Consider the following 57,671-nt stretch of genomic DNA (forward strand, 5'->3'; position numbering starts at 1 on the left):
CACGGCCCACCGCACCGAACTGTGCGACGCCGTCACCCGGCTCGGTGGCAGCAACCCGCGGCTCTTCGGCAGCGTTGCGCGCGGGGAGGACGGCCCGGACAGCGACGTCGACCTGATGGTCGACCTCTGCCCGGGACTCGGGATCTTCACGCTGATGCGCATCCAGGACGCGGCCGAGCAGGTGCTCGGCGTCCGAGTCGACGTCGTCGACGCCGACGGCATGCGCCCGGAGATCGTCCGACAGGCGGTGCCCCTGTGAACCGGGACGTCGACCAACGACTCGAGGACGTCATCCGTGCGTGCCGCGTCATCGGCCGGTACGTGTCGGCGGACACCCTGCCCGAGGACGTGGTCTACGACGCCATCCGGATGCGCCTGGTCGAGATCGGCGAAGCGGTGCGGATGCTCCCCGTCGCGGTGACCGCCGGCGAACCCGGCATCCCGTGGTCGCGCGTCTCGCTGCTGGGGGAGCGGCTCACGCGCCGGTACTTCGACACCACCCCGGCGCTCGTCTTCGGTACCGCGCAGGTCGACGTCCCGCACCTGCAGCAGGCAGCGCAGCGGCTCCGGGCCAGCCAGCGCTGACGGCGGGTGCGGTCGGTCGCGGCCCGGGTCCCACCGGACGGGAGGCTCGGCTCGGGCTGGCACCGAGCCTCCCGTCCGGCCGTGGTCGCGACCACGGCGTCAGCCCGGCCGTCCACGCACGTCCCGGGAACGGGACAGGGCCCCGTCCGCGATGCGGACGGGGCCCTGTGGGTGGAACGAGTGACTACTCGCCGGCCTTGGCCAGCTTCTCGAGTGCGTCGTTGCCCTTGTAGGCCTCGACGGCGTTGTCCTTCGTGACGAGCACCGGGGTGAGCTCGACGGCGGGGACGACCTTCACACCGTTGTCGTTGTTCTTGTCCTTGGTCGTCTTCGGCGTCTTGCCGTCGGCGATGTCGGACACCAGGTCGATGGCCGCCTGGGCCTCGTCCGTCGTGTTCTTGTAGATGGTCGAGTACTGCGTGCCGTCCATGATGAGCGGGATCGACGCGGTCTCGGAGTCCTGACCGGTGACGACGGGGTTGTCCTTGCCGGCGGCCTTGGTCGCGGTGAGGATCGCACGGGCGAGGGTGTCGTTCGGCGACAGGACGCCGTCGAGCTTGGTGTCGCCCGAGTAGTACTGCGAGATCAGGTCGGTCATGCGCGACTGGGCGTTCTGCGCGAGCCAGCCCTTGGTCTGCACCTTCTGGAAGGTGGTCTGACCCGAGACGACCTTGAGGGTGCCGTCGTCGATCTTCGGCTGCAGGACGTTCATCGCACCGTTGAAGAAGACCGTGGCGTTGGCGTCGTCGGCCGAGCCGGCGAAGAGCTCGACGTTGTACGGGCCGTTGCCGCCCTTCTCCTTGAGGCCCTTGAGGAGGGCATTGGCCTGGAGCTGGCCGACCTTGTAGTTGTTGAACGCGACGTAGTAGTCGACGTTCTTGGTGTTCAGGATGTTGCGGTCCCAGGCGATGACGACGGCGCCCGAGGACTTCGCCGACTTGACCTGCGAGGTGAGCTGCGAACCGTCGGCGGCACCGATGATGACGGCCTTGGCGCCCTTGGTGATCATGCCCGAGATCTGCGACTGCTGGTCCGGCACGGGGCTGCTGGCGTTGGCGTACTGGATGTCGGCCTTGAAGCCGGCGTCCTCGATCGACTTCTTGAACGCGGCGCCCGCGAGGACCCAGTTCTGCGAGGTCTTGGCGGGGAGGGCGACGCCGATGAGGTCGCCCTTCTTGATGGCCGCGTCGGAACCGTTGCCGGAGTCCGAGCCGCGGGCCGAGCAGCCGCTGAGGGCGAGGCCGGTGATGAGCGCCAGGCTGAGGCCGGCGACGATCTTCTTGCGCATGTGATTGCTTTCTCTTCGTTGAGGAGGGTGGGGCCGAGGCCCCGCTGTGAGGGGTGGAGGGCTAGGGGAGGGTGACCTTCTCGGGCTGGTCCTCGATGGACCGCGGCTGCTGAGCCGCCACCGTGTTCTGGTCGGTGTCCTTGCGCTGGAACTGCCGCATCATGCCGCCGATCAGGGACGGACGCCCCTGCGACTTCGAGTAGACGTCGAAGGCGACGGCCACGAGCAGGACCAGACCGCGGATGATCTGCACCTTGTTGGACTCGAGGCCCATCAGCTGCAGGCCGTTGGACAGCAGCGCCATCACGAGACCACCGATGATCGAGCCGGAGATCGTGCCGACACCACCGGCGACGGCAGCACCACCAACGAAGACGGCGGCGATCGCGTCGAGCTCCCAGCCGGTGCCGTCCGCGGGGCCGGAGGCACCCGAGTAGGCGACGAACACCATGCCGGCGACGGCGGCGAGGACGGACATGTTCATCATGACGAAGAAGTTGACCTTCTTCGCGCTGACACCGGAGAGCACTGCGGCGCTGGAGTTGCCACCGACCGCGTAGACCTGGCGACCGAAGATCGTGTTCTTCGTGACGAAGCCGTAGACGATGGTCAGGACGCCGAGGATGATCGCGACGATCGGGACCGAGGTGCCCACGGGGCCGGCGCCGAACAGGTACGTGGCGACGAGCGTGACCGCGACGAGGATGCCGGTGCGGACGATCGAGACCCACAGCGGCGGGACCTCTGCCTGCATCTTGCGACGACGGGCACGGCCACGGGCCTCGATGATGATCAGCGCGGCGACGGTGACCAGGCCGATGAGCAGGGTGCCGTTGCTGTAGCCGAAGTCCGGACCGAAGTCACCGAGGAAGCCGGCGCCGATCGGGGTGTAGCCGTTCGGGACGGGGACCGAGGTCGAGTTGCCGATGATCTGGTTTACGCCACGGAAGATGAGCTGACCGGCGAGGGTCACGATGAACGCCGGGACGCGGACGAAGGCGACCCAGAAGCCCTGCCAGGCACCGATGAGCGCACCGACGGCCAGGCCGAGGATGATCGCTGCCCACACCGGGAAGTGCCAGACCGACATGGACTGCGCCACGATGATGCCGACGACCGCCGCGACCGAACCGACCGACAGGTCGATGTGGCCGGCGATGATCACCATGACCATGCCGAGCGCCAGGATCAGGATGTAGGAGTACTGCAGGAACAGGTTGATCACGTTGGTGGGCTCGAGGATGAGGCCCTGGGTCGTGATCGAGAAGAAGATCAGCAGCGCGATGAGCGCGATGATCATGCCGTACTGGCCGATGCTGTTGCCCTTGCCGAAGAGCTGTTTCAGGTTGTTCATGAGGCGTTGGCGCCCTTCCGCGCGGAGGTCATGCTGCGCATGAGCGATTCAGGATCGGCCTGGTCGGCCGGGAGGTCAGCGGTGATCTGACCCTCGAAGATGGTGTAGATGCGGTCGGACAGACCGAGCAGTTCGGGGAGCTCGGAGGAGATGAGGATGATGCCCTTCCCCTCGGCTGCGAGCTGCTGGATGATGCCGTAGATCTCGAACTTGGCACCCACGTCGATGCCGCGGGTGGGCTCGTCGAGGATGAGCAGGTCGGGGTCGGTGAACATCCACTTCGACAGGACGACCTTCTGCTGGTTCCCACCGGAGAGCTTGCCGACGTTGTCCTCGACGCTCGGCACCTTCGTGCGGAGCAGCTTCCGGTACTTCTCGGCGACCGAGTACTCCTCGAGCGAGTCGACGACACCGGCCTTCGAGATCTTCGGGAGGTCGGCGGCGACGGTGGAGCGCTTGACGGTGTCGAGCAGGTTCAGGCCGAGTGCCTTGCGGTCCTCGGAGACGTAGCCGATGCCGTTGTCGATGGCCTGCTGCACGTTGTTGACCTTGATCTCGCGGCCGTCCTTGAGGATCGTGCCGCCGAGGAAGGTGCCGTACGAGTGGCCGAAGATGCTCATCGCGAGCTCGGTGCGTCCGGCGCCCATGAGCCCCGCGAAGCCGACGATCTCGCCACGGCGCACGTGGAAGTTCGAGCCCTTGCAGACCAGGCGCGACGAGTCGAGCGGGTGCTGCACGGTCCAGTCGCGGACCTCGAAGAAGGTCTCGCCGATCTTCGGGGTGCGGTCGGGGAAGCGCGACTCGAGCGAGCGGCCGACCATGCCGCGGATGATGCGGTCCTCGTTGACGCCGTCCGCCTTGACGTTGAGCGTCTCGATGGTCTTGCCGTCACGGATGATCGTGATGCTGTCCGCGATCTGCTCGATCTCGTTGAGCTTGTGGCTGATGATGATGCTCGAGATGCCCTTGGCCTTGAGGCCGACGATCAGGTCGAGCAGGTGCTGCGAGTCGTTCTCGTTCAGGGCCGCGGTGGGCTCGTCGAGGATGAGCAGCTTGACGTCCTTGTGCAGCGCCTTCGCGATCTCCACGAGCTGCTGCTTGCCGACGCCGATGTTCTTGATCTGCGTGTCCGGGTCGTCGCGGAGGCCGACGCGGGCGAGCAGGTCCTGGGCGCGCAGCTGGGCGGCGGTCCAGTCGATGGCACCGAAGCGGCTGGGCTCGTTGCCGAGGAACAGGTTCTCGGTGATCGAGAGCTCCGGGATCAGCGCGAGCTCCTGGTGGATGATCACGATGCCGGCCTGCTCGGACTGCTTGATGCCCGAGAAGCGGACTTCCTGGCCCTCGAAGACGATCTCGCCGGTGTAGGTCCCGTACGGGTAGACGCCGGAGAGGACCTTCATGAGGGTCGACTTGCCGGCACCGTTCTCGCCGCAGATCGCGTGGACCTCGCCGGCGCGGACGTTGAGCGAGACCTCCGAGAGGGCCTTCACACCAGGGAACTCCTTGGTGATCGAGCGCATCTCGAGGATGGTCTCGGGTGCTGTGATCGACCGGGTCTCGAGTCCGGTGTCGATCGGGGTTGACGCCACGGTGCATCTCCTTCTGCCGCTGCGATGCGGCAGTCCTTCGGGTGGTCCTGCTGCGGCAGCGAAGGCGCAGGATGCCTGCGTGGACTTCGTTGTCGCGTCCAGTGCCCCAGCCCGTGTGACGGTGATGTGAACGGTCACATCGGCTGGAACGGAGGTAATACTACGCACGGCTGCGGCCCGGGTGTCAATTCGGATCGGTCGCGTTTCGGTAACGGTGGCCGTGTCGGTGGGATCACCGACATCTGGTGTCCCCCGATTTGGGGTTCGGAGTTGCGTTCTCCGGCCACTACCCGCGGTGACGCGGGGCGCTGGTCGACGCCCGCACGACTAGCTGCGGCACGATCTCGACGGCGCGGAGCACCTCGTCCTCGTCGGGCAGGAGCAGGTCGACGCAGCGGCGCCCGAGCTCGGCGAAGTCCACCTGCACGGTGGTGAGCGGCGGCCAGAAGTGCTTCGCCTCGGGGATGTCGTCGTAGCCCACCACGGACAGGTCACCCGGCACGTCGAGCCCGTACGACCGGGCGGCGTGCACGACCCCGAGGGCCATCGCGTCGTTCGAGCAGAACACCGCGGTGCAGTCGCGGTACCGCAGGAGCTCCCGTCCTGCGTGGTAGCCGAAGTCCGCGGTCCAGTCCCCGAGGATCGGCGGCTGCACGGGCTTGTCGCGGTCGGACATCTCGCGGAGGAAGCCCTGCATCCGGGCGTCGGCCTCGACCCAGTCCTGCGGGCCGGCGATGTGGCGGACGTACTCGTGGCCGAGGTCGAGCAGGTGCGCGGTCGCGAGCCGTGCGCCCTCCATCTGGTCGACCCAGAGGGCCGTCGGGTCCTCGCCGATGCTCGAGCGGAGGGTGACGTACGGCGTGCGGACGCCGAGCTCCTCGATGAGGTCGAACACCCGCTGCTGGGGCGCGATCACGATCATGCCCTCGACGTCCTGGTCGAGCAGGTGCCCGAGCCCGTCGCGCACCGCGGTGTCGGTCGGCTCGGCGATGTTCGCCGTCGTGACCGAGTACCCGCGGGCGACGGCGGCGTCCTCGATGGCCTGCATCGTGACGGCGGGGCCGTAGTGCGAGCGCTGGGCCGTCAGCACGCCGATCGTCCTGGTGCGGGACGTGACCAGTGCGCGGGCGGCCCGGTTCGGCCGGTACTGCAGCTGCTCCATCGCGGCGAGCACGCGGTCGCGGGTCTCGGCGCGGATGGCGTCGGAGTTGTTCAGGACCCGTGAGACGGTCTGGTGCGACACACCAGCGACCCGCGCGACGTCGCGGATGCTGGGCGATCGCGGTGGCTGTGTCCGCGTCGACGCCATGGCTTGCTCTCTCCCGCTCGGTGTCGTGGCACGCCCATGTGCACGTTCACATTCCGAGCCAGATCATTATGCACGCCCGTCGCCCGGGCGCCAGCCGGGAGGCGTCGGCGGCGGCGGCGCGGGCGCGGTGCGGCGTCGGTGCGGCGCGGGCGCGACACCGCCCCGTGCGAGCTTGCGCTCCCCGTGCCCGCAATCAGTCCCGCACGGGGTGGTCAACCTCGCACCGGCTGAGAGAACGCGCACGGTGCACCGCCGGGACACCGAGCGCACCGACACGCCACGGCGCGCCCGGAGGGGTCAGTCGAGCGCGTCGACCGGCAGCTGCTCGAGCTGCCACCCGAGCCACGGGCTGAACGCGAACGGCGCCGCGGAGACGGCACTGCGCAGTGCGCTCGGGGAGAGCCACTCGTACTCGGAGACCTCGTCGTCCGCCGGGGCTGGGACGTCGTCCGTCACGGCGCGGAACACCGGGCAGACCTCGTTCTCCACGATCCCCGAGGCGTCGACCGCCCGGTACCGGAAGTCGGGCAGCACGCTCTGCACGTCCCGCACGGTGATGCCCAGTTCGCGGGCAGCACGGCGGGCGATGGCGTCCTCGAACGACTCGTCCGGGCCGGGGTGGCCGCAGAAGGAGTTCGTCCAGACGCCGGGCCAGGCCTTCTTCGTCAGCGCACGGCGGGTGACGAGCAGGTCGCCGTCCGCGTTCGTGACGTGACAGCTGAAGGCGAGGTGCAGCGGCGTGTGATCGGTGTGCACCGCGAACTTGTCAGCGGTACCGATCGGGGTACGGTCTTCGGCCAGCAGCACGACGGTTTCAGGGAAGTGGTTCATCTAGTTCGATAGATTAGGCCAATGACGGACGAAGCGGCCACCGTGGCGCACATCGACCTCGCCCTGGTCGACGAGTGCCTCGAGCGCTTCTTCGTCGTGTCCTCGGCCCGGGCGCAGGCCTTCGGTCGCCCCTCCGAGGAACTCTGGCGTGTGCTCCGCAAGGCGAGCATGGGTGGCAAGCGCTTCCGTCCCCGCATGGTCCTCACCGCCTACGCCGGCCTCGGCGGCACCGACACCCACGCCGCTGCGCACGTCGCTGCGGCCTACGAACTCCTGCACACCGCACTGGTGGTGCACGACGACGTCATCGACCGCGACTGGTCCCGCCGCGGGCAGCCGAACGTCGCCGGGTCCTTCCGCGACACCGGCACGACGGGCGGCCTGCCGCTGCCGACCGCCGAGCACCGGGGGATGAGCGCCGCGGTCATCGCCGGCGACCTCGCGCTGTCCGGTGCCCCGCGCTTCATCGAGTCGAGCGGGGTGGACGGCGACCGTCGCACCCGCCTGCTCGACCTGTTCGACGACGCCGTCTTCGCCAGTGCCGCCGGCGAGATGGCCGACGTCGACCTGACGCACGGCGTGATGCCCACGGTGGACGAGGTCCTGGCGATGGAGCGCGCGAAGACGAGCGTCTACTCGTTCGAGGCCCCGCTGCAGTCCGGCGCCGTGCTCGCCGGCGCCGACGAGTCGGTCGTCACCGCGCTCGGCGCCTTCGGCCGTGAGATCGGCATCGCCTACCAGGTGGTCGACGACCTGCTCGGGGTCTTCGGCGACGAGGCCGCGACCGGCAAGACCGCGATCGGCGACCTGCGCGAGGGCAAGCGCACGATGCTCATCGCCTACGCCGCCACCACCGAGTGCTGGGCCGAACTCGCCCCCTACCTCGGTGACCCCGACCTGACCGAGGAGCGCGCCGCCGAGATGCGCCGTCTGCTCGTGCACTGCGGGGCGCACGACGCCGCGCTCGCCCGGGTCCGCGAGCACACCGCACTCGCCCGGGCCGAGCTCGCCGCGCTGCCGTACGACCTCGCTGACCGTCTGGAGACCCTGGTGTCGGAACTGGTGGAGCGCGTCCGGTGACCACGAGCACCACGAAGGCCGCCAGCGGGCACGCCGCCCGGCTCCCGCTGTACGACGCCACGGCCGAGGCCGCGTCCTCCGTCGTCATCGACCGCTACTCCACGTCCTTCGGGCTCGCGTCGCGCCTGCTCACGAAGGACACCCGCGAGCACATCAAGAACGTCTACGCCCTGGTCCGCGTCGCCGACGAGGTCGTGGACGGCCCGGCAACCGAGGCAGGCCTCGACCCGGCGCTCGCCCGCACGGTGCTCGACGAGCTCGAGGTCGACACCGAGCGCGCGATGGAGCACGGCTTCTCGGTGAACCCGGTGGTGCACGCGTTCGCCAGGACCGCCCGGACGACCGGCTTCGGCCCGGAGCTGACGAAGCCGTTCTTCGCGTCGATGCGGATGGACCTCGAGCAGACCGAGCACGACCAGGCCTCCTTCGACACGTACGTGTACGGCTCGGCCGAGGTCGTCGGCCTGATGTGCCTGCGCGCCTTCGTGTACCGCGCCGGCAGGCCGACGTTCGACGCCACCGTGCTCGTCGACGGGGCCAGGGCCCTCGGCGCCGCCTTCCAGAAGGTCAACTTCCTCCGCGACCTGCACGCCGACTTCGAGGTGCTGGGCCGCTCGTACTTCCCGGGCGTCGACCTGCGCTCCTTCGACGAGGCCACCAAGACCCGCCTGGTCGACGACGTCCAGGCCGACCTCGACACGGCGGCACGCACGGTCCCGCTGCTCCCGAAGGACGCCCGCCAGGCCGTCGGCCTGGCCCACGCCCTGTTCCAGGAACTCAACGACCGGATCGCGGCCACCCCGGCCGACCGGCTCATCACCACCCGAGTGCGCGTCCCGAACCCCGTCAAGGCGCGGCTCGCCGCGCAGGTGCTCGCCGGACGCGCGCCCATCACGTCGCGCAGGGTGACCAGCCGACACACAGGAGGCCCAGCATGAGCCCGTCACGAGCCTCCCGTCCGGAGTCCACCCGCAAGGTCCCCGTGCGCCGCGCCGTCGTCATCGGCGGCGGCATCAGCGGACTCGCGTCCGCCGCGCTGCTCGCGCGGGACGGCTACGCCGTCACCGTGCTCGAGCAGCGCACCCAGCTCGGCGGCCGTGCCGGGACGTGGGAGCAGGACGGCTTCCGGTTCGACACCGGGCCGAGCTGGTACCTCATGCCCGAGGTCTTCGACCACTTCTTCCAGCTGCTGGGCACGAGCGCCGACGAGCAGCTCGACCTGGTGAAGCTCGACCCCGGTTACCGCGTCTACAGCGAGGGCTACGACGAGCCCATCGACCTGCGGGCCACGCGTGAGGACAACCTCGAGCTGTTCGAGTCGATCGAGCCCGGCGCCGGCAAGCGGATGGCGAAGTACCTCGACTCGGCCGCGGACACGTACCAGATGGCCGTGCGCCGGTTCCTCTACGGCACGTTCCAGGACTTCCGGAAGCTCGCTGCCCCGGACGTGCTGCTCCGCATGGGCAAGCTCGCGCGACTGCTCCTCGAGCCGCTGTCGACCTTCGCCGAGACCGCCGTGCGGGACCGCCGCCTGTGGCAGGTGCTCGGCTACCCGGCCGTGTTCCTCGGCACGAGCCCGTACTCCGCGCCGAGCATGTACCACCTGATGAGCCACCTCGACCTGGCCGACGGGGTGCTCTACCCGAAGGGCGGCATCACCGAGCTCATCTCCGCCGTCGAGCGGGTCGCCCGCGCCGAGGGCGCGCGGATCATCGCCGGGGCCAAGGTCGAGCGGATCCAGGTCGAGGACGGGCACGTCACCGGCGTCGTGCACCGCGACCGCGACGGCGTTCAGCACGTCGCGCCCGCGGACGTCGTCGTCAGTGCCGCCGACCTCCGCCACACCGAGATGCAGCTGCTCGACCGCGAGCACCGCACGCACGACGAGTCGCACTGGAAGAAGCGCGACCCCGGCCCTTCGGCGGTGCTCGTCTACCTCGGTGTCGACGGCCCCGTCCCCGGGCTGCTGCACCACACGCTCATGTTCACCGCGGACTGGAAGGCGAACTTCGGCGCGGTGTTCGGCGACGACCGGCACGTGCCGGACCCCGCCTCGATCTACGTGTGCGCACCGTCGGAGACCGACCCGACCGTCGCCCCGCGCGGGTCGAGCAACCTGTTCATCCTGGTGCCGCTGCCGGCCGACGTCGGCATCGGCAAGGGCGGCATCGACGGCGCGGGCGACTACGAGGTCGAGCAGATCGCCGACCGTGCCATCGACGTCGTCGCCGAACGCTCGGGCGTCCCGGACCTCCGCGACCGCATCCGCGTGCGCCGGACGATCGGCCCGCGCGACTTCGCGGACGACTACAACGCCTGGAGCGGTTCGATGCTCGGGCCGGCGCACACGCTGAAGCAGAGCGCCTTCTTCCGCGAGGGCAACACGTCGAAGAAGGTCGAGGGCCTGTACTACGCCGGTTCGTCGACCATCCCGGGCATCGGGCTGCCGATGTGCCTGATCTCCGCCGAGGTCCTGCTGAAGCGCATCCACGGCGACACGTCGACCGAGCCCCTGCCGACGCCGCTCGAGCGGTCCGCTGGTGCCCCGCCGCGGGTGACCACGGCGGCGTCGACGCGGACCCCCACGCCGACGGCTGCTGGGTGATGCACGGGCTCTACCTCCTCGGACTGCTGGTCTCCCTGACCGGCATGACCGTGCTCGATGCCCGGTACCGCTTGTTCTTCTGGCGGGCACCGTGGCGTGCGGCGGCGGTCATGGCGATCGGCGTCGTGTTCTTCCTCGTCTGGGACGTGCTCGGCGTCGCGCTCGGGATCTTCTTCATCGGGCCCACCCGGCTGCTGACCGGGGTGCTGCTCGCGCCGGACGTCCCGCTCGAGGAGCTCTTCTTCCTGCTGCTGCTCTGCTACACGACGATGAACCTGTTCGCTGCCGTCCGGCCGATCGTGGCGCGGGCGGCCGACCGTCGGAGCCGGTCGTGACCGGGTCGGGCGTGTACGCGCTGCTCGCGGTGCCGTTCCTGGTCGTGGCCCTCGTGCTCGCGGTCGTCGCCGGCGTGGTGGCCGACCGCCGTGCCCCCACGCGCGAGCAGGCCGCCCGTCGTCGTCGGGCCACCCTCGTCACCGGCGTCGTCGCCGGGGTGGCGCTGCTCGTCATGACGATCGTCTTCAACAACGTCATCGTCACGCTGCGCATCGTCGCGTACGACCCGGCACGCATCACCGGGCTCCGGATCGGGGCGTTCCCCGTCGAGGACCTGGCCTACGCCCTCGGTGCCGTCCTGCTGCTCCCGTCCCTGTGGGTCCTGCTCGACCGCGACCGCCGCGACCAGCTCACGACCCGACCACGTCCAGAACCGGAGGACCCGCGATGACGGCGACCCCAGCCTCCCGGCAGTCGACCCTGGGTGCACTGTTCGTGTCGTCCCGGCCGATCAGCTGGGTGAACACCGCGTACCCGTTCGCCGCCGCCTACCTGCTCGGCAGTGGCGTCGGCGTCGACGGCGGTGGCGGCTTCTCGCTCGTGGCGCTGCTCGTCGGCGTCGTGTACTTCCTGGTGCCCTACAACCTGGCGATGTACGGCATCAACGACGTCTTCGACTACGAGTCCGACCTCGTCAACCCGCGGAAGGGCGGGGTCGAGGGCGCACTGCTCGACAAGAGCGTGCACCGCACCACGCTGTGGGCCGTCGTCGTCACGAACGTGCCGTTCCTCGTCGCGCTCGTGCTGCTCGGCGGTGTCGGCGGCAACGGCCCGTGGTCGTGGCTCGTGCTGGCGATCAGCGTCTTCGCCGTGATCGCGTACTCGGCACCGGGGCTGCGGTTCAAGGAGAAGCCGTTCCTGGACTCGCTGACCTCGTCGACGCACTTCGTGTCCCCGGCGGTCTACGGCCTGGCGCTCGCCGGGCCGCACTGGACCGGGCAGCTCGTCGCCGTGTGCGTGGCGTTCTTCCTGTGGGGCGTCGCCTCGCACGCGTTCGGTGCCGTGCAGGACGTGCTCGCCGACCGGGCCGGGGGCATCGGCTCCGTGGCGACCGTCATCGGGGCGCGGGCCACCGTGCGGCTGGCGTTCGTGGCGTACCTCGTCGCGGGTGTCGCGCTGCTGTTCTCGGCGTTCCCGGGGCCCATCGCCGCCGTCGTGGTGATCCCGTACGCGCTCAACGTGCTGCCGTGGTGGAACGTCACCGACGCGGGCGCCGAGTCCGCGAACGCGGGGTGGAAGCGGTTCCTGTGGATCAACTACCTGGCGGGGTTCATCGTCACGATGGCGCTCATCGCGTACGCGTTCACGCACTGAGAGCGCGGCGGGTTCCTGTCCCCGCCCGTCTGTCCCGCGGCGGAGGGCTGTTCCGCGCGTGGCCGGCCCGTTCCCGCGTAGCGAGTCGAATCGCGCGTAGGGGGTCGTTCGTTCCGACCTGCAACGCGCGATCCCGCTTCCCACCGCGGGCGTCATGGAAAGGAACGCGCGCGCAATCGACCACCACGACGCGCTCCCGAGTCACCCCGTCGGCGGTCCCTGCCAGGATGGACGTGACGTCGAGGTCGGCGTCGCGTGAACACGAGGGAGTGCACACATGACGGTCCGCATCATCCACGTCGGTCTCGGAGGGTGGGGCGGCAGCTGGGCCCGCGTCGCGCTCCCCGCGGTGTCGGAGGTCGAGGTCGTCGGGATCGCCGACCCGAGTGCCCCCACGCTCGAGGCCGTGCGGAAGGACCTCGGCCTGCCGGAGTCCGCCGCGTTCCCGTCCCTGACCGCGGCGCTCGCCGGGGTCGATGCCGATGCCGTCGTGATCACGGCCCCGGCCGTCACGCACGTGCCACTCGCGCTCGAGGCCCTGGACGCCGGCAAGCACGTCCTGGTCGAGAAGCCCTTCGCCAACTCCGCGGACGAGGCCGCCGAGGCCGTGCACCGCGCCGAGGAACGCGGCCTCGTGCTGCAGGTCAGCCAGAACTACCGGTTCTACCCGGCGCCCCGCGTCACGAAGGACCTGCTCGCCGCGGGCACCGTCGGGGAGCTCTCCGCCATCAGCATCGACTTCCGCCAGTGGGACAACGACGCGGCGTTCGAGGACAACCCGCACTACCGGTTCCCGCACGCGATGATCAACGACATGGCGATCCACCACCTGGACCTGCTGCGGATGATCACGGGGAAGGACGCCGTCCGGGTCTTCGCCAAGGCCACGTGGCCGTCGTTCAGCAAGTACCAGGACGAAGCCGTCGCCTCGATGCTCATCGAGATGGAGGACGGTCTGGTCGTGAGCTACCGCGGCAGCTGGTTGAGCCGCGCCGCGCACACGCCGTGGGCGGGGGAGTGGAGCATCCAGGGCGAGGACGGCGAGATCCGGTTCACCAGCCGTGCCGGCGAACCCGGGGACGTCAGCGGCGACATCGTCAAGGTGAGGAAGGCCGGCGGCAGCACGGCCAGCGGTCCGACCGAGGAGTCCGTCGAGCTCCCCAAGGCCGAGCACCACGACCGACAGGGTGGGCTGCAGGCCTTCGCGCGGGCGGTCGAGGGTGGCCCGGCGCCGGAGACGAGCGGGCGGGACAACCTCCGGAGCCTCGCGCTGATGGAGGCCGCGACGCGATCCGCCGCGTCCGGGCTGCCCGAGGACGTCGTCGTCCCCGACTGACTGACTGACTGACGGGCGGGCCAGCGGCCAGTCGGCTTCGACTCGGAACGACAACCTCGCTGTCGCACGACGTCGACCTCGTCGCCCGGCCCGAACACCAGCACCGGGCAGACCACCTGCACCCCGAGCGTCAGGCCGCCCCGGCCGCCCGCCGCGCCTGCGCCACCGCGCCCCGCACGCCCCACGACCACGCCGGCCCGTGCCCGGGCAGCACGTGCCGCGCCTCGGTGTCCTCGAGCCGCCCGAGCGACGCGATAGCCGTCTCCATGTCGGACGTCGCGGCCGGTGCCACCACCCGCGGCCCGATCCCGCCGGTGTACGGGTCGAAGGTCACCAGCGCGTCCCCGACGACCACGGCGTCCCGGTCGGCGAAGTGCAGCGCCACGTGTCCGTCGGTGTGCCCGGGCGTCTCGATGATCCACGGGGACCCGGGCACCTCGGCGCGGGACTCGAGCGGCACGGTGTCCTCGATGCCGTCGACGGTGGCGGCTCCGGCGAGCAACATCCGGCCGAGCGGTGCGAGCCCGCCCGGGTGCGCGAGCACGAACCCGAACCGGTTCGTCTGCGGCTGGTACGAGTACGGGTGTGCCGCCAGGTCGCGGTCGCCCGGGTGCACGAACACGGGCGTGCCCCACTCCCGGTGCGCCCGGGCGGCGGTGCCGACGTGGTCGAAGTGCCCGTGGGTGAGCAGGATGCCCTCGACCTGGTCGGGTGTGTACCCGAGGTCGTGCACGGCGAGCAGCAGGTGCGGCCACGACGCCGGGAGCCCCGCGTCGATGACGATCAGCTGGTCGCCGGTCTCGACGAGGTACTGGTTCGTGTGGGCGATCTCGAGCCGGTGGATGCCCTCGGCGACGTCTCGGTACAGCATGCGCGGGACGGTAGACGCGTGACACTGGATGCACTGCCGGGGTGGTCGCACAACGCGGTCCTGGGGTGTCGAGGCCCGGAACCGTGTACGAACGACGTATGGCGAACGACAGTCTCCCCGAGCTCGAGCTCGCGAACGTCCGCACTCGCGAGCGGATCACCGACACGGTCGAGCGCATCAAGCACAAGGTCGACGTGCCCGCGCGCACCCGACTGGCCGTGGCGAAGACCCGGCAGCGCTGGCACCGTGACCCGACCCCGCTCGTCGCTCTGGCGACGATCGCGGCAACCGGCGTGGTGGCCATCGTGGTCGGCACGCGCATCGGTCGCACCCCGGCCGGTCACCTCGCAGCACCGCCCGCATCGACGGCGTTCACCGCGCTGCTGCCGTTCGGCGCGCGCGGCGGCGATGAGTCGGCACCCGGCCGCAAGGGGCGCAAGGCCCGGAGGGCCGGGCGGAAGGCACGCCAGGCGCAGCTCGAGCAGGACCCGGGCTACCAGCTCCGCACGAAGCAGCGCCGTCGTCTCGCCCCCGTGCAGGCGCAGGCCGCCAGGTACCGCAAGCAGGCCGCCAAGCGCGCGAAGAAGGGCTGACCATGGCACGCGAACAGCAGAAGCCGGACCCGGACGACTCCCGGAAGGCCGACAGCCCCACCGACCTCAAGAAGCCCACGCTCGTCTACACGCTGAAGAAGACCCTGCGGGAGTTCTCCAGCGACCAGTGCACCGACCTCGCCGCGAGCCTGACGTACTACACGGTCCTCGCGCTGTTCCCCGGACTGCTCGCCGTCGTCTCGATCCTCGGCCTGGTGTCGAACCCGAAGGACACCGTCGACACGCTGCTGGAGATCATCCGCAACGTCGGGTCGGCGCAGGTCGCCGACCTGATCAAGGACCCCGTCGAGGGCCTGGTCCGTTCGCCCGCGGCACCGGTCACGTTCATCGTCGGTCTGCTCGGCGCCCTGTGGTCGGCCTCCGGGTACGTCGGTGCCTTCGGCCGGTCGATGAACCGCATCTACAACGTCCGCGAAGGGCGCCCGATCTGGAAGCTCCGCCCGACCATGCTCGGCGTCACGGTGACCACGGTCGTCCTGCTCGTCGTCGGCCTGCTGGCGCTCGTCTCCGGTCCGCTCGCCCGCAGCTTCGGCGACCTCATCGGCCTCGGCGACGCCGCAGCACTCGTGCTGTCCATCGTGCAGTGGCCGATCCTCCTGGTGATCGCCGTCCTGGTGATCGCGGTGCTCTACTACTGGTCGCCGAACGTGAAGCAGCCGAAGTTCCGCTGGGTCAGCGGCGGGTCGATCGTCGCCCTGCTCATCTGGATCATCGCGAGCGTGGGCTTCGGGTTCTACGTCGGCAACTTCTCGAACTACAACGCCACGTACGGCTCCCTCGGTGGGGTCATCGTGTTCCTGCTGTGGATCTGGATCACGAACAACGCGCTGCTCTTCGGCGCCGAGTTCGACGCCGAGATCGAGCGGGGCCGCGAACTGCAGGCCGGCATCCGTGCCGAGGAGGACATCCAGCTCCCCGAGCGCGACACCCGCCAGATCGAGAAGCAGGACGAGAAGCGCGCCCAGGACGTCCTCGAGGGCATCCGGATCCGCCAGGGCGTCGACAACGACTGACCTCTGAACGAAGACGAGGACGTGGGCGCCGTGGCGCCCACGTCCTCGTCGTCTCAGTGGAGGAACGCGCCGATCAGGGCGGCGGCGACCGTGCCCACGACTCCGAGCGCGCCGGCACCGATGGCGCCTGCGGCTCCGATGATGCCGGCACCGACTGCGCCGATGAGTCCGATGATGGCGACGAACATGCTGGATTCCCTTCGATCTCCCGGCTCCTCGCGCTGCGGGGTGCCGGTCCGGTGCGCCGCTGACTGCCGCGCGGAGCCAGCGTGACATCCGACGTACCAGATGTCGAAGCCCGGATCGTCGCTACGCACGATCCTGCATCGGCCGGGAGGCTCGCCACGGCGTCCGTAGGCTGGCCTGCGTGACGCAGACACAGCCTCCAGTCCGTCCGGTCGCCCTGGTGACCGGAGCCACCCGCGGCATCGGCCGCGCGATCGCGGCCGAACTCGGCCGCACCCACCACGTGCTCGTCGGGGGCCGCAGCGCCGACGCGGTCGCCGCCGTCGTCGCGGACCTGCCGAGCGCCGAGCCCTTCATCGGTGACCTGGGCGCCGGCGACCTGCCGGACCTGCCGGAACGGCTCGACGTCCTGGTGCACTCCGCCGGCGTCGAGCAGGGCACCCGGGTCGCGGACACCCCGCGCGCCACGTGGGAGGCCGTCTTCGCGACCAACGTCTTCGCGGTCGCCGAGTTGACGCGGCTGGCGCTGCCGGCGCTGCGCGCGTCGCGGGGCATCGTCGTGTCGATCAACTCCGGTTCGGGCTTCGTCTCGGGGCCGGGTGGCGGCGTCTACGGGGCGTCGAAGTTCGCGCTCCGGGCGTTCACCGACGCCCTGCGGGAAGAGGAGCGGGACGCCGGCGTGCGGGTGTCGAGCGTGCACCCGGGCCGGACGGACTCGGACATGCAGCGGCAGCTCGTGGCGAAGCTCGGCGAGGACTACGACACCGAGTACTACCTCGCCCCGTCCGACGTCGCCGATGCCGTGCGCACGGTCGTCGACCTGCCCGAGCGCGGCACCGTCGAGTCGCTGTCGATCCGTCCCAGCCGACGTCGCTGACATATCTGAAGTACAACATGTCGTACGCTGTCGGGGTTCCCCCCTGTAACGGAGTCCTGCATGTCCTTCCCCCGTCCGATCAGCGTCCTGTCGCTGATGTCCGTCCTCGCCGTCACCGGCACCACGCTCCTGGTGCTCCCACCAGACCCCGCGCGCGCCGCGAGCACCGACGAGATGCTCAGCGGTCCGCTGCAGAACTCGACGAAGTCGAGCTACGTCGGCATCCGCGACTCCGGTGACTGGGTGGACTCCAACCCGCAGCCCGTCACCGTGCGCTACCCAGCTGTGGGGGAGACGGGCGTGCTCGAGGTCGACGGCACCTGCGTCCCGCTCATGCAGTCCCCGACGGACTCCGGGCTGGTCGGGATCAGGACCGGCGACGGCAGCGGTTGTCTGACGTTCCGGTCGGAGCTGACCGCGGAGGGGTTCTTCACCTTCCGCGTCGAGACCCCTGGCGCGGCGACGAACGGTCGCTACCTCGGAGACGGCAACGCCGGCAGTGCTCTCGACCTGCTCTCCACGAAGCCGATCGTCCTGTTCGCGATCCCCGAGGAACCGAGCGGCACGGTGGCGCTCACCGGACGGACCGAGGACACGAACGACGACGGGCGGATCGGTGCCGGTGACGACCTGGTCTGGTCGATCTCGACGGAGAACACCGGCAAGGTCCGGCTGCGCGACCTGTCCCTCGTCCTGGCCGACGGTTCCTCCGTCGGGTGCGACCGTCCCGACGTGGACGCGGGCGACACGCTCGACTGCGAGGCCCGACGCCCCCTGACCCAGGCAGAGGTCGACGCGGGGACGGCGTCGACGGAGCTGACGGGGACGGGGCGTACTCCCCGCGGCGCCACGGTCGCCCTGGGCAGTGCTGAGGCCGCGGTCGCCGTCGTCGGTGCGGTGGAGCTCACCGGCGCGGTGACCTCGGACCTCGCCGCGTCGGCAGTGGCCGGCGACGTGGTGCACTACACGGTGCGGGCGGAGAACACCGGCACCGTCGGTCTGACGGGGCTTTCCGTCCGGTCCGACCGCGACGACGCCGCGGAGTGCGACGCGTCGGACCTCGCCGCCGGTGCCAGCACGACGTGCCGGATCGACCGTCGCCTGACCCAGGACGACCTCGACGCCGGGTCCGCCGCGTTCGCCGCTGAACTGACGGCCAGTGCGGCCGACGGGCGTGACGTCAGCACGCGGGCGGAACTCGAGCAGGCGCTCGACCAGGAGTCAGCCGCGACGGTCAGCACCGTCTCGGACGCCGGTGCATCCGTCACCGTCGGACAGACCATCCGGTACACGACGACGGTGACGAACACCGGCACCGTGACGCTCGGCTCCGTCGCCTCGACGGTCTCGATCGGTCGCGCGACGGCCTGCGCGTCCGGATCGATCGCGCCGGGGGCGTCGACGACCTGTTCAGCCGAGTACACCGTGACCCAGGCGGACGTCGACGCCGGGTTCGTCGCGCAGCACGTCGCGGTCACCGCCGCGGCCCCCGGTGGATCATCGGCACGCATGGGTGCGGACGACGTGCGTGACGTTGCGGTCGCCGCACCGCTCCTCGACGCAACGGTCGACACCGACGCAGCCGCCGTCCCGTCGGTCGGCGACGTGGTGACCGCGACGGTGCACGTCACGAACACGGGCAACGTCACCCTCGCCGACGTCGCGGTGGACCCGTCGACGGGTGACGTGGTCTCCTGCACCGACACCACCCTCGCCCCGGGGGCCGCCACGGACTGCGTCGTCGTCCGGGCGCCGCTGACCCAGGCGGACATCGACGCCGGTGTCCTCGAGTTCACCGCCGACGTCGTCGCGACGGCTCCCTCGGGTGACCGCGCTGTCCGCGGCTCGGTCCAGGCGTCCGACCCCGTCCCGGCCTCGCCTGGCGCGTCCGCGACCCTGACGAGCGACGCCGGTGCCGATCCGGAGGTCGGACAGACGGTGACGTGGACCACGACCGTCCGGAACACCGGGAACGTCAGCCTGTCCGGTCTCGTCGTGGGGACCCCGGACGGTGCGGCGACGTGCACCGTCACCGATCTCGCTCCCGGTGCCTCGACGACGTGCGTCTCGTCTGCCAGCATCACGCAGGCCGACGTGGACCACGGCTCCCTCGACCGCGAGGTCGTCGTCAGTGCCGCTGCGCCGGGTGCCGCCGTCACCGAACTGGCCCGTCCGACGTCCTCCGACGTCATCGGAGCCGCGCCAGGCCTGACGGCCTCCGTGGTCTCGGACGTCACGGAGCACACCGGCCTCGGTGACCAGGTGACCTGGACCACCACGATCACGAACTCCGGGAACATGACGATGTCGGCGGTCGGACTCGCCGGTGGGGCCTGCGACGCGGTGCTCCTCGCGCCGGGTGCCGGGACCACGTGCACCTCGACCCAGGTGCTCACGCAGGCCGACGTCGACGCCGGGACCGTCCGGTTCGCGAGCGTCGTCTCCGCGACCTCGCCCGACGGCGTGCACGCGGAGCGTGCGGAGCCGACGGCCGAGGCTGCGATCGCCCAGCACCCCGCACTCGTGGCGACCAGCACCTCCGATGCGGACTCGCAGCCGTCCGTCGGTGACACGGTGACCGTCACCGTCGCCGCCGAGAACACCGGCGACGTGACGATCCGCGACCTCGCCCTGCTCCCCGACCGGGGTGACGCCGCGACCTGCGACGCGGCACCCGTCGCGCCGGGGGCCCGCGTCGAGTGCGTGGTGACCACCGTCGTCAGCCAGGCGGACGTGGACGCCGGGGGGTTCTCCGTCCGCACCGGGGTGCTCGGCACGACGCCGACCGAGTCCGGTGTGCAGCTCGCCGACACCGAGGTGCGTGTCGCCATCGCCGCGGCTCCGTCGACCACGCTCGCCCTGGCTGTCGGTGCCCACGACCCGCTCGTGCCGGGGACCGACCTGACGGTGGACGCGACCGTGACGAACACGGGCACCGTGACGCTCACCGGCATCGCACTCGACGTCGCGGACGACCAGGAGGCCGTGTGCGCCGACGGGCCCGTGGCGCCCGGTGCGACCGTGACCTGCACGATCACGACCACCGTCACGCAGGGAGACGTCGACGCCGGCACGATCGATGTCCGCGCCACCGGGACCGCCGCCGCACCGGACGGCGCGCAGGTGGCGATCCCCGCCGCCGCGATCAGCGTGCCGATCGACGCCGACCCGCGGGCATCGCTCACGCTGACCGCCGAGCCGCAGGGTGACCTCGCCGTCGGGACGGTCGTCCGCTTCACCGCCACGGTGACGAACCACGGCAACGTCACGCTCGACGCCCTCGCCACCAGCCGCCTCGCGGCCTTCGGCGGGGCGACCTCCGAGCGTGCGGACGACGGTTCCCCGGCCTGTGACACCGACGTGCTCGCACCGGCGGCGACGGTGACCTGCTCCTACGAGCGGACCGTCACGCAGGCGGACGTGGACCACGGAGCCATCCGGGAGGCCGTGGCCGGCACCGCCCGGACGCCGTCCGGTGACGACGTGGAACTCGCACCGGCCTCGGTGACGGTCGACGTCCCGCGGACGGTCCTGGGCGCCACCACGCTGTCGGCGGACACGGAGGGCCCGGTGTCCGCGGGTGACCGTGTGACGCTGACCACGACGATCCGGAACGCCGGGTCGGTGACGCTCTCCGACATCCACGCGACCGAAGCCGACACGGACGCGCAGCAGTGCGTCGCGGATGACCTCGCACCCGGTGCCGAGACGACGTGCGTCAGCGTGCGGACGGCCACGGCGGAGGACGTCGAGCGTGGCAGCTTCCGTGCACACGTCCTGGTCGGGGCGACCGATCCGCAGGGCGCGGACGTCGAGCTGCCCGAGGCGGAGCTGTCCCTGCCGACCGAGACGCCCGAGGAGCTCGCGTTCACCGGCGTCATCGGCCTGTCGGTCGCGGCGCTCGCCGCGCTCGCCCTGCTCGTGCTCGGTGTCACCACGAACCTCGTCGCCCGTCGGCGCAGCGCCACCGACGCCGACGCCGACTGACCCGCTGCGACATCGGCTCGACCTGTCGTCGCTCACCCCGACGACAGGTCGAGCCGCACGTCGAGGTCCAGCCGGTCCAGGAAGGACTCGTCGTGACTCACGACGACGACGGCTCCGCGGTACGCCCGCAGCGCGTCGACGAGCTGGTCGACGCTCGCCAGGTCGAGGTCGTTCGTCGGTTCGTCGAGCACCAGGAGCTGCGGCGGCGGGTCCGCCAACACCAGTCCGGCCAGGGCGACACGGAAGCGCTCGCCGCCGGACAGGGCGCCGGCCGGGCGGTCGACGGCGTCCCCGCGGACCAGGAACCGTGCCAGGCGGTTCCGGAGTTCGGCGGGCGGCACGTGCGGGGCGCTCCGGCGGACGTTCTCGAGCACGGTGGCGGCGTCGTCGAGTGAGTCCTTCCGCTGCGGCAGGTACGCGATCTGCTCGACGTGCGCGACGGCTCCCGTGCCGGGGAGCGGGTGCGCCCGCGCGGTCGGTACGCCGACGAGCTGCTCGAGCAGGGTCGTCTTGCCGATGCCGTTGTCCCCACCGACGGCGACGCGCTCGGGCCCCTGCACGACGGTGACCCGACCCCGGACGGTGAACGTGGCGATGCGGCGCGACGCGGGCACGTGCGGGTCGGGCAGCTCGACGTGCACGGACTCGTCGTCGCGGAGCCGGAGTTCGGCTTCGCGTTTCGTCGCCAGTGCCGCGGCCTCGTCGTCGGCGAACCCGACGCGGAGCCGGCCAGCGGTCTCCTGTGCGTGCTTCCGCATCTCGTTCGCGTACGACTTCGGCATCGACCGGCCGGCCTTCTCGCCCGCCTTGGCGCGTCGGGCGATGGTCGTCTCGGCGGCGATGCGCTGCCGCTTCTCGGCGCGGTGTCGCTGTTCGGCGACGCGGACCTCGCGCTCGACGGCGGCCTGCTGCACGGCGAGGTGCTCCTCGTACGCCGAGAACGTGCCGCCGAAGACCGTGACCGACCCGGTACGGAGCTCGCAGGTCTCGTCGACGTGCTCCAGGAGTTCCCGGTCGTGGCTGACGAGGACCAGGGTCCCGCGCCAGGAGTCCACGACGTCGAGGAGCATCGCGCGCGCCCGGCGGTCGAGGTTGTTCGTCGGCTCGTCGAGGAACGCGATGGGCCGACCACGCAGGCGGATCCCCGCGATGGCGACGAGCACGGCCTGCCCGCCGGAGAGCGTCGACACCGGGCGGTCGAGGTCCAGGCCGAGGGCATCGACGGCGGCGGTCGCCCGCTCCTCGACGTCCCAGTCGTCACCGAGGACGTCGAAGTGCGCCGGGTCCGGGTCCCCGCCGAGGATCGCGCGGAGTGCCGCGAGCGACGGTCCGACGCCGAGCAGGTCCGCCACGGTGTCGGTCACCCGGGCTCCGTCGGCCGCGGAGAGCAGCCGCTGGGGCAGGACGTCGACGGGACCCGACGTCTGGACGGAACCCGACGTGGGCTGGAGCCGACCGGTGACCAGCCGGACGAGCGTGGACTTGCCGGCCCCGTTCCTCCCGACCAGACCGGTGCGGCCCGACCCGAAGGCGGCGGTGAGGTGGTCGAGCGCGACGGTGCCGTCGGGCCAGGTGTAGCTGAGGTCGTGCAGGACGACGGATGGGCTGGTGGGCATGGAGGTGTCTCCCCGGTGTCGGTGCTGGGCGCACGACACCGAGCCACCGCGGTGCGGTGGAGCGCCCGACGGGGCGCGCGATCACGGTGTCAGCGCGTGGGCTGAGCAGGACCGGTGATCGAGAGCAATCCGTCGTCTTCCGTCGGGGACCCCCGTGTCCGTCATCCGAGCCGCCGGTCGGTCTCCCGCCCCGGGGGCCTCGTGATGACGACGAGGTGGCACCACGGTAGGCCCGGTCCCCACGCGGGCGCAAGGGATGACAGGGTGGAGGCATGCCCGAGAACCTGCTGCCGACCCCGTCGGCCAACCCCGAGACCCTGCTGCCCGCCGACCCGTCGGTGGACGCCGCGCTCACCGCGAACGCCCCCGTGGCCTCCGTGGTCGTCGCGCACCCCTCGTCGAGCCTGGCGTGGGCGCTCCTGGCGGACGAGGCCTGGGAGCGTGGCGCGACGCTGGAGTCCTACGCCTACGCCCGCGTCGGGTACCACCGCGGACTCGACTCGCTGCGCAAGGCCGGCTGGCGCGGTGCCGGTGCGGTGCCGTGGTCGCACGAGCCGAACCGCGGGGTGCTGCGCTCCCTGTTCGCCCTGCGGCGTGCGGCGATCGCGATCGAGGAGCCCGGCGAGCCCGAGCGCCTGACGGAGTTCCTGAACGGCGCCGACCCCGCCGTGCTCCCCGCGCTGGGCGCGTAGCGGGCCGCCGCGAGGCGCTCTCTGCGCGCTGCCGGTCGCGCCCGCCCACGGACATCGCGCCCCGTCACGACGGGGCGCGATGATCATGACGGGGCGCAGCGCGGGTGCGTGTGGCCAGCCCGGCCAGCGGGTGCGAGCGCGGCACCCCGCCGCCGCCTCGCGCCGCCGCCAGCCGCACGCCGCCGCCGGCAGCCCGGCCCCGCCCCTACCCCAGCAGCACGCTCCACGCCGTCGTCGCCGGCCACAGCTGGTGCTCCGGCAGCACGTCGAGCCCGCAGGCGCGTGACCCCAGCCCGTGCTGCGCCGCGTCGAGGTACAGGTACAGCGCGTCGGACACCGGCAGCTCGTACGGGTGCCCCGCGCGACCGATCTGCTGCGCGGTCCACGGCGTCAGCGTGAAGCCGGTCCGCCGAGCGCCGACCGACGAGACCGTGAACGGCCCCACCGTCAGCGAGCGCAGGTCCGGACGGTGCCCGGTCTCCTGCGGCATCGAGTAGTTCACGTTCAGCAGCGACACCGGCGCGGCGAACCGACCGACGTGCGCCGCGTGCGAGGAGTCCGCGTACGACTCCAGCGGCCCGGTCCCGAACCACTCCGCCGACTCGTCGACGAGCGACGCCGGCAGGTCGATGCGGACGCCGATGCGTGGCCACGTGATGCCCCAGGCGCCGAACGGGACCGCGGTCGTGTCGAGCTGCAGCCCGGCCTCGGTCAGGGTCCAGCGGTGCGTGACCTCGACGCCCGCGCCGCTGTTCGCCGCCGACACGCGGACACGCTGCACGAGGCCGTGCTCCGTCCGCGACACCGACACGAGCCGGTGCGTCAGCCGGTCGAGCCCGTGCGCCTCCCACTTCGACGCCGACGACGGCGCGTCCGGGTCGCCCACCCCGTGCGTCAACACCGGGTCAGCGGTCTCGTACCCGCCCTGCGACGCCAGCCGGTCGTTGTCGGTCGGCGCCCGCCAGAGCTCCAGGCGTGGCCCGGCGACGGGCAGGTCCTTCCAGGTCGACAGGTCACCGCGCGCCGTGAAGGTCGCCTCCCCGAGCCGGTCACCGTCCCACCCCGCACTGGAGGCTCGTGGCGCCTCCGCCACCCGGCTCGCGACGAGCGTCTGGGTGCGTGCCACGACGTGGCCGGTGTCCGCCCAGGCCGTCGGCCCGGCGAACTCCGCGACGACGTCGAACCAGAGTTCCTCGCCGGGGGCGAGCGGACCGGCCGCGGCGGCCAGCACCTCGGAGGGCACGGGCACGGTGGCCGACTCATGCGGCGCGACGACGCCGGGCGCCAGGCGTCCGGTGGCCTCGACGACGCCGTTCCGCGCCAGGGTCCACGTGAAGCGGAGCCCGGAGGTGGAGGCCGAGTGGAACCGGTTCTCGACCAGGACGGTGCCGCCACCCGCGGTGGTCGTGCCGTGCAGCGGGGACACCGACAGGCGCACCGGAGCGACGACGGCCGCGAACTCCGCCAGCCCCGGGGTCGGGGTGCCGTCGGGCAGCACCAGGCCGTCCATCACGAAGTTGCCGTCGTGGACGACCTCGTGGAAGTCGCCGCCGTAGGCGTAGTACGGGGTGCCGTCGGGGGTGTGCGCGAGGAGCCCGTGGTCGCGCCACTCCCACACGAAGCCGCCGTGCAGCCGCGGGTAGCGGTCGACCAGGTCCTCGTACTCCTGGATCTGCCCGGGTCCGTTGCCCATCGCGTGCACGTACTCGCAGTGGATGAACGGCTTCGAGCGCTGCCGTGCCGCCTCGGCCGGGCCGCACTCGAGCAGCGGGGTCGCCGGACCGCCGCCGATCGACTCGGTCTCCTGCAGCGTCGGGTACATCCGCGAGTACACGTCGGTGTACTCGCCCGTGTAGTCGCCCTCGTAGTGGACGGGCCGTTCGGCGTCGCGGGCGCGGACCCACGACGACATCGCCGCGAGGTTCCGCCCGGTGCCGGACTCGTTGCCGAGCGACCACATCACGATCGACGCGTGGTTCTTGTCCCGCTCGACGGTCCGCGCGATGCGGTCGAGGTAGGCCTCCTCCCACGCCGGGTCGTCGGAGGGGTTGCCGACCCAGTCGACGAAGAGGAACCCGTGCGTCTCGAGGTCGCACTCCAGCACCACCCAGAAGCCGAGCTCGTCGGCCAGGTCCAGCACGCGGGGGTGCGGCGGGTAGTGCGAGGTGCGGATCGCGTTGACGTTGTGCCGCTTCATGAGCGCCATGTCCGCTCGGGCGTGGGCCTCGTCGAACACGCGGCCACGCTCGGGGTGGGTCTCGTGGCGGTTCACGCCGTGGAACACGACGCGCTCGCCGTTGACCAGGAACCGGTCGCCCTCGATCGTCACCGTGCGGAAGCCCAGGCGGAGCGAGACCGTCTCACCGTCCGAGGAGACCGTCGCGTCGTACAGCCGGGGGAGTTCGGCGCTCCACGGCTCGACACCCTCGACCGTGATCGGGGCGACGTCCTCCGCGGAGTCCCAGAGCACGGACACGCCGAGCTCGGGGACGGCGAAGCGCACGGGGAACACCGCGTCGAGCGTCGGCACCGTGATCGTGCCGGTCCCCGTCGCGGGTCGGCCGGACGCGGCGGTCCCGGCCGAGGCCGTGTTCCCCGTCGTGGCGGTCCAGCCCGCGCGCACGAACACGTCGTCGATGGGGGCGGCGGGACGAGCGAGCAGCGTGACGTCACGGAAGATGCCGGGCAGCCACCACTGGTCCTGGTCCTCGAGGTACGACGCCGCCGACCACTGGTGCACGCGCACGCGGACCTCGTTCGACCCCGGCCGGAGCAGCGACGTGACGTCGAACTCCGTCGCGAGCCGGGAGCCCGTCGACCACCCGACGAGCTCGCCGTTCACCCAGACGCGGAAGTGCGACTCCACGCCGTCGAACCGGAGCAGCACCCGGGCGGCCGCGTCGAACGACGTCGGCAGCGAGAAGGTGCGCCGGTGGTCGCCCGTGGGGTTCTCCTCGGGCGGGTGCGGCGGGTCGATCGGGAACGGGTACTGCAGGTTCGTGTAGCTCGGCGCCCCGTGCCCGTGCAGGACCCAGTGCGCCGGGACGGGCAGCGTGCCCCACCCGTCCGGGTCGTCGAAGTCCGGGGCGTCCGCCACCGGCGACCAGCGGAAGTCCCACTCCCCGTTCAGCGACAGGGCGGGTGCATCGGTGTGCAACCACGCCCTCGGTGCCAGTCGGGACGCCGATCCTGGCGTCGTGGCGTGCAGGTCGTCGGTGGCGGTGGAGGTCAACCCTTGACCGATCCTTCCGTGAGGCCCCCGCGCCAGAAGCGCTGCAGGACGATGATGGCGATGACGAGCGGGATGACCGAGACGAGCACTCCGCCGGTGGTGAGCTGGTAGAACTCTGGCAGACGGTCCACCTGGGACCGCCAGTTGTTCAGTCCCAGTGTGATCGGGTACAGCTTCTGGTCTGCCAGCATGATGAGCGGCAGGAAGAAGTTGTTCCAGATCCCCACCACCTGGAACAGGAACACCGTCACGAGCGCCGGCGTCATCTGCCGGAGCGCGATCGTGTGGAAGATCCGCAGTTCGCTGGCCCCGTCGAGCCGTGCGGACTCCATCAGCGCGGTGTCGATCGACGCCGAGGCGTAGACCCGGCACAGGAACAGGCCGAACGGCGAGACCAGGCTCGGGATGAGCACGCTCCAGTACGTGTCGGTCAGTCCCATCGTCGAGAACAGCAGGAACAGCGGCAGCGCCGTCGCGGTCCCCGGCACGAGCACGCCGCCGAGGATCGTCCCGAACACGAGCTGCCGACCGCGGAACTCGTACTTCGCGAGCGCGTACCCGCCGGCCGCCGCGAAGTAGGTCGCCAGCACCGCACCGACGCCGGAGTACAGGATGCTGTTCGCGATCCACCGGACGAAGATCCCGCCGTCGTACGTGAACACCTGCTGCAGGTTGCTGAACAGCGCGAAGTCGCCGCCGAACCAGAACCCGTTCGTCGAGAACAGCGCCCCCGTGGTCTTCGTCGCGGCGATCACGACCCAGTACAGCGGCACCAGGAAGTACAGCGCGACGACGACGAGGATGCCCGTCACGACGATCTGCGACCGCGGCGAGCGGTCGAGCTTGCGGCGCTGGTGCGCCGAGATGGAGGTGGTGTCGACGGGGACCGCGGTCTTCGCCGTGGCCGGCGCTTCGATGGCTTCGCTGGTCATCGTTCAGTCCCTTCGGTCGTCGCGACGCGACCGGCCGGGAGGCTCTGGTCGGCTCGGTTGGTGACCACCTGTCCGGCAGATGCGCGCGTCTGGAGCGCGCGCCGAGCCTCCAGGCCGTCCTTCCTGGCCCGTTTGCGCTGGTCGCGCTCGTCCTTGGGTGGACGGTTGGTCAGCGCCAGGAACGTGAAGGACAGGATGAAGGCGGCCAACGCGATGATGACCGCCTGCGCACTCGCGACGCCGTACTCGTTGAACGCGAACGCGTTCGTGTAGGCGGCGTAGTTCGGCGTGTACTCGGTGTCGATGGCGGGGGCGACCGTGGACAGGATCTGCGGCTCCGCGAAGAGCTGCAGCGTGCCGATGATCGAGAACACCGTCGTCAGCACCAGGGCCGGCGCGATGAGCGGGATCTGGATGCGCCACGCGACCTGGAAGGGTCCGGCGCCGTCCATCTTGGCGGCCTCGTAGACCTCGCCGGGGATCGACTTCAGCTGCGCCACGATGATGAGCATGTTGTAGCCGGTGTAGGTCCAGGTGACGATGTTCGCGATCGACCACAGCACGCTGTTCGCGCCGAGGAAGTCCGGCTGCAGCCCCATCGACTGCAGCAGCGACACGATCGGCGACAGCCCGGGCACGTACAGGAACGACCAGAGGATCGTCGCGATGACCCCGGGGACGCCGTACGGCATGAAGTAGATCGCCCGGAAGAAGCCCGGCCAGCGGGCGCTCGCCGACTCCAGCAGCAGTGCCAGGACCGTGCAGGCGATGATCATCACCGGGACCTGGACGATGCCGAACAGGAGCATGCGGCCGATCGAGGCGACGAAGCCGCTGTCGTTCAACGCCGTGACGTAGTTGTCGAAGCCGGCGAAGCGGCCCGTGACGCCGTCCTCGCCGAACAGGCCCTTGCGGTCGACGGTGGTGAAGCTCTGGAACAGGGCGCTGATGATCGGGATGATGAACGTCAGGACGAAGAGCGCCAGGAAGGGTGCGAGCAGGACCCACGGTGCGCGCTTCTGTGCCCGGGTGGCCTTGGTGCTCGTGCGGAAGGTCGGTTGCGTGCGCTCCGGGGTGCGCGTCTGGGTCGGGGTCTGGGTGCTCACGATGCCGTCCTGACGCTGAGGCCCTTGTCCTTGAACGACTGGACGATCTCGCGCTGGGCGAGTTCGACGGCGTCGCTGAGCTTGAGCCCGCCGGTGATCTTGCGGCGGAACTGGTTCTGCAGCGACGTGAACGCCGACTGCGTGACGGGGGACCAGGACCAGTCGATGTTCTGCTCCTTGGCCGCCGGCGCGAAGACGTCCTCGTTGTAGTTCTGCCCGGAGAACCAGGCGCTCGGCTGCTCGCGCTGGGCGCCGATGTAGTCCTTCGCGGGGGACCAGCCGATGCCGCAGTACTTGATCATGGCGTCCACACCCTCTTTCGAGGTGGTCATCCACGTGATGAAGTCGAGCGCTTCCTTGGGGTGCTTCGCGTTGGCGAGCACCGCGGCCGTCGAGCCGCCGATCGCACTCGACCCGAACCCGTCGTCGCTCCACTTCTGCATCGGGGCGACCTTCCACTTGCCCTTGCCGCCCTGGATCGACTCGATGAGCGCGTCGCCCCAGCTCGCACTCGTGACGGCGGCGATCCGACCGTTGGCACACGCGGCGTACCAGCCGGGTGTGTAGGCGCTGGCGCTGGTGTCGACCAGCTTCTCGTCGATGCATCCGTCGAAGAAGTCGGCGACCTGCATCGTGGCGTCGTCGGTCATGTCCACGACCCACTCGTCCCCGTCGACCTTGAACCACCGCGCGCCGGCCTGCTGCGCGTACGCGGCGAACGGCGAGGCGTCGGCGACCGGGAAGACCTCGAGGTAGTTCTGCTTGCCGGTGCCCCGGACCTTGTCGGCCAGGACCTTCCACGCGTCCCACGTCGTCGGGGGTTCACCGCCGGCCTGCTCGAGGATCGCGGTCTGGTAGTAGAACCCCATCGGGCCGGTGTCCTGCGGGATGCCGTAGACGCCGTCGACGAAGGAGACCTGGGCCCAGGCAGCCTCGTCGTACTGGTCCTGCACGTCCTTCGCACCGTAGCGGGCCAGGTCGACCAAGCCGTTGGCGAGCATGAACTCGGGGATCTGCCGGAGCTCGACCTGGCCGATGTCCGGTCCGCCGCCGGCTGCGAGCGCCGAGTACATCTTCTGGTACCCGCCGCTGTTGCCGCCGGGGATCCAGTTCGCCGTGACCTGCACGTCGGGGTGCTTCGCGTTCCAGATGTCGCAGACCTTCTGCAGGTCCTTGAGCCAGGCCCAGTAGGTGAGCTGGATCGTCTCGCCCTTCGCCGCTGCGGGGACGAGCGCGGCCTTGTTGACGTTCGTCGAGCCCGGCACGGCGCAGCCGGCGAGGAGACCCGTCGCAGCTGCTCCGATGCCGAACCCGAAGAGCTGGCGTCTGGTGATCGGTGGTCGTGGTGATGGCGTCATTGCCTGCACTCCGGTTCGTCATTGATCGGGGTTGCAGCTCAGCAAACCACGGAACCCGAGTGGCCATGGGTGTTCGGGCCTGGGTGTTCGCTCCGACCTTGGAACGGCGTCAGCTCGGAGCGCGGACGGTGGGGACTCAGAGCAAGCACGAAGGCCGCCGACGGCGATCGCCACCGGCGACACGAACGGGAGGAGCACTGATGGCTGAACGCGGGAACACCACCCACCGGCCAGAGCTCGACGAGCAGCTCGCGCACGAGGCGCAGAGCATCGTCCAGGGCCACGGCAGCAACAGCCACGTCGAGGAGTTCCGGCAGTCCGAGCCGGTCCCCGACGACACCGACGACGCCGAGACGCTCCGGGCATCGGGCTACGACGGCGAGCTCGAGGGCGAGCTGCAGGACGACAGCACGGACGTCGTGCCCGAGGACGACGCCGACGTCGTCACGGACACGGACGGCCGCGGGGCGATCGGCGGGGGCGCGGTCGCCGGGGACACCGTGGGCGGCGACGACACCGTCTTCACGACCGAGACCGGCGAGGAGACCGAGAGCGAGGTGGTCGACGGTGGCGCAGACGACGCGTGAGACCACGGCGCTGCAGCCGGACCTCGTCGAGGCGCTGCAGGCACCAGGCTCCTGGACGTGGGCGTACGTCGACGCCTCCGGCAACCGGGAGGACCCCCGACGGATGGCCGCCCTCCAGCGGCGCACCGTGTCGGACGCGCTGCAGCAGCAGGGCGCTTCGGCCCGGGCGATCGAGGTCATCGAGGAGGAGCTCGTCGAGCAGCCGGGCGTCCCCGCGCCCGTTGCCCGCTACGTGCTCGTCCGAGACGACGAGCTCGTGCTGAGCGAGGTGCTGCCGGGTCACCTGCACGGGCAGGAGTCCGTCGGCACGGGTGCGGTCCCCGACCTGCTCCCGCTCCTGGCGCACCGCCCGTTCGACCTGCCGTTCCTGGTGGTCCAGGTCGGCCGCGAGGGCGGTGGGTTCCGCGGCTACCGACTCGGGCACGCGCCCTCGGGGGATCCCGAGGACGAACAGCGCATCCAGGGCCGCACCGACACGCTGCACTACGCCAAGGCCGGCACCGGGTGGAAGCAGCCGCACTGGCAGGCCCACACCGAGGAGATCTGGAAGCAGACCGCCGGCGAGGTCGCAGCCGCGGTCGACGAGGCCGTACGCGAGACCTCACCCCGACTCATCATCGTGGCGGGGGACATCCGCGCACGCGAACTGCTCCGCGGTGAGCTCTCCACGGCCGCGAAGGCCCTCGTGACCGAGGTCGCCGTCGACCCGCGAGCCGACGACGCGTCCGAGAAGGCGCTCGTGCAGCATGTTGACCTGGCACTCGCGCGGGTCCTGGCGTCACGACGGCACGACGTGCAGGACCTCCTGCGCACGCACGAGGGTCGCGGCGACAACGAGAGCGTCAGCGGGATCGGACCCGTGGTCGATGCCCTGCAGCAGGCGCAGGCGGCCGTGGTCGCCCTCGACGCCGGGGCACTCGGCGACCGGACGCTGTACGCGCTCGCCGCTGCCCCCTGGGTGGCGACGGCGCCCGAGCAGGCGGGCGGGGTCGAGGTCCTCGGGCAGGTGCCAGCGGTGTGCGCCCTCGTCCGGGCGATCGTGCTGACCGACGCCGAGCTCGTGCTCGTCAACGCGGCGTCGTTGCCGAGCGGGGCGCCCGCGTCCGCGCTGCTCCGCTGGCGGGTGGGCCCGGCCGTCCCGGCCTGAGTCGGGCGCCGGGCCCGCGCGTGGCGGGTGCGGCGTGGCGGTCGTCTCGCGCGTAGTCAGTCGTACCGTGCGCAGCAGGTCGGATCGCGCGTGGGAGGTCGGTTCTTCCAGCCCCCCCACGCGCGATCCGACCTTCCATCGCGGGTGTCATGGGTCGGAACGCCCGCCGCTCACCCGGTCGACCGGTCCGACCGCGGGACCAGCGGCAGCGCCAGCAGTGGCAGCACCGCCACGATCCCGAACGACGCCGCGAAGCCGAGTGCACCGACCAGGACCCCGATGCCCGGACCGACGGCGCTCGCCGCGATGAACTGCCCGGTGTTCTGCGCGCCGAGGGCCCGGCCGGACCAGAAGGGTCCCGCTGCCTCGGCGACCGACGTGTACGCGAGCCCGTTGTCCGCAACGGTGACACTCGTCGCGACGACGAGGAACACGGCCGCACCCGCCAGGTGTGTCGCGTCGACGAGCGCCATGACCCCCATCACCGCGGCAGCACTCACGGCGACGACCCGCAGCGGACCGACCCGGGAGCGTGCCCGGTCACTCCACACGCCCACGAGGATGCGCCCGATCGCCCCGACGAACTGCGACGCCCCGACGAGCAAGCCTGCCGCAGCCGTCGGCCACCCCAGCCCGACGAGCCACACGAGCCCGTACGTCGACAGGGTGAACTGCGGCACCACGAGCAGGACGGACACCGCGTGGATGCGCCACAGGAAGCCCGACGTCCGGTAGGGGTTCGCGACGTGTGCCGCCGGAGCGTCACCCCGTGCCGGTCGCGGCGGGTTCGCGATGCCGATGGCGCACAGCACGGCGAGCACCGCGCACAGCACGATCGGCAGCACGAGCGCCGCCCGGATGCCGGACGTCTCGGCGAGCTGCGGCACCGTGACCGCCGCGAGCGTCACCCCGAGCGGCTGCGACATCTGCCGGATCCCCATCGCCAGGCCCCGCCGCTCCTTCGGGAACCACCCCACGACGACCCGTCCGCTCGCGGCGTTGGTCGAGGCGCTCGTCATCCCACCCGCCAGGAACGCCAGCCGGAGCAGCACCGGGTCACCCGCGGCGAGCCATGCGCCGACCGCCGCGAGGGTCGTCAGGACGAGCCCGCCCGCGATGACGACCCGCTCGCCGATGCGGTCGGTGAGCGCTCCCCAGGCGATGAGCGTCAGCACCATGCCGAAGGTCGGCGCAGCGGCGAGCACCCCGGCGACCGGCAGGGGCGTGCCGTGCGCGTGCAGGTACGGGATGAGCAGAGCCGGTGCCGAGACGACGAGCGTGCCGGCGGCCTGTGCGGCGACGCCGAGCGCGAGCATCGACCACGCACGGGCGGTGGTCGTGGGCGCTGGGGCGGCCGTCGTCATCGGAGTCGTTTCGTCGCGGAACGGTTTGGTATACCAAAACGGTATACCATCCGGTCCACTCCGGCGCTACGCTGGTCCGTCGTGACCGAACCGACCGACGCAGCGCCCGTGTCGCAGACGGCCCAGCTCTACGACAACCTGCGCGCCGCGATCCTCACGCTCGAGATCGCCCCGGGGGAGCGCATCTCCGAACGCGGGCTCGAAGCCCGGTTCCACGCGTCGCGAACCCCCGTCCGCGCGGCACTGTCGCGGCTCGAACGCGAGGGGCTCATCCTGCACGAGGGCCGCTCCTGGACGGTCACGCCGATCGACCTCGACGAGATCGCCTCCCTCGCCGAACTCCGCGGCGTGCTCGAGCCCGCGGCCGTCCGGTTCGCCGTCGAACGCGCGGACGCCGCAGCGCTCGCCGAGGTCCGGTCGCACCTCGACGCCCTGCGTCCGACGCCTGACCAGCAGGCCGGGATCCGGATGGGGTCGACGTTCCACCTCGACCTGGCGGCGCTCGGCGGCAACCGGTTCGTCACGGACGCAATCGGCGACGCCCTCACCCGGCTCGAACGCACGCGCTGGATCGAGGTCCGCACGCCCGAGGCCCGCGACGCCGCGTGGGACGAGCACAGTGCCGTCCTCGACGCCGTGCAGGCAGGAGACGCCGACCGTGCGGCCGAGCTGCTCGCCGCGCACGTCGCCGGGACGAACGACCGCCTCATCGCCTGGATCGCCCAGGAGCGCCGCCGACTGCGCGGAGCCGGCATGGCGATCATCGGCGCCACGGACCGGACGTCGACCACGCACTGACCCCGGCCAGCGCGGGCCCGTGCTCCGGCCATCGCCGCACGCCCGTGCTCCGGGTGCCACGTCGTCCCTGCGGTCTGGACGCGACCGCGCGCGGGACCCGACCCGCCCTGCGGGGGCGAGCCGGGCCTCCCGGCTGTGCCGCGTCCTGATCCGGCCGCGGCGCGACTCACTCGATGCGCGTGAGCCCGTCCGCGCCGTCGAGCTGTGCGAAGGCGGCTGCGCCCTCCCGCGGTTCGTGCGACCGCTCGAGGAGTGCTTCGCGCACCTCGGCTTCGTCCAGGCTGACCCTGACCGCGTCGCGGCGTCCTGACTGCGTCGACTGTGACATCTCGTGTCGTCCTTCCCGTAGGCGGGCTCGGCCCGCGTCGATGCGGGCACCGCCCGCTGGTTGCGCTTCCTCACGGGACGTACTGAGGTCGCCCCAGTGTGATCCGCTGCGGGCGTCCGACGCAAGGGCCGGCCGGCGGTTGTGGAGAAGTGTGTCGAGGCGGGTTGCCTAGGATGGTCCGCGGTCGGGGCGGCTCGCCTCCGGCGCGCATCAGCGGACGGACTGGAGGAGCGGCTTGGCCGAGCAGCGCCCCGCACCTCCTACGGTCTACGACGTCGCCGCCGCCTCCGGGGTGTCCATCGCCACCGTCTCCCGGGTCCTCCGCACGCCCGACGCCGTCCGCGAGGGCACGCGCGACCGCGTGCAGGCCGCCATCCGGCTCCTCGGGTACGTGCCGTCGGGGAACGCCCGGGCGCTCGCGGGCAAGCGGACGGGCGTGATCGGGCTGCTGCTGCCCGGGTTCGACGTGGTGCCCGATGAGCGACCGGGGCTCGTGACGGACGGTGGGGTGCGCGTGGTCGACGACCGTCGACACGTGACGCAGCCGTTCGCGTCCAACCTGTACTTCGACGAGGTGCTCCGCGGCGCCGAGACCGAGGCCTGGCAGCGCGGCCTCGCGCTCATGGTCGCCGCCGGGCGGGGTCCCTCTCGCGACGTCATCGTGAACGACGTCGCCGGGCGTGTGGACGGCCTCGCGGTGCTGGCGCAGACCGTGCCGGACGAGCTGCTCGAGCACGTCGCCCGCCGGGTGCCCGTGGTGGTGCTCGCGGACGACCGGCGGTCGCACGGGTTCGACTCCGTCAGCGTCGACAACGCCGCGGGGATGCGCACGCTGGCCGCCCACGTGATCGGGCGGCTCGGCATCCGGTCGATCGCGTACGTCGCCGGCCCGATCGACTCCCCGGACGACATGGAGCGCTCGGCGGGCTTCCGCCAGGCGCTCGACGACCACGGCGTCGAGCCCCGCTCCGTCCGCACCGTGCACGGCGACTTCGGGCGGGTGCGGGCGCGGGAGCTGGCGGTCGCGCTGCTGTCGGACACCCCGCCACGGGCAATCGTCTGCTCGAACGACCAGTCCGCGCTGGGGGTGCTCGACGCGGTGCTCGCGGCGGGGCTCCGGGTGCCGGAGGACATCGTCGTGACGGGCTTCGACGGCATCGACGCCGGGCGGTTCTCCGCGCCGAGGCTCACCACCGTGCACCAGCCGATGGGGGAGCTCGGGCGTGCAGCGGTCGTGGCGATCGTCGACCGGCTGGAGCGCCGCGAGGGGCCGCCGCGTGCCGTCCGGCTCCCCGTCGAGGTGCTCCTGCGTGAGAGCTGCCCCCCGGCGCTGTAGTGCGGGGTGCTCGCACCGTGCGAGGTCTTCCGCCCCGTGCGAGCTTGCACACTCCGTGCGCGCCCACGGCCCCGCACGGAGTGTGCAACCTCGCACCAGACGCCCCCACCGGACTTGCGCGCCGTGATGTAAGCGCATACATTGACCCTCGTACCCACTCGACACGGAGGTCGACCGAGCAATGACGCTTCCCCCACAGCGCACCCCGCGGCGCACGCGGCACATGCCGCGCACACCGCGCACCCGGCGCGGACGCCTCGTCGCGACCCTCGCCGGCATCGCGGTCGTGGCCCTCGCGGCGACCGGCTGCAGCATCCAGGTCCGATCCGAGCCGGACCCGAGCATCGGCAAGGACACGATGCTCATCAACGCCGACCACGGCAACCCGCTGTTCGACCGCAACTTCAACCCGTACATCACGAACGCCCGCACCGCGTCGAAGTGGATGTACGAGCCGCTCATCGAGGTCAACCCCCTCGACGGCAAGCGGAACCCCTGGCTCGCGAGCTCGTGGGAGCAGCCGAACGCTCGGACGATCGACATGACGATCCGCAACGGCGTCGAGTGGTCCGACGGCACGCCGTTCACCGCGCGCGACGTCGTCTTCACGTTCGACCTGCTCAAGCAGTTCCCCGCGATGGACGTCAAGGGCGCCTGGCAGCACATCGACACCATCGAGCAGCAGGGCGACCACGTCGTCTTCCACCTGAAGTCCGACGACGTCCCGAGCCTGACGATCATCGGCCAGACGTACATCCTGGGCGAACACCACTGGGGGAAGGTCAAGGACCCGACGACGTGGCGTGACCCGAACCCGGTCGGCACCGGGCCGTTCGTCCTCGGCAACTACTCCGACCAGCAGTACTCGATGGACAAGAACCCGCGGTACTGGCAGGCGGGGAAGATCGCCATCGAGCATCTCGTGCTGCCGGCCACGAACACGCAGCTCGACACCGTCACCCGCGGCTACGACTGGGCGTACTCGTTCATCTCCGACGTCAAGGGCACGTGGGGTGCCGCATCGGACACGAACACGTACTGGTTCCCGCCGGGCGGCGTGATCGGCCTCATCCCGAACCTGACGAAGGCGCCGTACGACGACGTCAACGTCCGCCGAGGCATCTCGCTCGCCCTCGACCGCGACGACATCGCCGAGACCGCGACCGAAGGCAACCTGACCGCGGCGGCCCAGACCGGCCTGATCCTGCCGAACCAGGAGCGGTACGCGAACCCCGACATCCCGGACAACGGGATGGTCACGCAGGACGTCGCCGCGGCGAAGGCGTCGTTCGCGAAGTCCGGGTGGGTGGAGCAGGGCGGGAAGATCGTCAAGGACGGCAAGCAGCTCGAGATCACCATCACGACCGCCAACGGGTACGCCGACTGGCTCCGCGCCGCGCAGGAGGTCCGCCGCGACCTCACGGCCATCGGCGTCAAGGTGTCGATCAGTGCCCCGCAGCCCGCGGGCTACCAGCAGGCGATCAACAACGGCACCTTCGAGATGGCGATGGGCGGCATGGGCAACGGCGACGTCTACCAGGCGTTCAACTCGCTCATGTCGACCGACTTCTACCAGCCCGTCGGCAAGTCGACCGTGAACAACTACGAGCGCTACCGCGACCCGGCGACGCAGCGCCTGCTCGACGCGTACCGGGGCACGACCGACCCGGCCGAGCAGCAGGAGATCCTCGACCAGCTGCAGACCATCGTGTACGACCAGCTGCCCGTCATCGGCATGTACCACGGCGGCCTCTGGGGGCTGTTCAACACCAGCAAGTTCGTCGGCTGGCCGAGCGCGAAGGACCCCTACATGGCACCGCAGAACTACGACTCCGCGCCGCTGCTCATCTTCACGAAGCTCCGGCTGCGCGACAGCGCCGCCGGCCGGGAGATCCTGGACCAGCAGGGGGACCAGAAGTGAAGTACATCCTCCAGAAACTCGTCCTCTTCGTCCTGACCCTCTGGGCCGCGGTCACGCTGAACTTCGTGCTCCCGCGGCTCATGCCGGGCAGCCCGAGCGACGCGGCCCTCGCGAAGCTCAGCCAGAACGGCCCGGTCACCGACGCCACCAAGAAGGCCATCGAGGCGCAGCTCGGCGTCCCGACCGGCAGCCTCTGGGCCCAGTACGGCAGCTACCTGCACCAGGTCGTCACCCTCGACTTCGGCACGAGCTACACGTTCTACCCGCAGCCCGTCGGCGACCTCGTCGGCAAGGCCCTGCCGTACACGCTCATCCTGGTCGGGGTCGTGACGATCCTGGCGTTCGTCCTCGGCACCCTGATCGGCATCGCGGCGGCCTGGAAGCGGGGGACCTGGCTCGACTCGCTCCCCACCCTGTCGGGGTCGTTCATGTCGACGTTCCCGTACTTCTGGACGGCGCTGCTCCTGCTGTTCTTCCTCGGCTACGTCCTGCACTGGTTCCCGACCACGGGCGCGTACTCGGCGACGACCACCCCCGGCCTGAACCTGGCGTTCACGGGTGACGCCCTGCAGCACGCGGTCCTGCCGGCGGTGACGATCCTGGTGACCAGCCTGGGCGGCTGGATCATCGGCATGCGCAACGCGATGATCAACACGCTCGGTGACGACTACGTCACCTTCGCCGAGGCGAACGGCCTGCGCGGTCGCACCGTCGCCATCCGCTACGCCGCCCGCAACGCGATCCTGCCGAACCTGACCGGCTTCGGCCTGGCCCTCGGCGGCGTGGTCGGCGGCTCGGTGCTCGTCGAGCAGGTGTTCGGCTACCCGGGCATCGGCTACCTGCTGTTCAACGCCGTCATCGGGCAGGACTACCCGCTCATGCAGGCGCTCTTCCTGATGATCACCGTGTCGGTGCTCATCGCCAACTTCATCGTGGACGTGCTGTACGGCGTCCTGGACCCGAGGACGCGCCGATGACCAACAACGCAACCGTCGCAGTCCGCACGCAGGACGCACCGGAACAGCAAGCCCCGTCCAAGCTCAGGTCCGCCGCCCGCCAGTTCGGCGTCGTCTGGTCCAACACGAAGGCCCGGATCGGCATCGTCATCCTCGCCGTCTTCGTCGTCGTGGCCATCGCTGCCCCGCTCCTCGCCCCGTACGGCGCGTCCCAGAACGGCTTCGCCCGCAGCGAGGACGCAAGCTGGGCGCACTGGATGGGCACCACCGCCGCCGGCGAGGACGTCCTGTCGCAACTGGTCTACGGCGCCCGCATCTCGGTCATGGTCGGCGCGGTCGCGGGCATCCTGTCCACGCTCGTCGCCGTCGCGATCGGCCTCAGCTGGGGCTACGTCCGCGGGTGGATCGCCGAGGTCATCGGCTTCATCGTCAACCTGTTCCTGGTGATCCCGGGCCTGCCGCTCATGATCGTCATCGCGGCGTACCTGCAGAACGGCGGCATCGCGGTCATCATCGCGGTGATCGTCGTCACCGGCTGGGCCTGGGGCGCTCGCGTCCTGCGCAGCCAGACGCAGTCCCTCCGCGGCCGTGACTTCGTGACCGCCGCGCAGTTCTCCGGCGAGAGCGCTCCCCGCATCGTCTTCCGCGAGATCCTGCCGAACATGACGAGCCTCATCGTCGGCAGCTTCTTCGGCGCCGCCACGAGCGCGATCCTGGCCGAGGCAGGCCTGGAGTTCCTCGGCCTCGGCGACTCCTCGATCGTCAGCTGGGGCACGATCCTCTACTGGGCGCAGAACTCCAACGCGCTGCTCACCGGCCAGTGGATCCTGCTGTTCGCCCCGGGCCTCTGCATCGCGCTCCTCGCGATGAGCCTGACCCTCATCAACTTCGGCGTCGACGCCGTGTCCAACCCGCGGCTGCGCGAGGGCGCGCGCCGGAAGCGCAAGGAGGCGACCGCATGAGCGGCTCACGTTCCGCACCCCAGGACGGACTGGAGGCGCGCACCGGCGCCGCCACGGTCCTCCCGTCCGACGGTCCCACCGGATCCGCGACCGACGTCCTGCTCGACGTCCGCGACCTGTCCGTCGTCTACGAGTCGTCGGGCCAGACCGCCGTCCAGGCGGTCGACCACGTGTCGTTCTCCCTGCGGAAGGGCGAGTTCGTCGGCCTGGTCGGCGAGTCCGGCTCCGGCAAGTCGACGCTCGGCTACGCGCTGACCCGGCTGCAGAAGCCCCCGGCGCGGACGAACGGCGGCAGCATCGTGTTCGCGGGGAAGGACATCCGCGACCTCGGCGACGAGGAGCTCCGGCAGCAGCGCCAGGGCGGCTTCGCGATGGTGCTGCAGTCGGGCATGAACGCGCTGAACCCGGTGCGGACGATCCGCAACCACTTCATCGACGTCTTCAAGGCCCACGGCCACGTGCCGCGCGAGCGATGGGACAGCCGGATGCGGGAGCTCGTCGGCAAGGTGAAGCTGCCCGACTCGATGCTGGCGCGGTTCCCAGGCGAGCTGTCCGGCGGCATGCGGCAGCGCGTGTCGATCGCCCTGGCGCTGTCCCTCGAACCGCAGCTCATGGTGTTCGACGAGCCGACCACGGCGCTCGACGTCCTCGTGCAGCACGCGGTGATGGACACGATCATCGAGCTGCAGCGTGCCGAGGGCTTCACGGCGGTGCTCATCAGCCACGACCTCGGCATCGTGCTCGAGGCCACCGAGCGCGTCCTCGTCATGCACGAGGGCCGGATCGTCGAGGACGGCGGTTCGCGCGAGGTGCTCCACGCCCCGCAGGACCCGTACACGCAGATGCTCCTGTCGCACTACGCCGACCCCCGCGCCGAGGTTGTGTCGCTGCCCGGCTTCCCGGACCGCTCGCTCCGTGCGGAACACGGCGAGAAGCGGCAGGAGGCCACCACCTCCCACGCCACGGTCGGCACCCGCGAGCGCAGTGCGGCGCGGAACCCGATCGTCGTCGACCACCTCGTGAAGACCTACGCCCCGCCCCGTCGTGGTGAGGACCCGGTCCGGGCCGTCCGCGACGTGTCCTTCACCCTCGAGCCGGGGCAGTCCCTCGCGCTCGTCGGCCAGTCGGGCTCGGGCAAGTCGACCATCGCGAAGCTGCTCACCGGCGTGGAGAAGCCGAGCTCGGGCACCGTCCGGTTCGGCGACCTCGACGTGGCGAAGCTCGGGCGCCGGGGCATGCGCGACCTGCGCTCCGAGGTGCAGATGGTGTTCCAGGACCCGTACTCGGCGCTCAACCCGCTGCACACGGTCGAGTACACGCTCACCCGTCCGGTCGTGAACTACACCGGGCTCCGGGGCAGGGACGCGCGACACCGCGTGCTCGAACTCCTCGAGACCGTGGGCCTGACGCCCGTGGAGCAGTTCGCGCAGAAGCTCCCGCACCAGCTCTCGGGCGGGCAGCGGCAGCGCGTCGTCATCGCCCGGGCGCTGGCGAGCGACCCGCAGGTGATCATCGCCGACGAGCCGGTCTCGATGCTCGACGTGACCCTGCGTGCCGGGGTGCTCGCGCTCCTCGAGGACCTGCGGGAGCAGTGGGGCGTCTCGCTCCTCTACATCACGCACGACCTGCTGAGCGCCCGGCTCATCACCGACGACATCATGGTGCTCCACGACGGGGCCGTGGTCGAGCGAGGCCGGACCGCCGACGTGCTGCAGCACCCGCAGGACGACTACACGGTCGCGCTGCTGGACGCCGTACCGAACCCCCGTCGCAGACTGGCCTCATGACGAACCTGCACGCGTTCCCCACCGTCCCGCCGTTCGGCCACCTGCCCACCCCCGACGGCGTCGACGTCGTCGGCATCGACCTGCCCGTCGGCCGGCTCACCGCCTACCGCGTCGTCCCGTCGGGGCCGAGCAAGGGCGTCGTGCTCGTCGTCCCCGGGTACACCGGCTCGAAGGAGGACTGGCGCACGTTCATGTCCCTGCTCCGGGACGCCGGCTGGACCGCGGTCGCGATCAGCCGCCGTGGTCAGGCCGACTCGGCAGCGCCGACCGAACCCCGGGACTACGCCTTGGAAGAAGAGGCCGCCGACGTGGTCCGGGTCGCGAACCTGCTCGACGACGGCGCTCCCGTGCACCTGGTCGGGCACTCGCTCGGCGGGGTGATCGTCCGCGCCGCCGCGATCCAGGACCCGAGTGCCTTCCGTGACGTCGTGCAGTTCTGCTCCGGGCCGTACGGCTGGCCCTACCGCAAGGTCACCGAGCTGACGATCATGCACGACACCGCGGGGAACAACCGCACGCTGTTCGACGCCACGAACCCGCTCTGGGCGTACCGCCCCGACGAGGAGCTCCCCGACGACGTGCGCATGGTCCGCGAGCGCTTCGACGCCACGAGCCCCCTGAGCATCGTCGCCGGCGGCCACATCCTCGAGGACCACACCGACAGCTCCGCCGAACTCCGCGCCACCGGGCTCCCGGTCCTCGTCACGCACGGGGAGTGGGACGGCGCCTGGCCGATCCCGTGGCAGCGGACCATGGCCGAGGACACCGGCGCCGAGTACGTCGTGATCCCGGAGAGCTGGCACGGCCCCCAGATCGAGAACCCGCAGGGCACCGTCGAGGTCTTCGACCGGTTCCTGTCCGCCCACTGAAAGGCACCATCATCACCACGCTGCACTTCCCCGACGGCTTCCTCTGGGGCGCCGCCACGGCCGCCCACCAGATCGAGGGCAACAACGTCAACAGCAACTGGTGGGTGCACGAGCACGAACCGGACACCACGATCGTCGAGCCCTCCGGCGACGCGGCCGACAGCTACCACCGCTACCGCGAGGACATCCGGATCGCCGCCGACCTGGGCCTGAACTCCTACCGGTTCAGCATCGAGTGGTCCCGCATCGAACCAGAGCGCGGGTTCGTCAGCCGCGCTGAGGTCGACCACTACCGCCGCATGGTCGAGGCCTGCCACGAATTCGGCATCGAACCGATCGTCACCCTCATGCACTTCACCGTGCCGCGCTGGTTCGAGCGCGACGGCTTCTGGCGTGCCCCCGACGCCGCCGACCTGTTCGCCCGGTACACCGAGGCCGCGCTCCCCGTCGTGCAGGACGGCGTCCGCTACGTCTGCACGATCAACGAGCCGAACATCGCCGCGATGCTCGCCGGCGGCGAGGACGCGGCCAACCTGGTGGCCTTCGGCCTGCCGAACCCGGACCTGCAGGTGGCCGATGCCCTGCTGGCCAGCCACAAGCGGTCGCGCGAGGTCCTGGGACAGGTGTCGGGCCTCCAGTCCGGGTGGACCATCGCGACCCAGGCGTTCCAGGAGACCGACCAGCCGGGCTCGGCCGAGATGCTGCGGGAGTACGGGTACCCGCGCGACGACTGGTACCTGGAGCAGTCCGCGGGCGACGACTTCGTCGGCGTCCAGGCCTACACGCGCACGTTCATCGGCACCGACGGGCCGCTGCCCGTCGCCGACGACGTCGAGACGACGCTCACCGGCTGGGAGTTCTGGCCGGATGCAGCCGCCGCCGGCATCCGCAGCGCGTGGGAGCTGTCCGGCCACGTGCCGGTCATGGTCACCGAGAACGGCATCGCCACCGCGGACGACACCCGCCGCATCGCCTACACGCAGGGCGCGCTCGAGGGCATCCACGGCTGCATCGAGGACGGCATCGACGTCCGCGGCTATCAGCACTGGTCGCTGCTCGACAACTACGAGTGGGCCTCCGGCTTCCGGCCGACGTTCGGTCTCGTGGCGTGGGACCGGGAGACGTTCGAGCGCACCCCGAAGCCCTCGGCCCATTGGTACGGCGGCGTCGCGTCCGCCAACGCCCTGTCCGTCTGACGGGAGGCTCGTCCCGCGTCGCGCGCGCTGGTCCGGTCGCTAGTCGGTCGTGTCCGCGGTGAGCAGGTCCGCGATCGCGCCGTCGCGGAGGAGTCCCGCGCGGTCCGCGGCGGTGGAGCCCTCGTCGTCCTCGGCTGCGTGATCGACGTCCAGGTCGAGCACTACGCGGACCGTGTCCACGTCCGCGGAGTCGACCGCCGCGATGAGCAGCGTCGCGCCCCGCGAGCCCCGTGCCCGGACGTCGGCACCCGCGGCGGCGAGCATGCGCACCACCTCGGCGTGGCCACCCCATGCAGCCCTGACGATCGGGGTGTTGCCGTCGCTGTCCCGAGCCTCCAGGTCAGCGCCCGCTGCCACCAGGACGCGGACGGCCCGTCGCGCGTCGCGGTCGACCGCCAGCGTCAGCGGCGTGCGCCCCTCGGAGTCGATCAGGGCGAGCGTGGCCCCGCGGCGCAGGAGTTCCTCGAGCATCTCGGGCCGGTCGAACCACGCGGCGGCGTGCAGCGGGGCGAAGCCCCAGCGCGGGTCGACGTCGTCGACGTCGCTCGCGTCGTCGGCGAGGTGCAGCCCGCCGAGGTCGCCGTAGGCCGCGGCGCGGACGCCCTCGGTCGCCCACTCCACCCAGCCGTCCGGCACCGGGCCGTGCCAGCCGCGCGTCGGGCGGTCGCCGAGCACGTCGTAGTCGGACTCGTCGACGCTGCGGACCGAGACCTGGGCGTCGCGGAAGCGGATCGCGACCTCGCCGACGGGGGAGACGAGGAGCCGGAGTTCCCAGGCGTCCTCGCCGGCCACGTGGTCGAGCTCGCCGCGCGCGATGTGGGCGTCCCCGGCCAGGACCGCACCGGCGTCGACGTCGGGCGGGTCGATCACGGCGTCGTCGAAGCGCAGGGTCACGCGAGCGTGGTTCCACCGTCGCCAGAGCCCGTCGGGGGTGTCCAGTACCTCGTCGTTCCGGACGAGGACCTCGGCGTGCACCACCACCGGGTCGGGCAGGCCGTGCCCCGGGATCGCCGTCGTGTCCGAGGTGCTATCCTCGGCGACGTCCGACGCGTGCCGGTGCGACGGCTCGCTGCGCAGCGTCGCGACCCGGGCGTCGGTCCAGCGCACTGTGGCCAGTGCGGCGACCGGAGGAGGAGCGTCCTCGAGCACCCGTGCGACGTGCTCCGACTGTCCGTCGAAGTCCTCGAGGGACACGTAGCCCACCGAGGGCCAGTTCACTCGACTCCATCGCACGGCACCGACCCTAGTTCAGATCTGAGCGACTGATGTGTCGGTATCGGTCGGAAGACCGAGCGCGGGGCCTGAGCTGCAAGCGGAGGGACCGGTTGGTGCGTTGCTCGACATCGAGGAGGCAGTGAAACAGGCACACCGCAGCGGCGCAGGACTCCGCCAAAAAGGCTCGAGATGCTCTTCACGCCGGGCTCCCGTGCCTTCTCCTTGAACCCGCGATCGACATCGCAGATCGCCACGAGCCGACGGGCGAGGTCCTGGCCGGTCGATCGAACGCGAACACGAACGCGCACCCGCACGCAAGCCCGCATGCAAACGCGCACGTGAGCGACCGTCTACCTCTTGTGCTGCACCACGTCTAGACCCGCGGCCGGATCTGTAGCAAAAGGGTCGAAGGGGGCCCAAGAGCTACTCCGCTTAGTTGCTCGACCGCCTGTTGCGTTGAGGTATACCCAATGCAACGCCAACCCTGCACCCTGCGAGCGGCGAGCGGCGAGCGGCGAGCGGCGAGGATGCGCTAGCCGCAACTGACGGAACGTCACTACAATCACTACATGACAAATCCGCGGCTTGAACTCGCACTGAAGCAGCTGCACGCAGGTGTCTGGCGGGACTTCGAGATGTTTGCGGCCGAATTCCTCGCCGTCGAATATCCCTCGCTACGCAGTACTGCCGGGGCAAACGGAGACCGAGGGCGAGACGGAGAAGTGTATTCCATCGACGGTGCGCCCTCCATCGGCGCGCAGTACTCCGTTGCTCAAGACTTCAACGCCAAAATTATTGGCACTCTGAGTAGACTGAAGGATGAAGGTCTCAACTATACTCACCTGATTTACGCCACGAACCAATACATCGGCGCAGATGGGGATAAAGTGCGCGAAAGGGCGCGCGTCGACTTTCAAGTTATCTTGGATGTCCGCGACCGATCCTGGTTTCTCGAGCGCGAAAACACTTACCCCCAGAGGGCTGCCGCTAGTGAGCGACTTATCGCACGATACGCTGATCCCCTCCTGGCTGCGAGCGGCCTTCGCGAGAGGACAGGCACTGCTCTTTCGCAGGACGATGGCCGGGTGGCGCTCTTGCATCTTGCACTTGAGAACCGCGACGTTGAAACTGATCGGAGTTTGACGCGAAGCTGCTTCGATGCCCTCGTACTTGCTGCGCTGCATGATACCGATAGTGCCAATACCAAGACGCTCAAGCAGCTGCAAGAGGATGTAGGCCGACGGGTCCCAACAGGAGTTGAGGGGCAGGTGGAAGCGCTAGTTGCCGGGACCCTCAAGCGACTCGCAAAGAAGGGCCCGATCAAGCATCTGCGGGACAGCGATAGCTTCCACCTGGCCTATGGTGCCGCTGAGGAGATGAAAGCTAAGGCGGCTCAATTTCTGCTGGAAGAGAATGAAGTCGGCGATGAGCTCAGATCTGTAGTCGAGGACACTCTTGGTTCGGATCGCGCAGCTAAACTTGACTTGGCCGAGTTGCGCAATTCTGTTGAAGCCGTCCTCTTTGATCGAGGTGAAGCCTTCGTAGCCACGGTGAATAATGGCGTTCCGTTTCAGGTCGACCCAGATCAAGTTGCAGGCACTCTGCAACGGCGAAAGTTGCCCGCTCTCGTCAATTTGAACGAGTTGACGGCGATCGTGCTGGCCGTGCTGCGAACCGCGAACGTAGCCGTTCGAAGGCATCTGGCGCGACTGGGTGATGCTTACACTCTGTTCGCCTTCCTGCGTCAAACGCCAGACGTGCAGAAAGTTGTCGTTGAAATCTTCTCAGAAGGGGATATCTGGCTAGACACTTCCGTCGTCCTTCCCTTGATTGGGGAAACTTTGATCGACGACCCGAGTCGTAGGGAGTTCACGCTCCTCATGCGTGCGGCGAGTGATGCTGGGTTGCGCCTACATGTAACTGAAGGAGTCGTAGAGGAAGTTGAGCGCCATCTGAACCGCGGTTACGTTTATGCCTCGACCAACGGGAGTGATTGGAGGGGGCGGATTCCGTTCCTTTACACTGCATATGTTCTTTCCGGGGGGCTTCCGTCGCAATTCAATGACTGGCGTAATGAGTTTGCCGGCCGCTCCCGCCCAGAAGAGGATGTGTCCGACTACCTGGAAGAAGAATTTTCTATCTCGACGAGGTCGCTTTTGCATGAGTCCGACAATGCGCCTCTAGAGCTTCGAGCGGCACTTCAGGAGTTGTGGAATGAAGCGCACGATCGGAGGCGCACTGAATCTTCTATCCGCCATAGACTCGTCGCCCACGACGTTGAGAATTCCGTCGGTGTGATTCAGTATCGAAAAAGTCTTGCTCGCAGTCCAATGGGTCACAGGGCGTGGTGGCTGACGGTTGATAAAACTGCTAGTCGTCTAGGCGTGTACATCAAGGATCGCCTCGGTTCTCAGGCGCCCGACTCGCCCACGCTTAGTCCAGATTTTCTGGCGCAGTTAATCCGCCTGGGTCCGTTGCGGAAGGCGATCGAGCACGAAACGCTCATCGATCTGCCGTCCTCAACCGACATGACGCTCTTTGACTACGCTACGCCAGCGCTACTTGCGGAGGCAGAGAGCGTTCGGGAAAAGACGCACACAGATAGTGAACGTCTGTTGAAGCGCGGCGTGAGAGACGAGATGGATCGGCGTCGTCGTCAGCTCGGCCCTGCGGCGGTTGGAGGGGCGAGGGCGCTGGAGGCTCGTGTCCTTTCAGCTATCGAAGGTAAGCCCGCCGAGGCCTCCAATGCCGAGTCCAGCCCAGTGGTCTGACATAAGAGACCGCTATCGGCACGGACAACAAGGGCCGGTACCCCCCCCGGGGTGACCGGCCGTTGTTGCGCGTGAGGGACTGGTGTCAGTGCGCTGCGTCGTACGTATCGCGGACAGCCTGGCTGATACGCCCACGGGACGACACTTCGTGGCCGTTCGCGGCAGCCCACTCACGCAGCATCCCGAGATCCTCGGCGTCGCCGGGATTGGGGGCGCTGCCGCCGCTAGTGCGGCCGGAACGGCCGCTGACCGTCCGGGCGGCGGCGATGCAACCGGAGATGGCGTCGCGAAGTGCAGTGCATTGCTTTGTCCACAGATAAGTGGGGGGCTACCCGACGAGCGCGAGCCGAGGGCAAGGCTGTAGGCGTGACTGATTTTGAAGGGATTGCGCTCGCGGATCTGTCAGATGACGCGCTCGCGCACCGCCGAAGAGAACTCGTCAGGGAGTACGACAGGGCTGTGCGCGCGCCGGTACGCGACCAGGACTTAGTGGCGAGGATTTGGGGCGCCTCGGCGGCAATCGCTGACGAGCAACAGGAGAGACAGCCGGTCCGCTTCCGACGGGACGAGGCGGATTGGTTGAGTCTTGGAGGTGCCGCATCGGCGAGAAGAACGGTATACGGGCTGCCCGTGGTTCTGTCGCCTTGAGGGGTATCCCTGGGGCGTTTCTTCCAGACCTGTGGAGCCTTTCGCGGAGAGCGCGTATTCACGTGCGGGTCGTTCGCCAGCGCACAGGTTGTCGGTGGTAATCGCAATGCATCGTCGTGCCCCAGCCCACTTCGATTGGGGATGGCAGTGGAAGCGCCCACGGGATGGTGAGACTGCGGCGCGCCTCGGGACGCGCTGGTCGTAGGGGACGGTGGTCTGTCAGGCGCGGAACGGTTGCGCCACGAGTTGAGTCTTTCGGACGCAACCTTGACTTCTAGGAGTTGACACGCCTCCGCTTAGGAGTAGAGTTGAGTCCATCGGACGCAAGTCCAACGACTTACCCCTAGCAAGAAGGAGCACCCACACATGGGACGTGCAGTAGGCATCGACCTCGGAACCACCAACTCGGTCGTCAGCGTGCTCGAGGGCGGCGAGCCCACGGTCATCGCCAACGCTGAGGGTCTCCGCACCACGCCGTCGATCGTCGCGTTCACCAAGGACGGGGAAGTCCTCGTCGGTGAGACCGCGAAGCGTCAGGCGGTCACGAACGTCGACCGCACCATCGCCAGCGTGAAGCGCCACATCGGCACTGACTGGACGACGGACATCGACGGCAAGAAGTACACGCCGCAGGAGATCTCGGCCCGTACCCTCGGCAAGCTCAAGCGCGACGCCGAGCAGTACCTCGGTGAGGACGTCACCGACGCGGTCATCACCGTCCCGGCGTACTTCAACGACGCCGAGCGCCAGGCCACGAAGGACGCCGGTGAGATCGCCGGCCTCAACGTGCTGCGCATCATCAACGAGCCGACCGCGGCCGCACTGGCGTACGGGCTCGACAAGGGCAAGGAAGACGAGCTCATCCTGGTCTTCGACCTCGGTGGCGGCACGTTCGACGTCTCCCTGCTCGAGGTGGGCAAGGACGACGACTTCTCCACGATCCAGGTCCGCTCGACCTCGGGCGACAACCGCCTCGGTGGCGACGACTGGGACCAGCGCATCGTCGACTACCTCGTCAAGAAGTTCAAGGAGGAGCACGGCGTCGACCTGTCCACGGACAAGATCGCGAAGCAGCGTCTCAAGGAAGCTGCTGAGCAGGCCAAGAAGGAGCTGTCGTCGCAGATGTCGGCGAACATCCAGCTCCCGTACCTGACGCTGACGGCCAACGGCCCGCTGAACCTCGACGAGACCATCTCGCGCGCGCAGTTCGAGCAGATGACCTCTGACCTGCTCGACCGCACCAAGAAGCCCTTCAACGACGTCATCAAGGAAGCGGGTGTGTCGGTCAACGACATCGCGCACGTGGTCCTCGTCGGTGGCTCGACCCGCATGCCCGCTGTGGCCGAGGTCGTCAAGTCGCTGACCGGTGGCAAGTCGCCGAACCAGGGCGTCAACCCGGACGAGGTCGTCGCCGTCGGCGCCGCACTGCAGGCCGGTGTCCTCAAGGGCGAGCGCAAGGACGTCCTGCTCATCGACGTCACGCCGCTCTCGCTCGGCATCGAGACCAAGGGCGGCCTGATGACGAAGCTCATCGACCGCAACACCGCGATCCCGACCAAGCGCAGCGAGACCTTCACGACCGCTGACGACAACCAGCCGTCGGTCGCGATCCAGGTCTTCCAGGGCGAGCGCGAGTTCACCCGCGACAACAAGGCGCTCGGCACCTTCGAGCTCACCGGCATCGCGCCGGCTCCCCGGGGCGTCCCGCAGGTCGAGGTCACCTTCGACATCGACGCCAACGGCATCGTGCACGTGTCCGCCAAGGACAAGGGCACCGGCAAGGAGCAGTCGATGGTCATCTCCGGCGGCTCCTCGCTGCCGAAGGAGGACATCGAGCGCATGGTCCGCGAAGCCGAGGAGCACGCGGCCGAGGACAAGGCCCGTCGTGAGGCCAACGAGCGTCGCAACCAGGCCGAGCAGCTCGTCTACTCGATCGAGAAGCTCATCAAGGAGAACGACGAGAAGCTCCCCGCGGACGTGAAGTCCGAGGTGCAGGCCGACGTCGACGCGCTGAAGTCCGCCCTCGCGGGTGAGGACGACGACGCCGTCAAGACCGCCTACGACAAGCTCAACGAGTCGCAGGGCAAGCTCGGCCAGGCCATCTACTCCCAGCAGGACGCCGGCGCTGCCGGTGCCACGGGTGCCGATGGTGCCGGCGAGCAGCCGCAGGACGGCAACGACGAGGACATCGTCGACGCCGAGGTCGTGGACGACGAGGACGACAAGGACAAGAAGTAGACGATGGCTGACGAGAAGAACGCCAACGACGACAACGTCCAGAACGAGCCGGAGCCCCAGGTCGAGGGCGACGCCACGAACGCGGAGCAGCCGGAGGACCTCATCGAGGCCGAGGGTCCCGACGTCGAAGTGCCGAGCGACCTGAGCCCCGAGGACCAGGCCCTGCTCGACGACGCCGCCCGCGGCATCGCCGAGGACGGCCTGTCCGCGAGCGACCGCGACCTGGTCGCGGAGATGCGGACGGACATGCTCCGTGCGCAGGCCGAGCTGGTGAACTTCCGGAAGCGCGTCGAGCGTGACCGCGAGGCCAACCGCGAGGTCGCCATCGCCGAGGTCGTACGTGCACTCCTCCCGGCGCTCGACGACCTGAGCCGAGCCGAGGCGCACGGCGACCTGACCGAGGGCCCCATGCAGGTCATCGGCCAGAAGATCCGCGGCGGCTTCGAGAAGTTCAAGCTCGTCCAGATCGGCGAGAAGGGCGAGGCCTTCGACCCGAACATCCACGAGGCGATCGTCCAGCTCCCCACCCCGGGTGCCACCGGCCAGACCGTGGCGGACGTCGTCGAGCCGGGCTACAAGCTCGGTGAGCGCGTCATCCGTGCGGCCAAGGTCGCCGTGGCGGTCCCGGCCTGAGCCGGGGAGCGCTCGGACATGGAAGAAGAAGGTAGGTAGCCGTGGCCAGTCAGGACTGGTTCGACAAGGACTTCTACGCGGTCCTCGGCGTCGACAAGAAGGCGTCAGACGCCGACCTGAAGAAGACCTACCGCAAGCTCGCGCGGCAGTTCCACCCGGACTCCAACCCGGGTGACGCTGCGGCCGAGGCGAAGTTCAAGGAGATCAGCGAGGCCTACTCGGTGCTCTCCGACAAGGAACAGCGCGCTGAGTACGACCAGGTCCGCGCCTTGGGCTCGGGTGCCCGCTTCACCGCGGGTGGCCCGGGTCAGGGTGGCGGCTTCGAGGACGTCTTCGGCGGGATGTTCGGCGGCGGCGGTCAGCCCGGCGGCGGTGGACAGCGCGTCCGCTTCGGCCAGGGTGGCGGCTTCGAGGACATCCTCGGCGGCATGTTCGGCGGCGGCGCCGGCGGGGCTGGTTTCGGCCAGCCCTCCGGCGGCTACCGAGGCTTCGGTGGTCCGGCCAAGGGGCGCGACGTCACCGCGTCGACGACCCTGGACTTCACGACGGCCATCGCCGGCGACACCATCAAGCTGTCGCAGGGCAACGGCCGTCCGGTCAACGTCCGCATCCCCGCGGGCGTCGCTGACGGCCAGAAGATCCGGCTGCGTGGTCGGGGCGAGCCATCGCCCGACGGCGGCGACGCCGGCGACCTGGTCGTGCTGGTGCACGTCCGCAAGCACCCGGTCTTCGAGCGCGACGGGCAGCACCTCCGCGTGGACGTCCCCGTGACGTTCGTCGAGGCAGCGCTCGGCGCCACGATCCAGGTGCCCACACTCGGCGGGGAGCCCGTCAAGCTCCGGGTCGCGCCGGGTACGCCCTCTGGTCGTGTCCTGCGGGTCAAGGGGCGGGGCGTCGCGACGAAGGACGGCACGGGCGACCTGCTCGCCACCGTCCAGGTCGCCGTGCCGTCGCACCTGTCGGACAAGGCGCGGGATGCCGTCGAGGCACTCGCAGCGGCGTTGCCCGACGAGAACCCTCGCGAAGACCTGCTCGCCAAGGCGCGCAGCTAGGACAACGCATCAACGCAACCCAGCCTGGGCCCACGCCGCCGGTACCGGCCCGTCGCGAAGCGGCGGGCCGGCCGTGTCGGTGGGGAGAGGCTCGGGGTGGCTTCCTGACGGACGCTCGCCGGGCCTCCAGGCTGTTCCAGGACCACGCGAACGACGGAAGGACACCCCATGACCGACATGGACGAGAACTCGCCCGTCTTCGCGATCGCGGTCGCCGCGGAGCTGGCGGAGATGCACCCGCAGACGCTGCGGCAGTACGACCGGCTCGGCCTGGTCGTGCCGGGCCGGACGCGCGGCGGGTCGCGCCGGTACTCGATGCGGGACGTCGTGCAGCTGCGCGAGATCGCTCGGCTCGGGTCGGAGGGCGTGTCCCTGGAGGGCATCCGGCGGGTGTTGGACCTGGAGAACGAGAACAAGGAACTGCGTGACCGGGTGCGTGAACTCGAGCGAGCGCTCGCGGACCAGCTGATCAGCCGGCCGGGTGCGCGTGTGTTCGCGGCGACGGCGTCCGGTGCGGCGATCTCGCTGCGCGCCGGGGCCCGGCCGCAGCGGAACACGCAGATCGTGTTGTACCGCGAACCGCACGCCTGAGCGCTGCGCGCAGGCGGCACGATGCCCTGGTCGGTACGCTGACGCGGTGCCAGACCTCGCCGACCTCTTCCGCCGGGACCCCGACGACGAACCGGACCTCATCGCCCTCGACGGCACGGACCGGTTCATGCTCGACGAGGCGCCGCACGTGCACGGGGACGCCGTCCGCGCTCCGGGGGCCGTGGTCGTGGTCGATGACGTCCGGGGGTTCCTGACGCTCGGCCTCATCGCGCTGCACGGTGCCACGAACGTCCGGGTGGTGCAGGACTCCCTCGTCGGGCAGCGTGCGCTGCAGGCCAACGCGGGGACGTTCGGCCTGCGCGGGTTCCACCACCCCGACTCGTTCGAGGACGCCTTCCGGGACGCCCGACTCGTGCTGCTCCGCCTGACGAAGTCCCACGACCGCCTCGACGAGATCGCCCGCGCGGTGGCCCGCTTCGCCGCGCCGGACGTCGTGCTGCTCTCGGGTGGGCGGACCAAGTTCATGACGCTGTCCCAGAACGACGTGCTCCGGCGGTCGTTCGGGGACGTCGTGGCGTCACGGGGTCGCGCGAAGTCCCGACTGCTCGTCGCGCAGGACCCGCTGACCGCTGCCGCCAACCGCGCCGCCCTCACGTCCCCGTGGCCGAAGCAGGTGCACCTGGACGAGCTCGGCATCACGATCGCCGCGCACGGCGGGGTCTTCGCCGGGGCGTCGCTCGACCTCGGCACGCGCGTGCTGATCGAGGCGATGGACGCCGCGGTGCCCACCGCCCGCGTCGCCGTCGACCTCGGCAGCGGCAACGGCGTCATCGCGACGGAGATCGCTCGACGGCGCCCGGCGATCCGGGTCATCGCGACGGACGTGTCCTCGGCGGCGGTGCGGAGCACGCGGATGACGGCGGACCTCAACGGGGTCGGCGACCGGGTCGTCACCGTGCGGAGCGACGCCGGCGACGAGCTCGACGAGGGCTCGGCGCAGCTGGTGCTGTGCAACCCGCCGTTCCACGCGGACACCACGGTGAGCACCGACGCGGCCGAGGCGATGTTCCGGAACGCGGCCACGATCCTCCAGTCCGGGGGAGAACTGTGGTGCGTCTGGAACTCGCACCTGCGCTACCGGCCGATGCTGGAGAAGGTCGTCGGACCGACCCGTCAGGTCGTGCGGACCGACCGCTTCACGGTCACGGCGTCGCGCCGTCCGTGACCGGCCGGGGCCGCAACCGGCCCCGGAGATGCCGAAGGGCGGCTGCGCAGATGCGCAGCCGCCCTTCGTCGTCCCGTTGGATCAGGCCGGGACGTAGTCGAACGTGTCGGGGTCGGGGCCCGTGCGGTGCCCCTTGTCGAGCGTCGTGATGTCCGTCATGTCCTCGTCGGAGAGCTCGAAGTCGAAGATCGCGAAGTTCTCCTCGACGCGGGCCCGGGTGACCGACTTCGGGAAGACGATGTCGCCGCGCTGGATGTGCCAGCGGAGGACGACCTGCGCCGGGGTCTTCTCCACGGCGCCGGCGATGCGGACGATGGTCTCGTCGTCGAGCACGAGGCCCTGGGCGATGGGGGACCAGGCCTCGGTCGCGATGCCGAGCTCACGGTCGACGGCGCGGAGCTCCTCCTGTGCGAGGTACGGGTGCACCTCGATCTGGTTGACGGCCGGCGGCACGTCGGTCTCGGCGATCAGGCGACGCAGGTGGTGCGCCTGGAAGTTCGAGACGCCGATGGTACGGGCGGTGCCGGCGGCGTAGAGCTCCTCGAAGGCCTTCCACGTGGGGACGAAGTCCGACACGGTCGGGAGCGGCCAGTGGATGAGGAAGAGGTCGGTGTACCCGCCGAGCAGGTCGGCCGACTTCTTGCCGTTCTCCAGCGCGAGGTCGTGGTCGTGGAAGCCGTTGTTGAGCTTCGAGGTGACGAAGATCTCGGAGCGGTCGATGCCGGACTCCGCGATGGCCTCGCCGACCTCTTTCTCGTTGCCGTACATCTCGGCGGTGTCGATGTGGCGGTAGCCGACCTCGAGCGCGGCCAGGGTGGCGGCCTTCGTCTCGGAGGGATCGATCTGGAACACACCGAAGCCGAGCTGCGGGATGGTCTTGCCGTTGTTGAGTGTGATGTTCGGAACGGTCATGGCTCCAGACAACCAGCCCGCACCCGACCGGCGCCCCGGGAACGCCCAGGGACGGCTGCCGGCCGCTACTCCAGCGACGCCGCGATGTACGCCGCCAACGCCTGCCCGTAGGCGATCGCCGGGTCCTCGGCCGCGAAGGTCCGGTCGACCCCGGCGATCGTCGCGGTGACGGTGTGCACGACCCGCTCTCCGGCGGCGACCCGCGTCAGGCCGACGAACGCGGGCCCGAGGAGTTCGCGGAGCTGGTCCTCGCGGGGCAGCCAGAGCGACTCGTCGGCGGTGACGGAGTCGAGGGCCCACTCGGTCGTCCCGTTGAAGCCGAGGATGGTGCCGGAGGGGTGGTCGTGGCGCTCGACGGTCATCTCGGAGACGGTGTAGACGTCCTCGTCCACGCCGGGCTTGTCGATGACGAACCGGTCCCCGGTCTCGGGGTGCCAGCGGAGTCCTGCGTCGCGGAGGGTCTTGGCGAGTTCGACGGTGATCACGACACCAACCTGCCACGCTCGGGCGGCACACGTGTTCCGGATGGCAACCCGTACTACCATCGCGGAGCACCCATCGTGCGCGGGCCGTCGACGCTCCGCGCGCGCGACGCGACGACGCCCGGACGACCGGTGCCGTGCCTCCAGGCCGTTGACCGGCCCCGGGACGGAACCGAGACGGGCCCGACCGCGGCGGACCGCACCAGCGGCCCGTCCAGAGAAGGACCCCGCATGACCCTCGACCGCGAGGAACTCCGTGACGCCTGGACGGTCTCGATCGTCGAGGACAGCGCCCCGGCCGGCGTGCCTCCGGAGGTGCGGGACGCCCTGCGGGGCGCCGGGATCACCGCGACCGTCCCCGGTCAGGTGCACACCGACCTGGAGCGCGAGGGCCTGCTGCCGGACCCGACCCAGGACCGGAACGAGGCCGGCACCCGCTGGGTCGGTCGGTCGGACTGGACGTACCGGCGCACGATCGACGTGGACCCGCGTGGCCACGAGCGCGTCGACCTGGTCTGCGAGGGCCTCGACACCGTGACGGAGCTGACGGTGGACGGTGTGCAGATCGGCGCCACCAGGAACATGCACCGGCGCTACCGCTTCGACCTGCTCGACGCCACGGGCGGCAGCAACACGGCCACCGAGCGCGAGCTCGAGATCCTGTTCGAGTCGCCGTACCGCGAGGCCGGCCGGGTCGCCGCCCGCGCCGGCAGCATGCCGGGCCCGTACGACGAGCCGTTCCCGTACGTGCGCAAGATGGCGTCCAACTTCGGCTGGGACTGGGGCCTGACCGCGGTGACGAGCGGCCCGTGGCGCGACGTGGCGGTCGAGCGCTGGTCCACCGCCCGGCTCCGCGACGTCCGTCCCCTCGTGGACGTCGAGGCGGGCGAGGGCGTGCTCGACGCCCACATCGCGTTCGAGCGCTCCGGCATGAACGACCTCGACCAGGACGGCGAGGACGACGACCTGGTGCTCGTCGTGACCGTGTCCGGGGAGACCGTCGAGGGCACGAAGACCCGGCAGCGCTCGCGGGCACAGGTCACGCCGAAGGAGAACGAGACCGTCGTGACGGTCCGGATCCCCGAGGCGCGGCTGTGGTGGCCGCGGGGCTACGGCGCGCAGCCGCTCTACGACGTGTTCGTCGAGCTGCAGACCGTGGAGGGCGAGGTGCTCGACCGCCAGACCTTCCGCACCGGGTTCCGGTCGACCCGGATCGACACCACACCGGACGACGTCGGCCGCCCGTTCAACGTCCACGTCAACGGGACGCTCATCGACGTCCGCGGCGTGAACTGGATCCCGGACGGCGTCATCGTGTCGCGGGTGGACCGCGCGCGCTACCAGGATCGTCTCGGCGCTGCAGCCGACCTCAACGCGAACCTGGTCCGGGTGTGGGGCGGAGGCGTCTACGAGTCGCACGACTTCTACGAGGTCTGCGACGAGCTCGGCCTGCTCGTCTGGCAGGACTTCCCCTTTGCCTGCTCCGCCTACCCCGAGGACGAACCGCTCCGCAGCGAGGTCGTCGCCGAGGCCCGGGACAACGTCGCTCGGCTCTCGCGCCACCCGTCGCTCGTGGTCTGGAACGGCAACAACGAGAACATCTGGCTGCACGACGCCGACGGCTGGGCCGACGAGCTCGGGGAGCGCGGCTGGGGCCTCGACTACTACCTCGACCTGCTGCCGACGATCGTGGACGCCGTCGACCCGTCGCGCTTCTACACGGTCGCCTCGCCGTGGTCCGGCTCCGAGTCGCTGCCGGCGAACGACGTCGACCACGAGACCCACCACTCGTGGGACGTCTGGAACCGGGTGTCGGACGACCACTACCGTGACTCCGTGCCCCGCTTCGTCTCGGAGTTCGGCTGGCAGGCACCGCCCGCCTGGCGCACGCTCCGCGACGCCGTGTCGGACGACCCGATGACGCCGACGTCGCCAGGGGTCGTGCACCACCAGAAGGCCGCCGACGGCATGGGCAAGCTCGCGCGCGGACTCGAGCCCCGGTTCGGCGCCGTCCCTGACGACGACCTGGACCGCTGGCACTTCCTCACGCAGCTCCAGCAGGCCCGCGCGATCGCGACGGGTGTGGAGCACTGGCGCTCGCACTGGCCCCGGAACACGGGCGTCATCGTCTGGCAGCTCAACGACCTGTGGTCGGTGTCCTCGTGGTCGGCGATCGACTCGGCCGGGCGGCTGAAGCCGCTCGCGCACGAGCTGCGTCGCCTGTACGACGACGTCCTGCTCGCCATCCGTCCGGTCTCCACGGTGCGGGTCGCGCCCGGTGGCGCCCCGGCGGACACCGCGGGCCGGTCTGGAGGCTCGGACCAGTCGACCGCGTCGCTGCCGGTCCCCGACACGGCCGGCTCCACGACCCGGGGCGACACCGCGGTCATCGACCGTCCGGTGTCGCCGATCGAGGTCGTCGTGCGGTCGACCCGACGTGGGCTCGACAGCGTCGTGCGGGTGCGGCGGATCGACCTGGCCGGGCGGACCCTGGCCGAGGTGCACCTGCCCGTGCGGCTCGACGGTGCCGGGGTCGGGGTCGTCACCCTGCCGGAGTCGGTCGGCATCGTGCAGGACCGCG

General features: G+C 70.3%; 50 protein-coding genes (2 of these 50 cut by a window edge). 32 read left to right on the top strand and 18 right to left on the bottom strand.

Annotation, left to right across the window (positions count from 1 at the left end; translation table 11 throughout):
* Both BIU98_RS17935 and BIU98_RS17940 read left to right on the top strand, forming a co-directional pair.
* A protein-coding gene (locus BIU98_RS17935; RefSeq protein WP_083393386.1) for a helix-turn-helix domain-containing protein crosses the window boundary here: on the top strand, positions 1-259 show its 3' portion. 257 nt of this gene lie to the left of the window's left edge; 259 of the gene's 516 nt are visible here — the last part of the coding sequence; the start codon falls outside the window, past its left edge; the stop codon is at positions 257-259.
* Positions 256-585 carry a DUF86 domain-containing protein gene (locus BIU98_RS17940; RefSeq protein WP_071279615.1) on the top strand — a complete coding sequence of 110 codons (330 nt, stop codon included), beginning with the start codon at positions 256-258 and terminating at the stop codon, positions 583-585. The genes BIU98_RS17935 and BIU98_RS17940 overlap by 4 nt, the downstream gene beginning before the upstream one ends.
* 184 nt (positions 586-769) lie before the next feature.
* Here the strand turns inward: BIU98_RS17940 and BIU98_RS17945 are convergent, their stop codons facing one another.
* The 5 genes from BIU98_RS17945 to idi form a co-directional block, all read right to left on the bottom strand.
* Complete coding sequence (locus BIU98_RS17945; protein WP_071279617.1) at positions 770-1,873, bottom strand: sugar-binding protein; 1,104 nt, start codon at positions 1,871-1,873, stop codon at positions 770-772.
* 61 nt (positions 1,874-1,934) lie between these two features.
* Complete coding sequence (mmsB, locus tag BIU98_RS17950; RefSeq protein ID WP_071279619.1) at positions 1,935-3,227, bottom strand: multiple monosaccharide ABC transporter permease; 1,293 nt, start codon at positions 3,225-3,227, stop codon at positions 1,935-1,937.
* Entirely contained in the window at positions 3,224-4,747 is a 1,524-nt protein-coding gene (gene mmsA / locus BIU98_RS17955; RefSeq protein WP_071279764.1) for a multiple monosaccharide ABC transporter ATP-binding protein, read from the bottom strand. The genes mmsB and mmsA overlap by 4 nt, the downstream gene beginning before the upstream one ends.
* A gap of 355 nt (positions 4,748-5,102) precedes the next feature.
* Complete coding sequence (locus BIU98_RS17960; protein ID WP_071279622.1) at positions 5,103-6,125, bottom strand: LacI family DNA-binding transcriptional regulator; 1,023 nt, start codon at positions 6,123-6,125, stop codon at positions 5,103-5,105.
* Between the two features lie 297 nt (positions 6,126-6,422).
* The gene (idi, locus tag BIU98_RS17965) at positions 6,423-6,956 is read right to left on the bottom strand and encodes an isopentenyl-diphosphate Delta-isomerase (protein WP_071279624.1); all 534 of its coding nucleotides are present in this window, start codon (positions 6,954-6,956) and stop codon (positions 6,423-6,425) included.
* A 21-nt stretch (positions 6,957-6,977) separates the two neighbouring features.
* Between idi and BIU98_RS17970 the strand changes: the two genes are divergently transcribed.
* The 7 genes from BIU98_RS17970 to BIU98_RS18000 all read left to right on the top strand — a co-directional run bounded on the left by BIU98_RS17970 (position 6,978) and on the right by BIU98_RS18000 (position 13,627).
* On the top strand, positions 6,978-8,036 hold the full coding sequence (locus tag BIU98_RS17970; RefSeq protein ID WP_071279626.1) for a polyprenyl synthetase family protein: 1,059 nt from the start codon (positions 6,978-6,980) through the stop codon (positions 8,034-8,036).
* Complete coding sequence (locus BIU98_RS17975; RefSeq protein WP_071279628.1) at positions 8,033-8,974, top strand: phytoene/squalene synthase family protein; 942 nt, start codon at positions 8,033-8,035, stop codon at positions 8,972-8,974. Before BIU98_RS17970 ends, BIU98_RS17975 begins: the two co-directional genes overlap by 4 nt.
* On the top strand, positions 8,971-10,641 hold the full coding sequence (crtI, locus tag BIU98_RS17980; protein WP_071279630.1) for a phytoene desaturase family protein: 1,671 nt from the start codon (positions 8,971-8,973) through the stop codon (positions 10,639-10,641). Before BIU98_RS17975 ends, crtI begins: the two co-directional genes overlap by 4 nt.
* Entirely contained in the window at positions 10,641-10,976 is a 336-nt protein-coding gene (locus tag BIU98_RS17985; protein WP_071279631.1) for a lycopene cyclase domain-containing protein, read from the top strand. Before crtI ends, BIU98_RS17985 begins: the two co-directional genes overlap by 1 nt.
* Positions 10,973-11,368, top strand: coding sequence for a lycopene cyclase domain-containing protein (locus BIU98_RS17990; protein ID WP_083393387.1), 396 nt, complete (start codon positions 10,973-10,975; stop codon positions 11,366-11,368). Before BIU98_RS17985 ends, BIU98_RS17990 begins: the two co-directional genes overlap by 4 nt.
* On the top strand, positions 11,365-12,291 hold the full coding sequence (locus tag BIU98_RS17995; protein ID WP_071279633.1) for a prenyltransferase: 927 nt from the start codon (positions 11,365-11,367) through the stop codon (positions 12,289-12,291). Before BIU98_RS17990 ends, BIU98_RS17995 begins: the two co-directional genes overlap by 4 nt.
* A gap of 277 nt (positions 12,292-12,568) precedes the next feature.
* Positions 12,569-13,627 carry a Gfo/Idh/MocA family protein gene (locus BIU98_RS18000; RefSeq protein WP_071279635.1) on the top strand — a complete coding sequence of 353 codons (1,059 nt, stop codon included), beginning with the start codon at positions 12,569-12,571 and terminating at the stop codon, positions 13,625-13,627.
* Between the two features lie 130 nt (positions 13,628-13,757).
* On the opposite strand, the gene BIU98_RS18005 is transcribed toward BIU98_RS18000, so the two are convergent.
* Complete coding sequence (locus tag BIU98_RS18005; protein ID WP_071279637.1) at positions 13,758-14,498, bottom strand: MBL fold metallo-hydrolase; 741 nt, start codon at positions 14,496-14,498, stop codon at positions 13,758-13,760.
* Between the two features lie 98 nt (positions 14,499-14,596).
* Here BIU98_RS18005 and BIU98_RS19655 point away from each other — a divergent pair, with 98 nt between their 5' ends.
* Both BIU98_RS19655 and BIU98_RS18015 read left to right on the top strand, forming a co-directional pair.
* Complete coding sequence (locus BIU98_RS19655) at positions 14,597-15,091, top strand: hypothetical protein (RefSeq protein WP_071279639.1); 495 nt, start codon at positions 14,597-14,599, stop codon at positions 15,089-15,091.
* A gap of 2 nt (positions 15,092-15,093) precedes the next feature.
* Positions 15,094-16,125, top strand: coding sequence for a YihY/virulence factor BrkB family protein (locus tag BIU98_RS18015; protein WP_071279641.1), 1,032 nt, complete (start codon positions 15,094-15,096; stop codon positions 16,123-16,125).
* A 53-nt stretch (positions 16,126-16,178) separates the two neighbouring features.
* On the opposite strand, the gene BIU98_RS20025 is transcribed toward BIU98_RS18015, so the two are convergent.
* On the bottom strand, positions 16,179-16,313 hold the full coding sequence (locus BIU98_RS20025) for a hypothetical protein (RefSeq protein ID WP_302847990.1): 135 nt from the start codon (positions 16,311-16,313) through the stop codon (positions 16,179-16,181).
* Between the two features lie 179 nt (positions 16,314-16,492).
* Between BIU98_RS20025 and BIU98_RS18020 the strand changes: the two genes are divergently transcribed.
* Together BIU98_RS18020 and BIU98_RS18025 are read left to right on the top strand one after the other, a co-directional pair.
* On the top strand, positions 16,493-17,188 hold the full coding sequence (locus BIU98_RS18020; RefSeq protein WP_175481419.1) for an SDR family oxidoreductase: 696 nt from the start codon (positions 16,493-16,495) through the stop codon (positions 17,186-17,188).
* Between the two features lie 60 nt (positions 17,189-17,248).
* Positions 17,249-21,175 (top strand): hypothetical protein, encoded by a 3,927-nt coding sequence (locus BIU98_RS18025; RefSeq protein WP_071279645.1) that lies wholly within the window; start codon positions 17,249-17,251, stop codon positions 21,173-21,175.
* Positions 21,176-21,207: 32 nt separating this feature from the next.
* On the opposite strand, the gene BIU98_RS18030 is transcribed toward BIU98_RS18025, so the two are convergent.
* The gene (locus tag BIU98_RS18030; RefSeq protein ID WP_071279647.1) at positions 21,208-22,791 is read right to left on the bottom strand and encodes an ABC-F family ATP-binding cassette domain-containing protein; all 1,584 of its coding nucleotides are present in this window, start codon (positions 22,789-22,791) and stop codon (positions 21,208-21,210) included.
* Between the two features lie 272 nt (positions 22,792-23,063).
* Between BIU98_RS18030 and BIU98_RS18035 the strand changes: the two genes are divergently transcribed.
* On the top strand, positions 23,064-23,483 hold the full coding sequence (locus tag BIU98_RS18035) for a DUF3151 domain-containing protein (protein ID WP_071279649.1): 420 nt from the start codon (positions 23,064-23,066) through the stop codon (positions 23,481-23,483).
* A 205-nt stretch (positions 23,484-23,688) separates the two neighbouring features.
* On the opposite strand, the gene BIU98_RS18040 is transcribed toward BIU98_RS18035, so the two are convergent.
* The 4 genes from BIU98_RS18040 to BIU98_RS18055 form a co-directional block, all read right to left on the bottom strand.
* Entirely contained in the window at positions 23,689-26,715 is a 3,027-nt protein-coding gene (locus BIU98_RS18040; RefSeq protein ID WP_071279652.1) for a glycoside hydrolase family 2 TIM barrel-domain containing protein, read from the bottom strand.
* A complete protein-coding gene (locus BIU98_RS18045; protein ID WP_139200828.1) occupies positions 26,712-27,647 on the bottom strand; it encodes a carbohydrate ABC transporter permease in 936 nt (311 codons plus the stop codon). The genes BIU98_RS18040 and BIU98_RS18045 overlap by 4 nt, the downstream gene beginning before the upstream one ends.
* The gene (locus BIU98_RS18050; protein WP_254788025.1) at positions 27,644-28,648 is read right to left on the bottom strand and encodes a carbohydrate ABC transporter permease; all 1,005 of its coding nucleotides are present in this window, start codon (positions 28,646-28,648) and stop codon (positions 27,644-27,646) included. Before BIU98_RS18050 ends, BIU98_RS18045 begins: the two co-directional genes overlap by 4 nt.
* Before the next feature lie 101 nt (positions 28,649-28,749).
* A complete protein-coding gene (locus tag BIU98_RS18055) occupies positions 28,750-30,111 on the bottom strand; it encodes an ABC transporter substrate-binding protein (RefSeq protein ID WP_071279654.1) in 1,362 nt (453 codons plus the stop codon).
* A 200-nt stretch (positions 30,112-30,311) separates the two neighbouring features.
* Here BIU98_RS18055 and BIU98_RS19660 point away from each other — a divergent pair, with 200 nt between their 5' ends.
* Positions 30,312-30,698 carry a hypothetical protein gene (locus BIU98_RS19660; RefSeq protein WP_071279656.1) on the top strand — a complete coding sequence of 129 codons (387 nt, stop codon included), beginning with the start codon at positions 30,312-30,314 and terminating at the stop codon, positions 30,696-30,698.
* Entirely contained in the window at positions 30,679-31,845 is a 1,167-nt protein-coding gene (locus BIU98_RS18065; protein WP_083393388.1) for a Vms1/Ankzf1 family peptidyl-tRNA hydrolase, read from the top strand. The genes BIU98_RS19660 and BIU98_RS18065 overlap by 20 nt, the downstream gene beginning before the upstream one ends.
* Positions 31,846-32,015: 170 nt before the next feature.
* Here BIU98_RS18065 and BIU98_RS18070 read toward each other — a convergent pair whose 3' ends face one another.
* Entirely contained in the window at positions 32,016-33,209 is a 1,194-nt protein-coding gene (locus BIU98_RS18070) for an MFS transporter (RefSeq protein WP_071279658.1), read from the bottom strand.
* A gap of 81 nt (positions 33,210-33,290) precedes the next feature.
* Here BIU98_RS18070 and BIU98_RS18075 point away from each other — a divergent pair, with 81 nt between their 5' ends.
* Positions 33,291-34,007 carry a GntR family transcriptional regulator gene (locus BIU98_RS18075; RefSeq protein WP_139200829.1) on the top strand — a complete coding sequence of 239 codons (717 nt, stop codon included), beginning with the start codon at positions 33,291-33,293 and terminating at the stop codon, positions 34,005-34,007.
* A gap of 166 nt (positions 34,008-34,173) precedes the next feature.
* On the opposite strand, the gene BIU98_RS19665 is transcribed toward BIU98_RS18075, so the two are convergent.
* Entirely contained in the window at positions 34,174-34,335 is a 162-nt protein-coding gene (locus BIU98_RS19665; RefSeq protein ID WP_175481420.1) for a hypothetical protein, read from the bottom strand.
* A gap of 235 nt (positions 34,336-34,570) precedes the next feature.
* Here BIU98_RS19665 and BIU98_RS18080 point away from each other — a divergent pair, with 235 nt between their 5' ends.
* From BIU98_RS18080 to BIU98_RS18110, 7 genes are all read left to right on the top strand, one after another.
* Positions 34,571-35,671 carry a LacI family DNA-binding transcriptional regulator gene (locus BIU98_RS18080; RefSeq protein WP_071279660.1) on the top strand — a complete coding sequence of 367 codons (1,101 nt, stop codon included), beginning with the start codon at positions 34,571-34,573 and terminating at the stop codon, positions 35,669-35,671.
* Positions 35,672-35,852: 181 nt separating this feature from the next.
* Positions 35,853-37,592, top strand: coding sequence for an ABC transporter substrate-binding protein (locus tag BIU98_RS18085; RefSeq protein ID WP_254788018.1), 1,740 nt, complete (start codon positions 35,853-35,855; stop codon positions 37,590-37,592).
* Positions 37,589-38,569, top strand: coding sequence for an ABC transporter permease (locus BIU98_RS18090; protein WP_071279662.1), 981 nt, complete (start codon positions 37,589-37,591; stop codon positions 38,567-38,569). Before BIU98_RS18085 ends, BIU98_RS18090 begins: the two co-directional genes overlap by 4 nt.
* Positions 38,566-39,510 (top strand): ABC transporter permease, encoded by a 945-nt coding sequence (locus BIU98_RS18095; protein ID WP_071279664.1) that lies wholly within the window; start codon positions 38,566-38,568, stop codon positions 39,508-39,510. The genes BIU98_RS18090 and BIU98_RS18095 overlap by 4 nt, the downstream gene beginning before the upstream one ends.
* Entirely contained in the window at positions 39,507-41,297 is a 1,791-nt protein-coding gene (locus BIU98_RS18100; protein ID WP_083393389.1) for an ABC transporter ATP-binding protein, read from the top strand. The genes BIU98_RS18095 and BIU98_RS18100 overlap by 4 nt, the downstream gene beginning before the upstream one ends.
* Entirely contained in the window at positions 41,294-42,166 is an 873-nt protein-coding gene (locus BIU98_RS18105; RefSeq protein WP_071279666.1) for an alpha/beta fold hydrolase, read from the top strand. Before BIU98_RS18100 ends, BIU98_RS18105 begins: the two co-directional genes overlap by 4 nt.
* A 20-nt stretch (positions 42,167-42,186) precedes the next feature.
* The gene (locus BIU98_RS18110; protein WP_217635722.1) at positions 42,187-43,362 is read left to right on the top strand and encodes a glycoside hydrolase family 1 protein; all 1,176 of its coding nucleotides are present in this window, start codon (positions 42,187-42,189) and stop codon (positions 43,360-43,362) included.
* Positions 43,363-43,401: 39 nt separating this feature from the next.
* On the opposite strand, the gene BIU98_RS18115 is transcribed toward BIU98_RS18110, so the two are convergent.
* On the bottom strand, positions 43,402-44,595 hold the full coding sequence (locus BIU98_RS18115; RefSeq protein ID WP_083393390.1) for an ankyrin repeat domain-containing protein: 1,194 nt from the start codon (positions 44,593-44,595) through the stop codon (positions 43,402-43,404).
* A gap of 551 nt (positions 44,596-45,146) precedes the next feature.
* On the opposite strand from BIU98_RS18115, the gene BIU98_RS19175 reads away from it, so the two are divergent.
* On the top strand, positions 45,147-47,348 hold the full coding sequence (locus BIU98_RS19175) for a hypothetical protein (RefSeq protein ID WP_139200830.1): 2,202 nt from the start codon (positions 45,147-45,149) through the stop codon (positions 47,346-47,348).
* 85 nt (positions 47,349-47,433) lie between these two features.
* Here BIU98_RS19175 and BIU98_RS18690 read toward each other — a convergent pair whose 3' ends face one another.
* Positions 47,434-47,664, bottom strand: a complete 231-nt coding sequence (locus tag BIU98_RS18690; protein ID WP_083393391.1) for a histone-like nucleoid-structuring protein Lsr2 — start codon at positions 47,662-47,664, stop codon at positions 47,434-47,436.
* 50 nt (positions 47,665-47,714) lie between these two features.
* Between BIU98_RS18690 and BIU98_RS19180 the strand changes: the two genes are divergently transcribed.
* The 6 genes from BIU98_RS19180 to BIU98_RS18145 all read left to right on the top strand — a co-directional run bounded on the left by BIU98_RS19180 (position 47,715) and on the right by BIU98_RS18145 (position 53,696).
* Positions 47,715-47,996 carry a hypothetical protein gene (locus BIU98_RS19180; protein WP_139200831.1) on the top strand — a complete coding sequence of 94 codons (282 nt, stop codon included), beginning with the start codon at positions 47,715-47,717 and terminating at the stop codon, positions 47,994-47,996.
* A gap of 366 nt (positions 47,997-48,362) precedes the next feature.
* Complete coding sequence (gene dnaK, locus BIU98_RS18125) at positions 48,363-50,234, top strand: molecular chaperone DnaK (RefSeq protein ID WP_071279672.1); 1,872 nt, start codon at positions 48,363-48,365, stop codon at positions 50,232-50,234.
* 3 nt (positions 50,235-50,237) lie between these two features.
* A complete protein-coding gene (locus BIU98_RS18130; protein ID WP_071279674.1) occupies positions 50,238-50,867 on the top strand; it encodes a nucleotide exchange factor GrpE in 630 nt (209 codons plus the stop codon).
* A gap of 41 nt (positions 50,868-50,908) precedes the next feature.
* On the top strand, positions 50,909-51,919 hold the full coding sequence (locus tag BIU98_RS18135; RefSeq protein ID WP_071279676.1) for a DnaJ C-terminal domain-containing protein: 1,011 nt from the start codon (positions 50,909-50,911) through the stop codon (positions 51,917-51,919).
* Positions 51,920-52,096: 177 nt separating this feature from the next.
* Positions 52,097-52,510, top strand: a complete 414-nt coding sequence (locus tag BIU98_RS18140) for a MerR family transcriptional regulator (protein ID WP_071279785.1) — start codon at positions 52,097-52,099, stop codon at positions 52,508-52,510.
* Positions 52,511-52,556: 46 nt separating this feature from the next.
* Entirely contained in the window at positions 52,557-53,696 is a 1,140-nt protein-coding gene (locus BIU98_RS18145) for a class I SAM-dependent methyltransferase (protein ID WP_071279679.1), read from the top strand.
* An 81-nt stretch (positions 53,697-53,777) separates the two neighbouring features.
* On the opposite strand, the gene BIU98_RS18150 is transcribed toward BIU98_RS18145, so the two are convergent.
* Both BIU98_RS18150 and BIU98_RS18155 read right to left on the bottom strand, forming a co-directional pair.
* On the bottom strand, positions 53,778-54,608 hold the full coding sequence (locus tag BIU98_RS18150; protein WP_071279681.1) for an aldo/keto reductase: 831 nt from the start codon (positions 54,606-54,608) through the stop codon (positions 53,778-53,780).
* Between the two features lie 65 nt (positions 54,609-54,673).
* Positions 54,674-55,093, bottom strand: coding sequence for a pilus assembly protein CpaE (locus BIU98_RS18155; protein ID WP_071279683.1), 420 nt, complete (start codon positions 55,091-55,093; stop codon positions 54,674-54,676).
* Between the two features lie 228 nt (positions 55,094-55,321).
* Between BIU98_RS18155 and BIU98_RS18160 the strand changes: the two genes are divergently transcribed.
* A protein-coding gene (locus BIU98_RS18160; RefSeq protein WP_071279685.1) for a glycoside hydrolase family 2 protein crosses the window boundary here: on the top strand, positions 55,322-57,671 show its 5' portion. 353 nt of this gene lie beyond the right edge of the window; the window shows 2,350 of its 2,703 coding nt (coding positions 1-2,350); its start codon is at positions 55,322-55,324; the stop codon falls past the right edge of the window.

The sequence above is a fragment of the Curtobacterium sp. MMLR14_010 genome (genome assembly GCF_001865015.1).
In the GTDB taxonomy this organism is placed as follows: Bacteria; Actinomycetota; Actinomycetes; order Actinomycetales; family Microbacteriaceae; genus Curtobacterium.

What these genes read in the sequence shown, in the direction of transcription:
- BIU98_RS17945 (WP_071279617.1), bottom strand. Translation starts at nt 1,873, where the DNA reads ATGCGCAAGAAGATCGTCGCCGGCCTCAGCCTGGCGCTCATCACCGGC.
- mmsB (WP_071279619.1), bottom strand. Translation starts at nt 3,227, where the DNA reads ATGAACAACCTGAAACAGCTCTTCGGCAAGGGCAACAGCATCGGCCAG.
- mmsA (WP_071279764.1), bottom strand. Translation starts at nt 4,747, where the DNA reads ATGCGCTCGATCACCAAGGAGTTCCCTGGTGTGAAGGCCCTCTCGGAG.
- BIU98_RS17960 (WP_071279622.1), bottom strand. Translation starts at nt 6,125, where the DNA reads ATGGCGTCGACGCGGACACAGCCACCGCGATCGCCCAGCATCCGCGAC.
- idi (WP_071279624.1), bottom strand. Translation starts at nt 6,956, where the DNA reads ATGAACCACTTCCCTGAAACCGTCGTGCTGCTGGCCGAAGACCGTACC.
- BIU98_RS17970 (WP_071279626.1), top strand. Translation starts at nt 6,978, where the DNA reads ATGACGGACGAAGCGGCCACCGTGGCGCACATCGACCTCGCCCTGGTC.
- crtI (WP_071279630.1), top strand. Translation starts at nt 8,971, where the DNA reads ATGAGCCCGTCACGAGCCTCCCGTCCGGAGTCCACCCGCAAGGTCCCC.
- BIU98_RS17985 (WP_071279631.1), top strand. Translation starts at nt 10,641, where the DNA reads ATGCACGGGCTCTACCTCCTCGGACTGCTGGTCTCCCTGACCGGCATG.
- BIU98_RS17995 (WP_071279633.1), top strand. Translation starts at nt 11,365, where the DNA reads ATGACGGCGACCCCAGCCTCCCGGCAGTCGACCCTGGGTGCACTGTTC.
- BIU98_RS18000 (WP_071279635.1), top strand. Translation starts at nt 12,569, where the DNA reads ATGACGGTCCGCATCATCCACGTCGGTCTCGGAGGGTGGGGCGGCAGC.
- BIU98_RS18005 (WP_071279637.1), bottom strand. Translation starts at nt 14,498, where the DNA reads ATGCTGTACCGAGACGTCGCCGAGGGCATCCACCGGCTCGAGATCGCC.
- BIU98_RS19655 (WP_071279639.1), top strand. Translation starts at nt 14,597, where the DNA reads ATGGCGAACGACAGTCTCCCCGAGCTCGAGCTCGCGAACGTCCGCACT.
- BIU98_RS18015 (WP_071279641.1), top strand. Translation starts at nt 15,094, where the DNA reads ATGGCACGCGAACAGCAGAAGCCGGACCCGGACGACTCCCGGAAGGCC.
- BIU98_RS20025 (WP_302847990.1), bottom strand. Translation starts at nt 16,313, where the DNA reads ATGTTCGTCGCCATCATCGGACTCATCGGCGCAGTCGGTGCCGGCATC.
- BIU98_RS18025 (WP_071279645.1), top strand. Translation starts at nt 17,249, where the DNA reads ATGTCCTTCCCCCGTCCGATCAGCGTCCTGTCGCTGATGTCCGTCCTC.
- BIU98_RS18030 (WP_071279647.1), bottom strand. Translation starts at nt 22,791, where the DNA reads ATGCCCACCAGCCCATCCGTCGTCCTGCACGACCTCAGCTACACCTGG.
- BIU98_RS18035 (WP_071279649.1), top strand. Translation starts at nt 23,064, where the DNA reads ATGCCCGAGAACCTGCTGCCGACCCCGTCGGCCAACCCCGAGACCCTG.
- BIU98_RS18045 (WP_139200828.1), bottom strand. Translation starts at nt 27,647, where the DNA reads ATGACCAGCGAAGCCATCGAAGCGCCGGCCACGGCGAAGACCGCGGTC.
- BIU98_RS18055 (WP_071279654.1), bottom strand. Translation starts at nt 30,111, where the DNA reads ATGACGCCATCACCACGACCACCGATCACCAGACGCCAGCTCTTCGGG.
- BIU98_RS19660 (WP_071279656.1), top strand. Translation starts at nt 30,312, where the DNA reads ATGGCTGAACGCGGGAACACCACCCACCGGCCAGAGCTCGACGAGCAG.
- BIU98_RS18070 (WP_071279658.1), bottom strand. Translation starts at nt 33,209, where the DNA reads ATGACGACGGCCGCCCCAGCGCCCACGACCACCGCCCGTGCGTGGTCG.
- BIU98_RS19665 (WP_175481420.1), bottom strand. Translation starts at nt 34,335, where the DNA reads ATGTCACAGTCGACGCAGTCAGGACGCCGCGACGCGGTCAGGGTCAGC.
- BIU98_RS18085 (WP_254788018.1), top strand. Translation starts at nt 35,853, where the DNA reads ATGACGCTTCCCCCACAGCGCACCCCGCGGCGCACGCGGCACATGCCG.
- BIU98_RS18095 (WP_071279664.1), top strand. Translation starts at nt 38,566, where the DNA reads ATGACCAACAACGCAACCGTCGCAGTCCGCACGCAGGACGCACCGGAA.
- BIU98_RS18100 (WP_083393389.1), top strand. Translation starts at nt 39,507, where the DNA reads ATGAGCGGCTCACGTTCCGCACCCCAGGACGGACTGGAGGCGCGCACC.
- BIU98_RS18105 (WP_071279666.1), top strand. Translation starts at nt 41,294, where the DNA reads ATGACGAACCTGCACGCGTTCCCCACCGTCCCGCCGTTCGGCCACCTG.
- BIU98_RS19175 (WP_139200830.1), top strand. Translation starts at nt 45,147, where the DNA reads ATGACAAATCCGCGGCTTGAACTCGCACTGAAGCAGCTGCACGCAGGT.
- dnaK (WP_071279672.1), top strand. Translation starts at nt 48,363, where the DNA reads ATGGGACGTGCAGTAGGCATCGACCTCGGAACCACCAACTCGGTCGTC.
- BIU98_RS18130 (WP_071279674.1), top strand. Translation starts at nt 50,238, where the DNA reads ATGGCTGACGAGAAGAACGCCAACGACGACAACGTCCAGAACGAGCCG.
- BIU98_RS18140 (WP_071279785.1), top strand. Translation starts at nt 52,097, where the DNA reads ATGGACGAGAACTCGCCCGTCTTCGCGATCGCGGTCGCCGCGGAGCTG.
- BIU98_RS18150 (WP_071279681.1), bottom strand. Translation starts at nt 54,608, where the DNA reads ATGACCGTTCCGAACATCACACTCAACAACGGCAAGACCATCCCGCAG.